This is a genomic window from Bacteroides sp. AR29 (assembly GCF_900217715.1).
GTDB lineage: Bacteria > Bacteroidota > Bacteroidia > Bacteroidales > Bacteroidaceae > Bacteroides > Bacteroides uniformis.
The window spans coordinates 57,672-110,165 of record NZ_OBMS01000014.1 but is presented as its reverse complement, the minus strand read 5'-3'; the positions used below and the strand labels follow the sequence as shown (position 1 = coordinate 110,165).

The 52,494-nt window shown below is 46.2% G+C and carries 43 protein-coding genes (1 of these 43 cut by a window edge); 12 read left to right on the top strand and 31 right to left on the bottom strand.

Annotated features, from left to right (window positions below; genetic code table 11):
• The 5 genes from CSD97_RS10845 to CSD97_RS10825 form a co-directional block, all read left to right on the top strand.
• Positions 1 to 282, top strand: a 282-nt coding sequence (locus tag CSD97_RS10845) for a transposase (RefSeq protein ID WP_143272418.1), incomplete at its 5' end; no start/stop codon positions are given.
• A gap of 53 nt (positions 283 to 335) precedes the next feature.
• Positions 336 to 1,136: a Cof-type HAD-IIB family hydrolase gene (locus tag CSD97_RS10840; RefSeq protein ID WP_005835301.1), complete on the top strand. Its 801-nt coding sequence runs from the start codon at positions 336 to 338 to the stop codon at positions 1,134 to 1,136.
• Between the two features lie 12 nt (positions 1,137 to 1,148).
• Positions 1,149 to 2,891 carry an AAA family ATPase gene (locus tag CSD97_RS10835; protein ID WP_005835299.1) on the top strand — a complete coding sequence of 581 codons (1,743 nt, stop codon included), beginning with the start codon at positions 1,149 to 1,151 and terminating at the stop codon, positions 2,889 to 2,891.
• A gap of 68 nt (positions 2,892 to 2,959) precedes the next feature.
• The gene (locus CSD97_RS10830) at positions 2,960 to 3,574 is read left to right on the top strand and encodes an L-threonylcarbamoyladenylate synthase (RefSeq protein ID WP_009037122.1); all 615 of its coding nucleotides are present in this window, start codon (positions 2,960 to 2,962) and stop codon (positions 3,572 to 3,574) included.
• A gap of 76 nt (positions 3,575 to 3,650) precedes the next feature.
• On the top strand, positions 3,651 to 4,673 hold the full coding sequence (locus tag CSD97_RS10825; RefSeq protein ID WP_057097207.1) for an AI-2E family transporter: 1,023 nt from the start codon (positions 3,651 to 3,653) through the stop codon (positions 4,671 to 4,673).
• A 4-nt stretch (positions 4,674 to 4,677) separates the two neighbouring features.
• Here the strand turns inward: CSD97_RS10825 and CSD97_RS10820 are convergent, their stop codons facing one another.
• From CSD97_RS10820 to CSD97_RS10680, 26 genes are all read right to left on the bottom strand, one after another.
• Complete coding sequence (locus CSD97_RS10820) at positions 4,678 to 5,898, bottom strand: 6-bladed beta-propeller (protein ID WP_227232469.1); 1,221 nt, start codon at positions 5,896 to 5,898, stop codon at positions 4,678 to 4,680.
• Positions 5,899 to 5,941: 43 nt separating this feature from the next.
• Entirely contained in the window at positions 5,942 to 6,790 is an 849-nt protein-coding gene (locus CSD97_RS10815) for a formylglycine-generating enzyme family protein (protein ID WP_035450030.1), read from the bottom strand.
• A gap of 785 nt (positions 6,791 to 7,575) precedes the next feature.
• Positions 7,576 to 7,794 (bottom strand): galactosyltransferase-related protein, encoded by a 219-nt coding sequence (locus tag CSD97_RS10805; protein WP_061411404.1) that lies wholly within the window; start codon positions 7,792 to 7,794, stop codon positions 7,576 to 7,578.
• A 248-nt stretch (positions 7,795 to 8,042) separates the two neighbouring features.
• Positions 8,043 to 8,384, bottom strand: coding sequence for a DUF3244 domain-containing protein (locus CSD97_RS10800; RefSeq protein WP_225982651.1), 342 nt, complete (start codon positions 8,382 to 8,384; stop codon positions 8,043 to 8,045).
• A 118-nt stretch (positions 8,385 to 8,502) separates the two neighbouring features.
• On the bottom strand, positions 8,503 to 9,942 hold the full coding sequence (locus CSD97_RS10795; RefSeq protein ID WP_229076145.1) for a hypothetical protein: 1,440 nt from the start codon (positions 9,940 to 9,942) through the stop codon (positions 8,503 to 8,505).
• A 72-nt stretch (positions 9,943 to 10,014) separates the two neighbouring features.
• Positions 10,015 to 10,191: a hypothetical protein gene (locus CSD97_RS19085; protein ID WP_016272559.1), complete on the bottom strand. Its 177-nt coding sequence runs from the start codon at positions 10,189 to 10,191 to the stop codon at positions 10,015 to 10,017.
• A gap of 790 nt (positions 10,192 to 10,981) precedes the next feature.
• The gene (locus CSD97_RS10775; protein ID WP_008665573.1) at positions 10,982 to 11,632 is read right to left on the bottom strand and encodes a hypothetical protein; all 651 of its coding nucleotides are present in this window, start codon (positions 11,630 to 11,632) and stop codon (positions 10,982 to 10,984) included.
• Positions 11,633 to 11,680: 48 nt separating this feature from the next.
• Positions 11,681 to 14,887, bottom strand: a complete 3,207-nt coding sequence (locus CSD97_RS10770; RefSeq protein WP_057256520.1) for an efflux RND transporter permease subunit — start codon at positions 14,885 to 14,887, stop codon at positions 11,681 to 11,683.
• Positions 14,887 to 16,359, bottom strand: a complete 1,473-nt coding sequence (locus tag CSD97_RS10765) for a TolC family protein (RefSeq protein WP_005835284.1) — start codon at positions 16,357 to 16,359, stop codon at positions 14,887 to 14,889. The genes CSD97_RS10770 and CSD97_RS10765 overlap by 1 nt, the downstream gene beginning before the upstream one ends.
• On the bottom strand, positions 16,356 to 19,427 hold the full coding sequence (locus tag CSD97_RS10760) for an efflux RND transporter permease subunit (RefSeq protein WP_057097220.1): 3,072 nt from the start codon (positions 19,425 to 19,427) through the stop codon (positions 16,356 to 16,358). Before CSD97_RS10760 ends, CSD97_RS10765 begins: the two co-directional genes overlap by 4 nt.
• A gap of 58 nt (positions 19,428 to 19,485) precedes the next feature.
• Positions 19,486 to 20,559: an efflux RND transporter periplasmic adaptor subunit gene (locus CSD97_RS10755; RefSeq protein WP_022402360.1), complete on the bottom strand. Its 1,074-nt coding sequence runs from the start codon at positions 20,557 to 20,559 to the stop codon at positions 19,486 to 19,488.
• Between the two features lie 124 nt (positions 20,560 to 20,683).
• Positions 20,684 to 22,366: an O-antigen ligase family protein gene (locus tag CSD97_RS10750; RefSeq protein WP_098032379.1), complete on the bottom strand. Its 1,683-nt coding sequence runs from the start codon at positions 22,364 to 22,366 to the stop codon at positions 20,684 to 20,686.
• Between the two features lie 34 nt (positions 22,367 to 22,400).
• On the bottom strand, positions 22,401 to 24,359 hold the full coding sequence (locus CSD97_RS10745; protein ID WP_098032378.1) for a transglutaminase domain-containing protein: 1,959 nt from the start codon (positions 24,357 to 24,359) through the stop codon (positions 22,401 to 22,403).
• A 44-nt stretch (positions 24,360 to 24,403) separates the two neighbouring features.
• Positions 24,404 to 26,323 (bottom strand): hypothetical protein, encoded by a 1,920-nt coding sequence (locus tag CSD97_RS10740; RefSeq protein ID WP_005835278.1) that lies wholly within the window; start codon positions 26,321 to 26,323, stop codon positions 24,404 to 24,406.
• A 1-nt stretch (position 26,324) separates the two neighbouring features.
• Positions 26,325 to 27,215, bottom strand: coding sequence for a signal peptidase I (gene lepB / locus CSD97_RS10735; RefSeq protein ID WP_005835276.1), 891 nt, complete (start codon positions 27,213 to 27,215; stop codon positions 26,325 to 26,327).
• Between the two features lie 12 nt (positions 27,216 to 27,227).
• Positions 27,228 to 28,100, bottom strand: a complete 873-nt coding sequence (locus CSD97_RS10730; protein WP_034523106.1) for a DUF1573 domain-containing protein — start codon at positions 28,098 to 28,100, stop codon at positions 27,228 to 27,230.
• Positions 28,101 to 28,102: 2 nt separating this feature from the next.
• Positions 28,103 to 29,089: a BF3164 family lipoprotein gene (locus tag CSD97_RS10725; protein WP_225982649.1), complete on the bottom strand. Its 987-nt coding sequence runs from the start codon at positions 29,087 to 29,089 to the stop codon at positions 28,103 to 28,105.
• Positions 29,090 to 29,287: 198 nt separating this feature from the next.
• Positions 29,288 to 29,515 carry a hypothetical protein gene (locus CSD97_RS10720; RefSeq protein ID WP_008665591.1) on the bottom strand — a complete coding sequence of 76 codons (228 nt, stop codon included), beginning with the start codon at positions 29,513 to 29,515 and terminating at the stop codon, positions 29,288 to 29,290.
• A 26-nt stretch (positions 29,516 to 29,541) separates the two neighbouring features.
• Positions 29,542 to 29,781: an NVEALA domain-containing protein gene (locus CSD97_RS10715; protein ID WP_005835269.1), complete on the bottom strand. Its 240-nt coding sequence runs from the start codon at positions 29,779 to 29,781 to the stop codon at positions 29,542 to 29,544.
• A gap of 270 nt (positions 29,782 to 30,051) precedes the next feature.
• Positions 30,052 to 31,119 (bottom strand): BF3164 family lipoprotein, encoded by a 1,068-nt coding sequence (locus tag CSD97_RS10710; RefSeq protein ID WP_009037140.1) that lies wholly within the window; start codon positions 31,117 to 31,119, stop codon positions 30,052 to 30,054.
• Positions 31,088 to 31,324 carry an NVEALA domain-containing protein gene (locus CSD97_RS10705; RefSeq protein ID WP_005835266.1) on the bottom strand — a complete coding sequence of 79 codons (237 nt, stop codon included), beginning with the start codon at positions 31,322 to 31,324 and terminating at the stop codon, positions 31,088 to 31,090. The genes CSD97_RS10710 and CSD97_RS10705 overlap by 32 nt, the downstream gene beginning before the upstream one ends.
• Positions 31,325 to 31,462: 138 nt before the next feature.
• Positions 31,463 to 32,479 (bottom strand): response regulator transcription factor, encoded by a 1,017-nt coding sequence (locus CSD97_RS10700; protein ID WP_005835264.1) that lies wholly within the window; start codon positions 32,477 to 32,479, stop codon positions 31,463 to 31,465.
• Positions 32,480 to 32,626: 147 nt separating this feature from the next.
• Positions 32,627 to 34,192 carry an ATP-binding protein gene (locus CSD97_RS10695; RefSeq protein WP_098032377.1) on the bottom strand — a complete coding sequence of 522 codons (1,566 nt, stop codon included), beginning with the start codon at positions 34,190 to 34,192 and terminating at the stop codon, positions 32,627 to 32,629.
• A 465-nt stretch (positions 34,193 to 34,657) separates the two neighbouring features.
• Entirely contained in the window at positions 34,658 to 35,470 is an 813-nt protein-coding gene (gene nagB, locus CSD97_RS10690) for a glucosamine-6-phosphate deaminase (RefSeq protein ID WP_098032376.1), read from the bottom strand.
• Positions 35,471 to 35,513: 43 nt separating this feature from the next.
• Positions 35,514 to 36,713: an FprA family A-type flavoprotein gene (locus CSD97_RS10685; RefSeq protein WP_016274104.1), complete on the bottom strand. Its 1,200-nt coding sequence runs from the start codon at positions 36,711 to 36,713 to the stop codon at positions 35,514 to 35,516.
• Positions 36,714 to 36,775: 62 nt separating this feature from the next.
• Positions 36,776 to 37,705, bottom strand: coding sequence for a TIGR01212 family radical SAM protein (locus CSD97_RS10680; RefSeq protein ID WP_098032375.1), 930 nt, complete (start codon positions 37,703 to 37,705; stop codon positions 36,776 to 36,778).
• A 315-nt stretch (positions 37,706 to 38,020) separates the two neighbouring features.
• Between CSD97_RS10680 and CSD97_RS10675 the strand changes: the two genes are divergently transcribed.
• The 6 genes from CSD97_RS10675 (at position 38,021) to CSD97_RS10650 (ending at position 45,378) form a co-directional block, all read left to right on the top strand.
• Positions 38,021 to 38,980: an ROK family protein gene (locus tag CSD97_RS10675; protein WP_005823887.1), complete on the top strand. Its 960-nt coding sequence runs from the start codon at positions 38,021 to 38,023 to the stop codon at positions 38,978 to 38,980.
• Positions 38,973 to 40,124: an MFS transporter gene (locus tag CSD97_RS10670; protein WP_016274106.1), complete on the top strand. Its 1,152-nt coding sequence runs from the start codon at positions 38,973 to 38,975 to the stop codon at positions 40,122 to 40,124. Before CSD97_RS10675 ends, CSD97_RS10670 begins: the two co-directional genes overlap by 8 nt.
• Positions 40,125 to 40,155: 31 nt before the next feature.
• Complete coding sequence (locus CSD97_RS10665; RefSeq protein ID WP_005823892.1) at positions 40,156 to 40,917, top strand: sugar isomerase domain-containing protein; 762 nt, start codon at positions 40,156 to 40,158, stop codon at positions 40,915 to 40,917.
• Between the two features lie 201 nt (positions 40,918 to 41,118).
• The gene (locus CSD97_RS10660; protein ID WP_098032374.1) at positions 41,119 to 43,332 is read left to right on the top strand and encodes a S9 family peptidase; all 2,214 of its coding nucleotides are present in this window, start codon (positions 41,119 to 41,121) and stop codon (positions 43,330 to 43,332) included.
• Positions 43,332 to 44,213 carry a lipoyl synthase gene (gene lipA / locus CSD97_RS10655; protein WP_005835250.1) on the top strand — a complete coding sequence of 294 codons (882 nt, stop codon included), beginning with the start codon at positions 43,332 to 43,334 and terminating at the stop codon, positions 44,211 to 44,213. The genes CSD97_RS10660 and lipA overlap by 1 nt, the downstream gene beginning before the upstream one ends.
• Before the next feature lie 46 nt (positions 44,214 to 44,259).
• Entirely contained in the window at positions 44,260 to 45,378 is a 1,119-nt protein-coding gene (locus CSD97_RS10650) for a hypothetical protein (RefSeq protein ID WP_098032373.1), read from the top strand.
• Here the strand turns inward: CSD97_RS10650 and CSD97_RS10645 are convergent.
• A complete protein-coding gene (locus CSD97_RS10645) occupies positions 45,344 to 46,048 on the bottom strand; it encodes an SAM-dependent methyltransferase (protein ID WP_005835246.1) in 705 nt (234 codons plus the stop codon). The genes CSD97_RS10650 and CSD97_RS10645 overlap by 35 nt on opposite strands.
• Positions 46,048 to 46,905 (bottom strand): enoyl-ACP reductase, encoded by an 858-nt coding sequence (locus CSD97_RS10640; RefSeq protein ID WP_005835244.1) that lies wholly within the window; start codon positions 46,903 to 46,905, stop codon positions 46,048 to 46,050. Before CSD97_RS10640 ends, CSD97_RS10645 begins: the two co-directional genes overlap by 1 nt.
• Positions 46,906 to 47,288: 383 nt before the next feature.
• On the opposite strand from CSD97_RS10640, the gene CSD97_RS10630 reads away from it, so the two are divergent.
• Positions 47,289 to 47,942, top strand: coding sequence for an HAD family hydrolase (locus CSD97_RS10630; protein WP_057097230.1), 654 nt, complete (start codon positions 47,289 to 47,291; stop codon positions 47,940 to 47,942).
• A gap of 153 nt (positions 47,943 to 48,095) precedes the next feature.
• On the opposite strand, the gene CSD97_RS10625 is transcribed toward CSD97_RS10630, so the two are convergent.
• The 3 genes in view from CSD97_RS10625 to CSD97_RS10615 are tightly spaced (at most 20 nt apart) and all read right to left on the bottom strand, a layout consistent with a single transcriptional unit that may run on beyond the window.
• Positions 48,096 to 49,259: a metallophosphoesterase gene (locus CSD97_RS10625; RefSeq protein WP_016274111.1), complete on the bottom strand. Its 1,164-nt coding sequence runs from the start codon at positions 49,257 to 49,259 to the stop codon at positions 48,096 to 48,098.
• Between the two features lie 18 nt (positions 49,260 to 49,277).
• Positions 49,278 to 50,744 (bottom strand): RagB/SusD family nutrient uptake outer membrane protein, encoded by a 1,467-nt coding sequence (locus tag CSD97_RS10620; RefSeq protein ID WP_098032372.1) that lies wholly within the window; start codon positions 50,742 to 50,744, stop codon positions 49,278 to 49,280.
• A 20-nt stretch (positions 50,745 to 50,764) separates the two neighbouring features.
• Positions 50,765 to 52,494 carry the 3' portion of a TonB-dependent receptor gene (locus tag CSD97_RS10615; protein ID WP_057088548.1) on the bottom strand. It continues 1,627 nt past the right edge of the window, so 1,730 of the gene's 3,357 nt are visible here — the last part of the coding sequence; its start codon lies beyond the right edge, outside the window; it ends in the stop codon at positions 50,765 to 50,767.

Genomic DNA, 52,494 nt, shown 5'->3' with positions numbered 1-52,494 from the left:
AAATTCCCAAGACTCTGCAAGATACTTGCTGACGGAGGTTATCAAGGGGATTTGGCTATGTGGACAAAACAAAAGTTCGGATGGGACTTGGAGGTTGTACTCAGACCCAAAGAAAACCCCAGAAAATTCAATGTAGTACCTAAACGATGGATTGTTGAAAGGACTTTCTCATGGTTGGAAAACTATAGAAGGCTCACTATTGATTACGAATTCCTGACGGAAACGGCAGAAGCAATGGTAACGGTGGCATTTATACAAATACTCCTTAAGAGATTTTTCTAAGCATTTCAAAACAAATTCTAAGTAATTTCGCGCACAAGATAAAAGAACCCCTTATGATAAAAGCTCTGTTTTTTGACATCGACGGAACCTTGGTCAGCTTCAAGACCCACGAAATTCCCGTTTCCACTATTGAAGCGTTGACTGCCGCCAAGGCCAAAGGCATACATATCTTCATTTCTACCGGACGTCCGCGCGTCATCATCAACAACTTGTCCGCCTTGCAGGAACGGAATCTGATAGACGGCTACATCACGATGAACGGCGCCTATTGCTTTGTAGAAGACACCGTTATCTACAAAAGCCCCATACCGACAGCGGAAGTGGATGCCTTGACAGCTTTCTGCCACGAACGCAACATCCCATGCATCCTGGTGGGAGAGCACGACATCTGCGTGAACCAGCCCGGCGAAGTAGTGGAGGAAATCTTCCATCACCAATTGAAAGTGGACCCCATCGAAGCAAAGCCCTATACCGACAGCCATGCCGACAAAGCCTTCTTCCAGCTGACTCCCTTTATCAACGCCGAGGAAGAAGCAATCATCCTGCCCTCCGTCCCCCACTGCGAGATGGGCCGCTGGCATCCTGCCTTCGTAGACGTGACAGCCAAAGGAAACACCAAGCAAAACGGTATCGACCAGATTATCCGCCACTTCGGCATCAAGCTGGAAGAGACCATGGCCTTCGGCGACGGAGGAAATGACATCAGCATGTTGCGCCATGCCGGTATCGGTGTAGCCATGGGCAATGCCAATAACGACGTAAAAGCTGCCAGTAACTACACAACCACTTCTGTTGATGAAGACGGCATCGCCAACGCCCTGAAATATTTCGGCATAGTCGGGAATCCATCATAAATCTGAAATCTTTTGAGCTTCGTTCCCGATACACAAAACAAAGAGTTTCAAGATGCCTTGAACCTCATTCAGTATACCCGTCAGTCCGTATTCCTGACGGGCAAAGCAGGTACGGGCAAATCGACCTTCCTGAAATATATCTGCGCGAATACGAAGAAAAAGCATGTAGTGCTTGCCCCTACCGGAATAGCCGCCATCAATGCCGGAGGCAGTACCCTGCACAGCTTCTTCAAACTGCCCTTCTACCCCCTGCTGCCCGATGACCCGAACTTCAGTCTGCAACGGGGACGCATCCACGAATTTTTCAAATACACCAAACCCCACCGCAAACTACTGGAAGAACTGGAACTGGTCATCATCGACGAGATTTCCATGGTACGCGCCGACATCATCGACGCCGTAGACCGCATCCTGCGCGTCTATTCCCGCAACCTGCGCGAACCCTTCGGCGGCAAACAGATATTATTGGTGGGCGATGTGTTCCAGTTGGAACCCGTCGTCAAAGGAGATGAACGGGAGATACTGAACCGATTCTACCCTACCCCTTATTTCTTCTCTGCCAGGGTATTCGGCCAGATAGACCTTGTCTCCATCGAACTGCAGAAAGTATACCGGCAAACAGACAGCAAGTTCATCCATGTGCTGGACCACATCCGCAACAATACCGTCGGCTCTGCCGAACTTCAGCTGCTCAACACCCGCTATGGCACCCAAATAGAGCAATCGGAAGCCGACATGTACATCACCCTCGCCACCCGCCGTGACAATGTGGACTACATCAACGACAAAAAACTGGCGGAACTTCCCGGTGACCCGGTCACCTTCTACGGCGAAATCATGGGAGACTTTCCCGAAAGCAGCCTCCCCACCTCGCAGGAACTGGTACTGAAACCGGGCGCACAAATCATCTTCATCAAGAATGACTTCGACCGCCGCTGGGTGAACGGCACCATCGGCGTCATCAGCGGCTTCGACCCTATCGAAGAGACCCTCTACGTCATCACCGACGACGGCAAGGAATGTGACGTCAAACGAGAGTCGTGGCGAAACATCCGCTACAAATACAACGAAGAAAAGAAACAGATTGAAGAGGAAGAACTGGGAACCTTTACACAATATCCCGTGCGCCTGGCATGGGCCATCACCGTCCACAAGAGCCAAGGGCTGACCTTCAGCCGGGTAGTCATCGACTTTACCGGCGGCGTGTTTGCCGGTGGGCAGGCATACGTAGCCCTCAGCCGCTGCACCTCGCTGGAAGGCATCCAGCTGAAAAAGCCCATCAGCCGTGCCGATGTATTCGTGCGTCCGGAGATTGTCAGTTTCTCCGAACGCTTCAACAACCGCACCGCCATCGACCGTGCCTTGAAGCAAGCACAGGCAGACGTTCAATACGTTGCCGCCGCCAAAGCCTTCGACAAAGGGGATTTCGGCACTTTCCTGGATGAGTTTTTCAAAGCCATCCATTCCCGCTACGACATCGAGAAGCCCAACGTGCAGCGCCTCATCCGCCGGAAGCTGAACATCATCAACCGTCTGAAAGAGGAAAACCGTGCACTGAAACAAGCAGCATTGGAGAAAGAGAAAGCCCTTGTAAAGTATGCCCGCGAATACATCCTTATGGGTGACGAATGCCTGAAGCATGACATGAAGGAGGCAGCCATGAAAAACTATGAGAAAGCCGTCACCCTCTGTCCCAAATTCAAAGAGGCCTGGAAGAAGATAAAGAAACTGGAGAAAGAGATGCTAAAAAGGTGAATCGCTTGTTTATAAGCCGATTATTATCTATTTTTGCATGTAATATAAAACTCAAATCCATTTCCGCCATGCTTCTGAAACTTTATGAAAAAAATAACAATCCCGCCGACCTGCAGCAGGTGATCGACCTACTGAATGACGGAGGTATCCTTATCTACCCTACCGACACCATGTATGCCATCGGCTGCCACGGACTGAAGGAGCGCGCCATCGAGCGCATCTGCCGCCTCAAGGACATCGACCCCAAGAAGAACAATCTTTCCATCATCTGCTACGACTTGAGCAAGGTCAGCGAATACGCCAAAGTGGACAACAGCACCTTCAAGTTGATGAAGCGTAATCTGCCCGGAGCTTTCACCTTCATTCTGAACGGCACCACCCGCCTGCCCAAGATATTCCGTAACCGTAAGGAGGTCGGCATCCGTATGCCGGACAATTCCATCATTCAGGAAATAGCCCGCCTGCTGGATGCTCCCATCATGACAACTACATTGCCGCATGATGACAATGAGGACATTGAATACTGCACAGACCCGGAACTGATTGACGAGAAATTCGGTGATATTGTCGATTTGGTAATAGACGGCGGTATCGGCGGTACGGAAGGCTCTACCGTAGTGGATTGCACCAATGGGGAGCCGGAAATCATACGCCAGGGGTTAGGCTGGCTGGACGAAGGATAAATATTGAATTCCGGCCACAATTTCCAAACCTTTTCAACTTCTTTTATGTTTCTTTACTAAGAAATACAGGAACTTTATGAGCACAAAAGAACAATACTGGAAATATTCATTGATAGCTATCATTATCGGGCTGGGAATCATTCTTTTCAGACAAATAGCCCCATTCATGGGCGGTCTGCTGGGAGCCTTGACTATCTATATCCTGGTAAGAAAGCAGATGATGTATCTTTCCGACAAGCGGAAAATGAAGCGCAGCATAGCTGCCACCCTCATTACAGCAGAGGCAATTCTCTGCTTTCTGGTTCCGCTTGGGCTGGTGGTATGGCTGGCTGTGGTCAATCTTCAAAACATCAATCTGGACCCGCAAGCCATTATAGCTCCTTTCGAAGAAGCGGCCAACATCATTAAAGCCAAAACCGGCTACTATATCTTGGGGAAAGACACGGTGGCATACGTCATTTCAATTCTTCCCCGCATCGGGCAAGCCATCATGGGAGGTATCAGCAGTTTTGCCGTCAACATCTTCGTACTGGTCTTTGTACTCTACTTCATGCTGATAGGGGGCAAAAAGATGGAACAGTACGTCAACGACCTACTGCCGTTCAATGATGACAATACACAAAACGTCATCCACGAAATCAACATGATTGTCCGCTCCAATGCCATCGGCATCCCCTTACTCGCCGTCATACAAGGAGGAGTAGCCATGATAGGCTACTGGATTTTCGGTGCTCCCAACATCTTGTTCACCGGTTTCCTGACCTGCTTCGCCAGCATCATCCCAATGGTAGGAACAGCGCTGGTATGGTTTCCGATAGCTGTCTACATGGCATTGATAGGCAACTGGGTTCAAGCTATCGGGCTGGCCATCTATGGCGGTGCAGTCATTTCACAGCTCGACAACCTGATACGCTTCATCATCCAGAAGAAAATGGCAGACATTCATCCGCTTATCACTGTCTTCGGAGTTGTAATTGGCTTGTCCCTTTTCGGATTCATGGGTGTCATCTTCGGGCCACTGCTCTTATCACTATTCTTTCTGTTCGTGGATATGTTTAAAAGAGGGTATTTGGATGCAAGGGGGAAGACGACGGAATAAGTACTTAATAAAGCATGACCATAATAGGGTTACCTTCCTCTTCTACTCCCATTCTCCGTTGATTATCATCACTGAGTTCATCCGGTTGTAACAAAGCAAAAAAATGTCCATCCGAAGTGACTCCCCTGATTTGGATATGCTGATTATTCATTTTATCAAATAAGCTATCACCCTTTTGGCAAACAACAGTTTTCTTTTCCTTATGGTAAAATCCACAATATGACTGGCTTTCTTCTAAATATAAGCTTGTATGAAAATGGAAATAGATGTATTCTGCATTCTCCAGAATATAGTCTATGGCTATTTTCTTATCACATCCTTCTACATCCAATTGCTGCTGCTCACTCCAGTGCCACTCACCCAGTTCAAAAACCAGATATGGAGTAAGTCCCTGCTCTGAAATAGTATAGATAGTATCATTAAAAGCTTGTTTCACTCGGATGGCATCCTTAGATTTCCATAACGAAGGGCTATTGATTGCCGTATAATATTTCCGGTCACCAACAAATTCTGCCATTGCCAAGTCACCTCCATAAGCAACATTGCCCCCCAACAAATTTGAAACCGACAAAACCTCATCCATGGGAAGCAGGGCTGAATTCCATGTAGCAATACCGGTCAATGACATCGTATTTCTATCCATATAAAAGACTGATGGCGTCTCCGGAGAGAGTTTCATTTTATTATGTCCCCAAATTCTGTCCGCATCCATCAAATAGTAATTTTGGGACAGAATACAATTGACTGTATCTTGCAATCGAATTCTATCCTTATATTTCCCATCAAATCCATATAGTAGGAAATCATTATTCCATCCCAATAGATAAACGGTTCTCCGAACCGCATCAGCCCAAAAGCTCACTTTCCCCCATGAATCCTTTGCATATCCTTCCGGATCAGTACCTACGTGTCCAATATCCCGAATATACTTCCCGTTAGTACGGTCAAAAAGTTTCAGATTCTGATGGACAGAAGATACCAATATCGCACTATCCATAATTATGCACTCCGGATATTTTCCTATAATAGCCTGCTCATTAGTCTCCAAAGGAATATAACTTATGCTGGAAAACAAATTTTGTACAGATTGTCCTTCTGACAATCTACTCATTGCTTCCGCAACATTAATTACATTGCCATCAATCTGCTTTTCGGAACACGAAGTTACAACCAACATCAATAATAAAAAGAATTTCCACATATATCTCATACCATTTCTATTCATTACTCTGAAAGTAGTAAAATATCACTTATCATCATTAATTACATTATTTAATCGATTCCGGCTCCATCACAAGGCGAAAACCTCCATACTCGTCACTATAATTCTCAATGTCGTAATCAATGTACGACACCCGACACCCCTCTGCTGTTCCTCCCCAACTTCCACCTCGCAATATTCGGCGGAAAAAAAGATAAGTACCCTCAAAAGGCCATCCCGGATGGATAGACTTACCACCTTGCTTGTATTCTTTAGTGTACAAATCACCGCACCACTCCCAAACATTGCCACTCATATCATACAATCCCAATTCATTGCTTTTTTTCAGACCTACCGGACGGGTAGTTCCAGCTTCTCCATATTGTCCGCCAGAGGAATTCCCAACATACCAAGCCACCTCACTTACCTGATTGCTGCCACTGTATTTATAGTGCTTACTTTTGTGTCCACCACGCGCTGCGTATTCCCATTCGGCCTCAGTCGGAAGACGAAATGTTTTACCGGTCATAGCATTTAATCTACCGATAAACTCCTGCGCATTTTTCCAGCTTACATTTTCCATCGGGCAATCTCCGCATCCCCCATTAAACGGCAAAATGGAATCAGTATCCATAACCGCCCTCCACAGCCTTTGAGTAACTTCATATTTTCCTATGTAAAAATCAGATACCGACTCCTTACGTGCTGGTTTCTCGTTATCCTCACAGTCACATCCCTGCTCATCTGTACATCCCATCATAAATGTACCTCCTTTCACAAAAACCATCTCAATAGAATCCCCATTCACAACAACTACAAGTTGCTGAATAGGAGTTTCATTCGACTGACATCGAATAAAAACAGTTATAAGACATATTGCCAAAACAACAGTCAATGCTTTAACTCTTCTTTTCATACTTTCATTAAGAACATTCTCTTCCTTAGTATTTCATACTATATATACGAATAGCACAAACATACTAAAAACAAATGAATTACGAACTATTCATAGATATATTTTTCACACTTCATGGGAAAACAGTTTCATCTTTATATCAACTTCTTAATAAAGAACAGCTATTATGGGGTTACCTTCTTCTTCAACTCCCATTCTCTGTTGATTATCATCGCTAAGTTCATCCGGTTGTAATAAAGCAAAAAAACATCCATCCGAACTAACTCCCCGAATTTGAATATGCTGATTGTTCTCTTTATCAAACAAGTTATCACCTTCTTGGCATACAACTGTTTTCTTGCGAATAAATATAAATCACTTCTTATATATGCAAGAATCATTTATGCTTACTTCAACAATACGATTACTATTTGACCCAAATAAATGTTCATTTTGAATATACAACTCTATTTCATGGCCTGGCAAATAATTCTGAAACCATTCATAATTTATTTCACTTTCCATACCTCTATTTATATAATAAAAAGAATCATTCTCCAACTCTATTACAATATCATTATGCTCTGTAGCAGATACACTTCTAACAATTCCTCTTTGCAGACTTATGTTATTTGATATAGACACGAATCTAAATATTAAAAATAGAGCTATAAAAGCCATCAAGACATACACTACAATTTTTTTTTCATACGTAAATAATTATTATGCTTCTTACTAAAAAGAAGCGTTATACAATCTTTTCTTTAGCTAAAAACGAACAAGTTTCACCCGACTTCATATCCTGATTACGACTCCAGACCATCATAAAATTCTGCATCCTCAAATCCATAGCCTACCAAAGCCTCATTATAACCTTTCATTGCAATAAAGCCTCGCTTCTTCAAACATATTCGTCCAAAAACATCACGTTTACAAAGAGTACTGATATAGAATATATTTTCTTCATTCTCAAACTTCTTCATCACGAACTCTGCAAAGCCTTTCCCCCAGATAATTATCTGCATCCAGATTACATACCGACTCGCTAACCTAAAAACCATATTCCCACTATGACTTCGTCGATAATAAGCCGGTTCATGCAAGTGATGCAAAATGAGATTTGTTTCATAGTGTTATATATTCATTATCAAATCAATGAACAGTAAATCTACCGAATGCATAAGCCCCATCCGCGCCCTTTATCTCAAGTAAAAAATCACCACCTAAACCTTGCTGTAACTGTACTTTTCTTAATATAGGAGAGTCTATATTCTCATAATATAGGAGAGTCTATATTCTCAGCAGAGGAGTAAACAACATTCCCATTCTGAGAAATTGCAATTTCCACTTCACCTATCGATTGATAGAATTCCAAATCAATGGAATGGTCATCATTCAAAAATGCTAAAAAAGGAGTAGCTGAAGGAATAGAACGATGAGCATTCCCCGGACCACCCGGTAAATCAAAATCCTCATCCATGACGATTTCTACTCTCGAAGGAAAAGTAACTGAATCTGCACTTACTACATTTACTACAAGAAAGTAGTATAAACTTAACAAAATAAAAAATGATTTCATAGTATCTTTAGTTTTGAATGTTACAAAGATAGCCATTCAATCACTTCTTAGAGAAAATACGAGTGGACAACACAAGACAAGTCAATACTCTATACACCAATAAGATGACAGTAAAAACATTTCTAAATTAGTGGACGAAAATCAAGCGATTATTCTAGTAAAGAGCTACAAATTCTTCCAATTTATCATTTGTATCCAAACTTAAGATTCCCCTCAACCTCCGTTTCTTCGTAAAAATGGAATTCATCTCACAGTCAAAAGTGAACATCAATTCACTGGAAGTGAAACCGACTTTAAGCAAAGCCAACAACATCAAGTTGCCACTAGTTAATTTAAAATCTTTCTTTAACCGAGAAATAAAATTACCATATATTAAATCTATATATTCAAGGAGTTGTTCTTTCTCCTGGTTGGTCATATTCTTCACAATCAGCTTTTCCTTCTTCAATTGTTCCAAGAGATAAACGCCATTTACACATACATTTTCACTTATTTTTTTATTCTCACTCTCCAATAGCAAAATCTTTTGGTTCAATTTAGCAATCTTCTCTCTATTTGTTTCTGCCATCTCACCTGCCCTTTGTTTCAACACATCAAGTTCATAAACATATCGTTTAATCATGCACTCATTTTCTTCTATTATTTGCATATTCTTCCGGAACAGTCCTTCATATCTCTTTCTCAAAAGAAAATACAAAACAATGCATAGCAGTATAATAAACAAGACTACTGCTATCCAAAAATAAAGCTGTATTTGCTTTTCACGTTCAACCTGTTGCTTTTCTAAAAGAAGTTTTCCTCTTTCATATTTACGTTGCAAAGTCAAAATTTGAGATGTTTGTTTAGCATCCCGTTCAATGACTAACAACGAATCAGACTTTTCTTTGAAATAGAGAGCCATTGCATACTTTTTCTGTTTCTTTTCCAACAGATACAAATAGTGATATGCACCCGCCAGAGTACGAGGATTTTCAGAATTCAAAGCTAAAGCGAAACATCTTCCAGCCTCATCCAACTTATTTAGATTCAAATAAATATTCCCCAATGACATTGAACAGTGATGCATAGAATGCCTATCTTGTTCAGTCTCTACCGCAGTTTTCAACAGGGCTATTGCATCTCCCAAATCCCCTTCATTTCTTTTGGCAATCCCTTTTACTTGTAATAAAGAAGGGATTACCCGTTCAAAACTGATACATCCTTTCTTTTTCTCACACAAGGACAAAGCACGATTAATGTAATTATAAACACTGTCATATTTCTGTTCTACATAATAAATACGAGCAATATCCCGATAAACATATATAACTCCTAAAGTATCAACAGCCTTTTGAAAACAATACGCTGAACTTTGATAATTGTCGAGAGCATCTTTATATAGCTTTCTGTCCGTATTCAAAACACCGATATATTCATGTACAAATCCCTGCAACTTATATTCTTCCGTCTTCTCCAATTTAGCCAAAGCGCTCAAATAAGCTTGTATAGCCAATGTATCATTATCTTGCAAAGCTGCCACTTTACCATAATAAAACAATGCCTTTCCTGCTTTTACACCATCATCCTTATAATAATCTACCGCAATTTTTATCAACGAATCCGACTGCAAACTATCCAGATAGTTTTTATCACGTGCTTGCGTTAGCAGCAATGCATAGTCCGCCCGCTACTTCCCACGAAGCTCCTCCGGATGAGGAATTTGCTCCAACAGCAGCAATGCACTGTCAGGATATACATCCATATACCTCTCTACCTTATCAAAAACATTGGATACGTTCTTCTCTACGCAAGAACCTAACAGTACACAAACGGACAAAAGCCCAAGATATAACAGTTTTTTCATATGAACATGTTCTTTACCAGATTATCATTGCGTATACACAGAATCCTTTTGGAGATAAATATTCACACCAGCCAACGGCAATCCTTTTTCCCCATCAGTCACAATGCCATTTGTCTGCGCATTAGAAACAACTGCACAGCAGAATGTTATGAACAGTACTATACATCGCTTCATAATCCATGTATATATAATTAAACTTTGGATGAGAATAAGCTTTTTTACGGCCTCTCCCTTCAAAGATACAAAAAACCGCTTCAACAATGTACAAAAACAAGATAAATGTGACAAACAAAACAAATAGCTCAGAGCTTGTTTCCCCTTACATAGGCTTCCTTTCCATTTTCTGTACGGAGTTATCAGCGCCTATCGGCCGTGATGCGCTCTGCCAACGGCCGTCAACCACTCGACTAACGACCGTCAACAAGGTGCTTCATAACCGTTGAACACCTATTATACTCATAGTTTCCCCATACTGTGCACCTATCTTATTCCTATTATGAGCCCAGCTGCAGTCTATCGGTAAACGGTCTTTTACGAAGTTAATACCGTGTTTACACGAAACGCATATCGTGTAAACAAGATATTTGCAAAATGCTGTACATTCTATTAATACACTAACAAACAAGATATTAACTTACTTTTCGGCGTATTTCCGCTGTGGAAGCAAAAGTTGCTTCCACCTTTTTGAGTTGCTTCCACAGCACTTGTAATGCCGATGAATAAAGGGATGCAGGAAGTAGGTGGAAGTGTGGAAGCAGAAATGATAAAACTAAGCAGAGATAATTTTCCCTTAAAAGCAATAAAACTCCAGAATCTGCTGGAGCAAAGCATCCTGCTTTCCCAGACCTTTTTCCAACTCCACACTTTTCAGGTTATAGAGTTGTGCCAGCAAAGCTGACGACTGCTTCTCGCAAAGACGGGAATCATGTACCTGCTCCATCCAGCAGACGGTCTCTCCCCAAACATCTACCGAAAGATGTGACAAGACTTCTGTCGGGGCTCCCCCCTTCTCCACCTTACGGAAGATTTCGACCAAAGCACACAACAAGCTGGACATTATCTGTTTACAACGGGAATGGGAACGGGATTCCCGGTTTCTGAAACGTAGCAGGAAATAGTACCCCAGCCATAAATAAACGGTGGTGACTTCTGCATGGATTTTCTCTATCCTCTTCCAATGCGCAACCAAGGCAGCATCAATTTCTTCCAGAATCGCATCCGTATCATCTTCTATGTAGTATTTCTGCGCAAGACACTCTATCACGCACCCCCATTTCGCCATATCCACACACTCTTGCGTACGCCCCATCCATACATGGGCTTCCTCCAATATCCGGAATGCCTTTTCTCCACATTCTGGAGCATCATAAAACCGATACTGACGAAACAACAGAAGAGACTGACATAATAACTCATCCAAAGAGTACTCCGCACTTTCCATATTTAAAATTCAAGTATCCATTCAGGTAACAAAATCGAGCAAAAGTAATCATTTCCTAAGAAAATCACGCTGTTTCAGCACAAAAACCGGCAGGAAAAAGAAGATACCGATGACGGACATCACCAGTCCGCCAATGGTACCCGCCGCCAATGGAAACCAGAAAGCCTCCTTGTCCTCACCTATCATGAAAGGGATAAATCCCAGAATGGTAGAAACTACCGTGAGGAAAATAGGAACGACCTTCGCATTCCACGCCTTGACGTAGGCACGAAGAGCGGAAAGACGGGGGAAACGACGTCGGATGCTGTTGTACTCGTTCAGGACATAGATGCTGGCATTCACCGTGATGCCGCACAGCAGGACGAACGAGGCAAAACCGCCCTGGTCGAAGTTCAGCCGGAACCAATAGAAAGTAAGAAATACCCCGATATAAGAAACCGGAATCACAAAGATGATGGCAAGCGGCTGCTTCAGGGAGTTGAACAGAACGCTGGTCGTAAAGAAGATGATGGCTATCACCACCAGCAGAAGCAGGTATTGGCGGTTGTCCTTCTCGCCCCATGACCAACTGTTGCTGTCCGACTCGGCTGTATAACCCATCGGCAACAGTTTGTTGAACTCCTCCAGGTCACGTTTCTGTATCTTGTTGCCCATCTCATTGGAGCCGATATATTCGTATTGCAGGCAGAGGCGGTACTGCTGGTTTTCTTTGGCAATCTCCTGCGGCATCTGTCCCTTTTCCACAGTAGTCAGTTCGGAAAGCTTGTAATGCTTGCCGTTTCCTACTCCATAGGGGAAGAACTGCATCGCCCAGATGTCATATTCGGCAGACTGGCGGGAAGAGAGCTTGATTTTCTCCATCCCCTGCTCGGCCGCTACCGAACCAATCTCCAGATTCTTGCCAAAGATGGGGCGCACCGCAGAGAAAAGCACTTGCGCGTCGATGCCCTCTTGCGCCATGCGCTCCTTGTTCAGGTTGAAGTAGAATTCCTGATAGTCATCCTTCCACCAGGAGAACTCCGAATTGATGAGCACTTCCTTGATACGCCGGTGCGTCAGCAGCTTGGCCTTCAGCTTCTCCGCCCACTCATAGAGTTCGTCGTAGTTGTAGCCGTACATCCTGATGCGGTAGGAGCCGGCACTCTCGCGGACGTCATTACTGAACCCCTGGTCCTGCAATCCGTAGATGCCCCAGCTGCCGCCTCCCAGTTCCAGTGCCTTGCTTATCATATTGGCTTTCAGTGTATAGGGAAAACCGCTGTTCCGGGCTTCCTTCTTGAAATAAATCTGCATACTGGCACGCCGGGGGCTGTAGATGGAAGTATGAAACTGCCTGATTTCCTTGAACCGGCTGAGGTAGGTCTCCATACGTTTCATCAAAGTGTTCATCTGCTCGAGGGTGCTGCCATTGGGAAGGTTGGCGTTGGCATAGAGCACCACCTCCTCATTACGGGTGAAGTAACTGCCTTCGTACACCTTCTGTATGAAAAGCCGCAAGCTGCCGCCCAGCGCCTTGTCCACAATGGGTTTCACCGACTCCTTATAGGTATCCGAACCGAATACCTTATTGTAAGCAGCTTCCCATTTTCCCCCTCCTTCCAGTTTGTCGGGCAACAGAAAAACGGGCAGACCGAAACCCAACAGTAACAGCAGGCATACAGCCCAGCGCCAACGGCACAGAAAACGGATGAGAGCAGAATAGCAGCAGGAGAAATAAACGGGGAAACGTCTGAAAATCCGTCCCAACCTTGTTTTGAATGTTTGCGTCAGCCCCGGCAAGACAAGACGCCTCTTCTTCCCCGTAATCCGCCTCACCAGTCCTATCTTCTCAATCATCGACGGAACAAAGAACAACGCCACCATCAAGGAAACAGCCAGATTGATGATCACTACCGCTGCAAAGTCCTGCAGGTTGAGCCGTATCTTCTCGTCAAGGAAGAAAATGATAACAAGCGCACCCATCGTAGTGAGGGTTGCCGCCAACACCGACAGGAAGGCCTTGAGATTACGCCGATGCAGAATGTGGTCGGTCATGACAATGGTGCTGTCTATCACCAGATTCAGCGAGACAGTGATACCCGCCAGCGAATAAAGCTGCATCTCAAGTCCGAAGAGGTAGTAGAAGATAAGTGCCACCGCTATATTTACAGCCAGGCTGGTAACTATCAGAAAAAGATATTTCAACTTACGAGTAATGAGCCATACAAATACAAGCAGGATGAGTACCGTCAAACCGGTACGGAAGTAAATCTTGTCCAGTTCTTCCCGTATGTACTCGGTCGCATCATAGCTGGTATGCACTTCATATCCGACAGGAAGTACCTGCCGAACAGCTTCCATCTCGTCCATCACGGCACGGTTCAGTTGCAACTGGTTGGCAGTTTCTTCCGCAGTAATGGATAGATAGACGGAATTCAGCCCATTGATGCGGTAATAGCTTTGCGGCTCCTCCTCCATACGGACAGCCGACACCAGTTCGTCCAAGCGGAGCAGTTTCCCGTCGGTAGCCGTCACGGTGATGGCAGCAGGATTAAAACCAAGGGAGTTGCTCTCCGGCACCAGTGCCAGGCGTATCCATTCCCGGCTACCGTTACCTGTATCCACATTGTGCGTACCCAGAAATTCCTTCCGGTAATGCCGCTGTACTGCCTCGCTGATGTCCGATAGGGTCACACCCAGCAAGCGCAACTGTTCACTGTCATATTCCAGTCTCCACTCCATGGGCGTGGCACCGCTGAGTTCCACCTTATAGATACCCGGAATATTTGCCAGCCGCGGCTTGATATGCTCCTCGGCATACTGCTGAATCAATATCGGAGTGGAAGGGGCATTCAGTGTGAAGGACATGAAAGGGCGTGAGGCGTTCTCGTCGGGCACTTTCATGTGAATGGTGGGATAGCTGACACCTTCGGGCAATTGGGGCCACGTCTGCCGGATGATGGTGGAAGCTTCGAAGCGGACTGCCTCGACATCGGCATGCTTGTCCAGCTCCACAGTAATGTTGCCGTAGCCGTTGCCCGAAGTGGAGTTCAGCCGCTTCACTCCGCGGATACGCGCCAGCATGGATTCCAGCTTGCTGGTCACTTCCATCTCCACCACCCGCGACGAAGTGCCAGGCATGCTGAAACCCACCGTGAAGCCGGGCAGGCTGCGTGACGGATTCAGCTTGACGGGGAGCAGCGGTATCAACGCCACCCCTACCAAAGCAAGGCAGACAAACGCCACTATGACGGTGAAGGAAGAAACTCGTTTCATCAGTTATTATAATCAAATTTTTCCGACAGCGAAAATCCGCTGGCAAAGTCGTGCAACGTCAGTTTCCGTATCTTGTAATAATTCAGCCAGTAGTCCTGCAAGGCGGAGATGTAATTGCGTTGCGCTTCCTGCTGGCGGTTCAGCGAGAGGGTCAGGCTGTTGATGTCTGCCTTGCCGATAATGAAGCGCTGGCGGGTTTCGTTATACGCCAGGATGGCAAGGTCGAGGGCCTCTTCGGCACTGGCGACGAGGGCTTGCTGGACGTTGAAGTCGCTGACGGTCATGATAACCTCCTCCTCAATGCTGATTTCACTTTGCCTGGCAGAAGTCTTCACCACGTTCAGATTGTTCCTCGCCATGTTGTATTTGCCTTTCCTCACGCCCCAGTCCACCAGTGGAATGGAGACACTGACCGACACCATCTCCTGCTGCATGGGATGCCTGTATGCTTCACCGAATTTCTCCGCCACCTGGTTGAAGCCGACGCTGGCGTTGATGCTGGCGTTGAAGCGCGATTCCTTCTTCGTCTTGTCTACTGTCTGCTCGGCTTCCAGCACTTCCTGACGAAGCCCCAGAAATTCCGGATTGTTGGCTTGAGCGGCCAGCAAAGCCTCATCAACCGGTATGGTCAGCGCCCTCGGACGTCCCGGAAGCGACACCCTGATATCCGTGTTCTTCTCCATATTCAGGAAAGATGCCAACGAAAACATGGCGCGCTTCAAGGCACTGGCGGCATTCTGCAAAGTATTGCGGGCGTTCACCACGTCGAGTTTCAGCGTCAGCAGGTCGGCACGGCTGATGGCGGCTATTTTCAAGCGCTGCATGCCGATGCGGTAGAGGGTATCGGTGGAGACGGCATTGTCCTTGGCCAAGTCATATTCCGCCTGTGCCATGGCAAGCGCAAAGAAATAGGTCGTGGCCTGCTCGGATACTCGCTCTGCATTGTAAATATACTCCTTCTTCACCTTTTCGTACTTCAGCGGCTCAATCCTGCGTTCCCAACGGAAAGGATTGTAACCGACCAGACTCTGCGAGTAGCCCAAACGAACCGGAACACTGGTGAACTGGGTATACTTGTTTCCACCGAAGCTCCGCATATAGCCCAGCTCCGTATCCAGATAGAACGTACCGCCCGTCAAGTCGAAATTCTGTCTGACGGCAAGATTGCCGTATGCATAGAAGGATTGCTGGCTGCGATAGATGTCAAGGTCCTGTTCGGAGTCGTAACGCTTGGTGATATCGCGGTTGTACTGTGCCGGAGTCATGTTCAGCGTCAGGCTGGGAAGGCGGTTTGCCTTATAGGTGCGGTATTCCCAATAACCGGCCAGATACATGTTCTTGGTGCGGAAGGCTTCCAGCGAACTGTCATTCGCCAGGGCAATGGTCTGCTGCAAATCGAGCGTTATCCGCTGTTGGGCAAAAGCGGAAAAGGCTCCCAGACTGAACAAAAGTATAAGACTTAATTTCTTCATGCTCTTTCTTTTCTATAAATAAACCAATATATCAACGGGATGATGAACAGACTGACCAGTGTCCCCACGAACATCGCCCCAATCATCGCTATGGAAAGCGGCTTCTGCAGCTCCGAGCCCATGTCGAACGAGAACAGCAGCGGAACCATAGCGAAAATGGTGGTGAGCGATGTCATGATGATGGGCCGGAGCCTTCTGCGCCCCGCCTCGTGGATGGCCTCGAGCAACGGCATACCAGCCCTCCGTAATTCATTAATGGCATCCAGCTTTAGGATGGAGTCGTTGATGATGATACCGCACGTCACTATCAGTCCGATGGCAGACATCAGGTTCAAGGTATGCCCGCATATCCACAACAGAAGCAGGGCAAACGCCACATCTATCGGAATTTCCAGCAGCACGATGAGCGGCTGCACGAAGCTTTCGAACTGGGCGGCAAGAATGAAATACATCAGCAGGATAGAGATGAAAAGAATCACCACCAACTCGTCCAGCATCTGGCGGTTGGAGAAGAAACTGCCGGAGAAGGCCGTATCCCAGTCACCCGTGGCATCTGCCTCCCGCTTCACCTTTTCCATCAACTCCGGAGCATCGTCCACTTCATAGAAACGGAACGGTATATATTCACCGTTGCGTCCTGCCGTAATCGTTTTCAAATCCTCGGCCGGACGCACCTTTACCAGCTCCCGAAGCGGAATATGCTCCACTTCGCCCTTACTGTCCGGACGGGTCTGTATCAATGTCTGCTGCAGCACCTCATTCACTGTCCGCTCCTCGCCCACAATGCTGATAGGCAGGTATTGCTGGTAGGAATGGAGCATAGCTACGCTGTTCTCCTTGAATACCGTCCGCAGCGTACGGTAAAGCTCGTCATACGAAACGTCATAGAGCAACAGCCTTTCCTGCAGGATGCTTATGTCAAGCTGGTTCTCGAAAGCGATACCTACGGGCGCTGTCCCCGTAAGCTCCGCAAACTGTTGTTCCAGTCCGCGCAATTCTTCCGCCGCCGGCGCCTTCTCCTTGTTACGGGCATAAAGTTCCGCCACCACATCGGCCTCCCCGGTCACGAAAAGCTTCTCGAACACGGTTTCGGGTGGAGAAAAGGAGACTGTCGCCAACGGATATTCCCGCATCAACCACTCGCCCGCCTGCTTCTGCAAGGGAGCAATCCCGTCAGGCGAGGAAGTCTTGAAATACAATTCTGCCTCCGAAGAAGAGAGAGCCTGCTCACGGTTCAGCAGATAGTCCTGCTGGCCTATGGCAGCCGTCTGTTCCACAGTCTTGTCCAACAACTGTCCGAACAGCACATTCACACGATGCCGGTTCTCGTCCACATGTATATTTTCGTTCCATTCCACGTGGACTATCAGTTCATTCTGGTCTATCTGCGGCATACGCTCCTTGGCTATGGAATAAAACAGAAAGACACAAAGAGGAATAGAAACCACACAGAATATGATACTTACCGTCTTATGGGAAAATACCCAGTCGATGCCCACATCATAAAAACGGTCCAGCGTATGTTCCTTCAACGGATTGTTGATGCGGATGCGGGAGAACCACGACCTGCCGCGCAACCCCGTCCGGTAGACCAGCATATAGAGGACCGGCAGCAGCATGATACCCGTGAAGTAGGAAACCAGCAGCCCCACCGTAACAGAGAATGCCTGGTCATAGAAAAGCGCTCCCGCAATGCCGCTCATAAATATCAGCGGCACAAACACGGCAACCGTGGTCAGGGATGAGCTCAGCATCGGCGTCACCACCTCACCCGTACCCGCCACGCAAGCCCGCCTCAACGAATAACCCCGTTCGCGGTACTGCGAAATATTTTCCGTGACAATGATGCTGCTGTCAATCATCATACCCAACGCCAGAATCAATCCGGACAGAGAAATTATATTGAGCGACATCCTGAACAGATAGAAGAACAAGAAACAGATTACAATGGACACCACCATGCTCAGGCCGATGATGAACGGCGACTTGACATCCCCCAAGAAGAGTACCGCCACAATGCAGATGAACAGGAAACCCAACGACAAATTTTGCTGAAGATTGGAGATGGTATAGTCCAGCAACTCCGTCTGGTTACGGCTGATGCTAAAATCAATGTCGGGATATACTTTCTTGAAGTAGTCCATCGTGCTGTTGATGGCAAGCTTCATGTCTTCCATATTCTCGTCCGCCTGCTTGATGACGGCAAGGGTAACGGCACGCTTGCCATTGCTCATGGAGACACCTTTCTCCTTGGCAGGAACAATCTCTACCCGGCAGAAGTCTCCCAAGCGGATGATACGTCCTTCCTTTCGCAGCAGGATGCCCTTCACGTCCTCCTCTGTCCGCAGCAGGGTGGAGAACTTAATGTTGTATTCGTAGTAGCCGTCGCGCACAGTCATGCTGCCCGGCTCCACGTTGTTTTGCGCCAGCACGTTTTCTATGTCTTCAATGGAGAGCCCCAACACAGCAAGCTTATCCGGGTCGGGCACAATCTGTAACTGGCGTTCGACCAAACCCGTGACATCCACCATTGCCACTTCCGCCAACTGCTCGATGCGACGCTTTATGACATTTTCGGCAAACTCGCACAAATCAAGAAACGCGCGTTCGTCCACCTTGCCGTATGCACTGTCGCTTTTTAGGGTCAGATTGAGGTAGAAGACAGGAATGTCCGTCGCACTTGCCTTTATCACCTTCGGGCGTTCGGCATCCTTGGGCAGATAGTTCATGGCGGCGTCAATCTTCTCGTTCACTTCTATGAAGGCAAGGTCGGTATTCGTACCGAAGTCGAAGCCCAGGCGGATGATGCCTGCACCATCGCGCGTCTCGCTGTCCATGTCCTTCAGTTTCGCCACCTGGATGAGCTGCTGCCGCAGAGGTTTCACCACCGTATTCTCTAATTCACGCGCCGAGGTATTCTGCGCCGACACCTGCACTGTAATTTCCGGGATGGCAATATCGGGCAGCAAGGATACCGGCAAGGTGAAGTAAGTCACCAGCCCGACAATGAAGCATGCTGTAAATGCCATCAGTACGGCAATAGGCCGCTGTATCAAAAACTTTATCAATTTTCAATTATGAATTTAAATTGTGAATTATGAATTTTCAACTTTCAATTTTCATCTTTCAATTTTCCACCACCTTCACCGGCGCCTCATGTGCCAAATTCACATTTCCCGTCACGATGACCGTATCGCCTTCTTTCAGGGCATCGTCGGCCATGCTGTAGCTTTCCGCATTCTCCAGTCCGGTCTGCACATAGTTCCACTGCGCCTTTCCGTCTTTCAGGGTAAAGACGACTTGCTTACCCGAACGCAGTACGACGGCACTTTTGGGTATCACGAGCTGACTGTCCAGAGAACGGTGTACATTTACCCTCACATTCATGCCGCTAAACAGACGTCCCCTGCCATTGACGGATGCCTTTACTTTCACCATTCCCTTATCATCTACCAGAGGATTGATTTGGGTGATGCGGCCCTCTTGTTTGGAAGCGGCATCCGAGTAAGGGGTGACAATCACCTTGTCGCCACTCTTTATCAGGGGGAGTTCACTTTCCAGTACCGTAAAGTCCACTTCCATGCTCTGAGTGCCAATGATGGAGCAGAAAGATTCCGAAGTGCTTGCCTCGTTAAAGGGCTTGGAAAAGAGGTTCGCCACCACGCCGTCGAAGGGGGCAACCAGCGTAGCATGCTCTTCTTCATAGGCGGCGAGTTCGTACTGGGAGAGACTTTGGTCGTAACCGCTCTTTACTCGTGCCAGCTTCATGATGTCGGCAGGAATTTTGGAAGTATCACCCACCGGATAGCCTTGCCCTATCAATACGTCCTGCAGCTCAAGTTCCGCTTTGTCCAGAGCATCCTTGGCTTGCGCGGTCTTGTTCTTCAGACGGAACTTATCCAGTTCGGCAAGTTTCTGCCCTTTGCGCACCGGGTCACCGTTCTTCACGTAGATGTGTGCCACTACACCGGTGGTCTCAAAACGCAAATCCGCCATGGCACCGGCGGTTACTTTTCCGTTGCTCACCAGTTCATGCTCAAAGGTCGCCCGCTTCAGGACTTTCACGGTCACTTCATTGCTTTCACTTGGCAGGACGGTTGCCACCCCTTCCTCGGACTCTTTTCCCTTTCCGGCATCGGAGCAGGCGGCAAGCAGGGCAACGGCCATGCATAGCAGGTATCGATAGTTCTGTGTCTTCATATTCATACTCAATTATAAATTGACAAAATTAATCGTTTCAAAAAAACGAACCGATATTTGCATGTGGACACTTTTTTCATAGCACTTTAGTAATTAGTTCGCTCATTATTAACGCTTTACGTTCTTATTCATCTTTTTTAATATGGACAAAAATAAGCTGAATCTTTTTTATTTCCTCCCTCATCTGTCGTATTGCCGTAGAATGCACTTTCGGCTCTTTCGTCAATACCATCCACTTCATTTTTTCAAACTTGTCCGGTTGCCTGAAGCTTGGTTCCGCATAAAGCTTCGCAAGCAGATAATAGGGATAAATACGTCCCGGCAAACGATGGGTGGAACGGATAAACCAGTCTTCCGCTGACAAGCAATCACCCATCTGCTGATAGTTTTTGCCTATCACATTCAGTATCATGGGGTCACAACTACGCTGTAAAGCTTCTTTCAAAATACGGTTGGATTTACTGAACTGCTGCTGCTTGTGCAATCCATGCCCATATTCGAACAAGAAAGATGCCCGGTCCCTCAACAGAGGATAAAGGCGCCCGTACTCTTTCTCTGCCGATTGATACGCACCTGCATTATACAGCACCCGCGCATTCATCCACTCCCGACAGGCCTGCTCCACTTGCAAGTCATTCTTCAGGCGAAAACCGCCAATGATGCCTACTGATACAGCCAGCCCCAACCATTGCCAACGGTCGGCACCGGACAAGCACGCCACAAGCAATCCTCCAAATGTAACGATAAATACCGGAAGTTGTAGCGGATAGGAGGAAAAAGAGAATATCATCAAAGAAAGAATGGCCCCACAGATACCATAACGTCCTTTACGGACTCCCCTATACAAACACAGCACGACCACAACCAATAGACATACAGCCAAAGGAATGCCCAGTTCGACCGCAGCCTGCAGATATTCATTGAATGCATATTCCGGACTTCCCGCCACACGTTCCTCCCACGGTTCATAATCACCTGCTGCAAAATAAGTTTCCTGCGCATTTCCGTAGGCTGCTGCGAAATTATGAATCCCATATCCGGTCAACGGCTTTTCTGCAATGGCACGACAAGTTATCTTCCACATGAAAAGACGGCCACGTGCAGAATCGGGTTTCAAGACAAACAGTAAATAGCCTGCCAATAGCAAGACACAGAATCCACCGACCACTACCATCACCACACGCTGCCTTTGCTGCTGCCATAATAATCTGAACTTATCCGTCCAATCCATATGCCAAGCATATACACACAGACAGGAAACTCCTGCCGCCAACCATGCCGAACGGCTCATTCCTGCCGGAAGCACACAAAAGATAAGCAGCATCACGCCACCGGCAACCATAGCTCCAACTTTATCCATCACCTTTTTCCATCCTTTCCCGTCATTCCGGTCAGAGCAGAGAATCTCCCCCCTCTTGGTCAGCCATTGATGCAGACAGACCGGAAGTATCATGGCCAAATAGCCGGAATAAGGCCCCGGATTGAAGAAAGAACCTGTCAATACATACAAGGAATGGTTGGACACAGCATAACCATAAAGCTGCCTCAATCCCCAAACAGCCTCAATGCCCCCCAGCATTACCAATACCCACGAAACCGGTATAAAAAGAAAATACCTTTTTTCCATCATCAATCCAGCCATCAACAGACATCCTGCAACTACCAATGCACTTTTATCGAAATAGAGCCATTGCCCTATAACATCAGCTGCAGGAAGTCCGGAAGAAACGTTACATGCCAAAGACAATAAAACTATACAAGCAATGTAGACCAAACTTCCAGTCAATAGATTACGTACATTATTCATTCTATCTATCAAATATTCAATAGTATTCTATAATTCACCAAAAGATTTGTTTCCCGTCTTTATATTCAAAAATCCGTTCATCTTTACCGGCTGTGTGATTCTTCAGATAAAATAAAGCACCTTGAAACCCTGAATAGACAATAGAATCTGACACAGCCATTTGCCGCCCGACAGAATTCCATTTTCCTCCACCCCAATAAAACAATTCATACAAATTACCTTTATAAATAAAATTCACCTCATTACGAGGAGTATACACCACCTTCTCCACACGATGGGGACTTCCAAAGTCCATCCCGGTCCATCCTCCATCCGGATGTATATAATCAAATGAAGTATCCGGATTACCGTCAAATGCGTTCAAATATTCATGTGTATTGTCTTCAAAACTTCCCGGAGTACCTATGATTTCCCCATATAGAGGTATGGTATCTTCCGTATTCTCATAAAAAGCCAGTTCCGAGATATTACAGAAACATCCGTCAGCACCCTTATAGCGCATATACCGATACGGTTTATCAGACTTCAACCGGGCCACAGTATATAGCCGATACGGAGCCTCCTTTATCAAAAGTAGAGTATCCTTTCGCCCAAAGTCTGCCCGGTCGCTTCCTTCCACTACTCCCCCAATCATCCGGTCATTGAAAAGAACACTCAAAGTAAGATGGCACTTCCTATACAAGACCAATTCCTGCTTTTCAGCTTCCGGAACAATGAACCGTATCTTTCCGGTTTCACGCTCCAGAAGAAAAGGAGAAGATACTGCAGCGTATTCCTTTCCGTTCCAGGCAGCCAGCGTAAAGACCGCCCCGCCTCCCACATCCTCAAAACGAGCCTCCCGCTTTTTAAAGAAAGTATATCCTATAGGTTGCCATTGTAGTCTGTTGGCAAGGCACAAATACACCATATCCCCCTCACGAAACTGTCCGGAAAGCAAAGAATCCGGAAGAGCTACAGTCCAATTCCTGTTACCGGTATAAAGTGCAGTGACATCGCGGAAGAACGGACGTCGGAATGCCGGGTAAACATCGGAATATTTCCCCAGTTTCCGTACCGCCTCCTTATCAATACTATAGGTTGCCCGGTACATTTTTCCCCTCGAAATGCTATATTCTTCCGCTTTGCTCCATACTTCTTCATAAGGAAGATTTGCAATGTATGTCTTTCCTTCCTTATCCAAAACAAAATTCCAGAAATGAGAGGCATTGTTGTCTCCCAATACCATCACCCTATCTACTCCGCACGGAATGCCCAATGCCCGCAACACATATATCATGGCATCCGTAAACTCTCGGCAACTGCCCGTATGCCATTTCAGTACATCCGGTCCCAAATGAGGCCCCACCGGAAAAAGAGCCGTATTCCGGTAGTTCGCTTTCCGCAACGTATCCATCAACAACTGGGCGGCAACCTTAGGATTATCAGCCTCATCTGTCTTCCTGAATTCATCCAAAATCGGGCTATAGCACTCATAAATTTCTTTGCGCCAGAGAGAAAGCGGCTCATCCCCTATTCTATAAGGCAATATATATTCGCAGAAAGTATCAAAATCAACATGCTTTCCCCAAGGTTGCTCCCGCCAGACTTTGAATGCCCATTCTATATGATTGACCAAAAAAGCGGAATCCACCGTCATAATGTCCCTCTTATAAGTCAATTGATTTATAGAAAATTCTCCATCTGCTCTTTTCAAGGAATCAATCAACTCTTGCACATGCCTGGAATAAGGAAATGAAACGTATTCACTGAAATACTTCCTATAATTCTCCAAGGCCTTTCCCTCGTAAGCACCATGAAAAGGCATATTCTCTATCAGAAAACAAGCAGCACGATATTTGTCACCGTCCTCTTCCTTGTAACGGTCCAGTACCTTTTGCAACTCCGCACGGTTATCACCGGCAAGATTCAAAGCTGTGTCCAACCACTGATTTTCCGAAGAACAAGCCACAAACAGACCTGCTGTAAACCATACCCATACACACCAATGCTTCATATCACTATTCCATTTTTTCTATTCCAATCTGAAAGGCAGTCCAATCAATCCTTACAATCCGATACAAATACCTGCTTACCAGCTTCCATATGAAATATCAGTTCTTCTTCTCCACGGGTACTGTCATGCAAATAGAGCAAAGCTCCCGATGGTATCCCGTCATATGGTAGAAAAGGTTTTTCGGCAATTTTCTTCCCCAATGAGTTCCAACAGCCCTCTCCCCAATAGAAGAGTTCATAATAATCCCCTATCCTGACAAAGTTATCATCGTTACGGGGCATATACATAAAATTGTCTATAGTAACAACCTTTCCAAAATCCACCGTTACACTTGCACCGGGTTTTGATGAAATGAAATACGACAACGGTTCATTATCATAGACCTGATAGGCAAAAGTATTTGCTGTGGCTGGAGCATCTCCCCAACTGTCTATAGGGACAATCTCTTCCTCTCCTTTATAAAAATGCATTTCGGCAACTTCCGCATATCCCTCTGCCGAAGAACAAAAACGGGCATAGCGACCCCTTACCGGTTTCTCAAGAATAACGTGATTATAATTGATGCCGGGCGTATCTTTCACAGTACACAATAACTCCGCATTTTTAAAATCCTTATCACAAGCCGCCTCAAAATGCCCGTCTTTTATCCCTCCCATATAATTCCTGATACGTTCCGAAAGAGGGTATTTCCGATACAATTCAGCAGAATAGCACTTGGAGGTATCTGCAACATAAGGATGTATATCCTTGCCATCAAAATAAAAAGGATTTCCAATAGGGCGATACTGCCCGTTTGCGAATGCCAACAATATATAAACCTGCCTCGAAGCCAAATTCCTGAAAAGCGCTTTTCCACTTTCTACCTTAGTAAAATCTATTCCCCGCCACCCATAAGCACTGAACAACCCCACATAAACATAATTCCCGTCCATCCCTTCTACCGGCAGTTCCAGATTCGAATCAAAATAATTATCCGACACTTTTCTTGCAAACACATCCTTAAAAGCAGCCGGTACGGACCGGTTCCGCATAAAATCGCCATCCATGTCCCATTGTCTGCCAAAACACCGGCGGTAAACCACGCTCGGGCGCCGACTGTCAATATAGAAACTTCCCCGTTCCGGCTTCCGGGAAGGGAAAGTAAAAGGAAGGCAGACACCCGTTACATCCCTCACCACATTCCACACATGCCCTTTCCGTGTTTCCGCATTGAAAGTATAGAAATCATAGGCTACCGGGACGCCGATGGCCCGCATCACATAAATCATAAAATCACAAGCATCCTGACACTTGCCGATACGATTATGCAGCAGGTACTCTCCTCCCAAATGCGGATAGTTAAAGACCCATGTAAACCGGTAAGGGTCTTCCTTCTGCAAATACTCCCAAACTACGCTAATCGCCTCCACTACATCGATACCCGTATAAACCTCGTCCAGCAAAAAGGAATAACGGTCATGGTATATCTGCCGCCAGTTGTCCGGAGTCTCATTTCCGATACGATAGGGAAGCAGCCATTCACAGAAATCTGCAAAAGAAAGGGAAGCATTCCACGGACGCTTTTTCCAACCATCAAAAGCCAAATCAATGTTATTTATCAAGAATTCAGCCCTTATATTCAGTACATCCGGTTTTCTCTGCAATCCGGAAGGGGTATAATAATCCCAATCCGGTACGGCAGTATCCTTCAGCATCACCCCATAAGCATCTGCCGAAGCCAGCACTGTTTTCAAAGAATCCAGTTCTTCACCTTCAAGGGCATAGTGATAAGGCATATTTTCTATCAAGAAACAAGCGGCTTTATATTTTTCAGGCTCATCTTTATAATATTCCAGTACCTTTTCCAGTTCGCCTTTGTTGGTTGCAGCACACTCCAGTGCGTACTCCAATCTGCCGGAAGCATTGCAAGCCTCCAATATCCCGGCAATCAATAATATCCAGAGCAATTTAAACAGAACTTTCATCTTAGTCTATTCTTTTAAAGATACGTTTCCATCTCATTTTTCCAGTATTCGGGCTGACGGACTTCCATACCAGCCATGCCCTTCCCACTATAAATGGTTCCGGCAGTAATCCCCAGTAGCGGGAATCTTTTGAATTCACCATCTTGTCACCCGAAACGAAATAATAGTTCTCACAGAAGCGGTAATTGTGTATCACACTGTCCCCCAGCAGAACCGAATCTCCATGCAATGTCAGTTTCTTTTTCTGTTCCCACTCTATCACGTTCCGATACAGCAACCGTGTTTCCGGATTCATTCCTACCACGCTGCCTTTGGCCGGTATATAAAGAGGCCCAAACTCGCTGATAGTCCACCCATTACAGCCACCATCGGGAAAGCTCTTAAGAACAAGGCCCCGCTCCTCCGTCATTCCCGAAGATATCAATTCATCCAATTCCTCCTGCGCCTGCACATTTCCTGCGATACCATCAAATCCGGACACACGATAATGCGTATTCCTTATCTCCAACGTATCCCCCGGCATGGCGATACAGCGCTTCACGTAATACAACATCACGTCCAGCGCAATGCTGTCCCACCTGCCCGGATAAGGAAAATTGAACACCAACACATCATTCCGCTGATAATTTCTCCATCCGGACATACGTTGTATCTTCACCTCCTTTTTCTCCACGGCATCAAGCACATTGAATAGGCGTGCTCCACCCGAACATTTATCCACCAGAATACAATCACCCGCCAGCAACGACGGTTCCATCGAGTCCGACGGTATCTTGAAGGAGGTCACCACAAACACCTGCAATACTATCAGTATCACAACAAGCAGGCACAGACAGAATAATACGTTTGTTATTCCATTCAACCATTTTTTCAATTGCAGCCGCTCCTTCATCCCATCAATCAGTTATTTTGCATCCCCACTAATCTTCAAAACCAACGGAGAATTTTCTGTATTGCAATATACCGTTATCGTCTTGTCGAAGTGCTCCGGATGTTCGGCTTTATAAACCACTTCCAAAGCTATTTCCTTACCCGGTAATGCCGGTTCCTTTGAATAAGCTACGGTAGTACAACCACAAGAAGTGGCAACATCTTGTATAACCAATGGTTTGTCACCCACATTCTTCAATATAAAAGTTGCTTTTTGTTCCTCCTGCCAATCAAAACGACCCAGCGAAACAGATATATTGCTGGCATCCACTTCTGTTTTTATCACTTTACTTTCATCTCTTCGTTCTATCTTCTCACCTTTAATAATCTTCAGATAGAGTTCTTTCACTTTAGGATTATAAATTGGATTACCAATAGCAATAACCCTATTATTTCTATCTAACAAAAAAGTTTGAAAATTCATATTAGAAGGAAATTTATTCAATTTATTAAACTTATTATTTTTATCTATATATACCGAATGATTAAACCGTTCTCTCTTTAACAAAAGCCGTATTTCATTAAGCTTATATGGCTGAAAAACAAACTGAAAATGCACAGTATTCGGAAATATAGAATCAACATTTACTGCAAAATCTTGCCATTGTGATAAACCCAATTTACAACTCATACAACCTATCGAATCTATATAGGTTATTATCTTATACATACATATGGAATCTGCATTCAAAGTATCTCGACCTTGCATAAAAAAATGCATATCATTAGGATACAATATTTCACGTCCTTTCCACTCTTGCATTAACTTTACGAGTATTTCTCGATCCTTATTTCCACAAGAAATAAATAGTATAACTGACAGAGAAATATATAAAATACGATTCATAACTACAAATTCAACGAATATTTAACCAATTCTACTTCCTCTTTATCCATTAAAGCATATATTGTATCATCTGAATCTGATACACAAAAATTCATAATTGGAAAATCTAAGACAAACTTACATATAGGAGTGGCATCCCAAGCTAGCTGATAAATAATTTTTCCATTAAAAGCCTTTACACCAACTTCCTTATAACTATTTCCTGAATACAGTAGATAAACATACTTCTCTGTAGCATAAGCTTTAATAAAAGCCATTTTATTAGCTACACTCATTGGGGCCGACCTAGTTGTACCTGTATCTTCTGTTTTATATTCAGGGTATCCTCCTACAAATTCAAATGATTTATCTATATTATCTTTATTTACAGAATACAATGAAAATATAGGTGCTGACCCTATAGCAAAGACAAATCGATTCAATGATTTATTAGAAGATAACGTTCCTTGATAAGCCATTCCTCTTAAACGATTTTTAACTTCTTTTTCTTGTTTATCACGATAAGGATACTCGTAGTAATACCTACTTCCAATATGCTTACCAGTAAGACTAAACATATTATTTTCATAAAACCCTAATCCTAAATATGTATCATATTGAGTTGGGCATATATTTAAGCTCATCAGACTATCCTGCATCAACACTGGAAATTGAATGTTTCCTTGTTTAATTTGCCGTAGATTCATTTCCACTAGGTTCCGCTTATAAACATCATATACCCCAATTAACGAATCTCCATACAAAGAGCACAAAGAAAAAACCTGAAGGAATTCATTATTACCTTCCCCTCTTTTTCCAAAATGATATACAGAATTATTATCTCTTAAATCTATTAATGTAAATATACTATCATTTATATCATCATAGATAACAACCGATGAATCAGCATAATGAATAATATATGGTCTCCCTAAAATTAATTCATGATTTAAGACATTCGCAGAAGTAATTTTACGCATCTTTGTAAATGAAGCATCAAATTTTCTCATTTTTTCATCATAATTTGTACATGATGAAAATGAAACTACTAAAATTAGAACCAATAAATATTTCATAATAAAGAATAAAAAAATATTAGTATATTAACATATAATCAAGAGAATTCTCTTCTTCGTTGTCTTTTATTTTGAATAACAAAGAAGAGTTCTCCTGAATTACTTTCTGTATTTATCCAATAAAATGAATTACTAGAAATACTGACGATACCCTCTTACAAAAAAGCCATCATAATCTACAAAACATGTACGATCTGTTTGAATACAAAATGGACCTATTATAATCTCTGCACCAGACGCCATAGCATCTACATTCTTTAACAGCAACTCACATATCTGCTCAGTATCTTCTACAGTATGCAATCTTTCTACACTGATTAAAGAAAACAGAACAACAAACAATATTAATATTTTTTTCATACTATTTCTTGATTTATATTTATTAATTAAACATAGTGTATAAGCGATTGTCCTTTACATCCACCCCATCCCCAATCTTTACAGATACCAATTGCATATATAGCACAACCATAACAATCACCAGAACCTTCACCACCATCTGCTAATGCTTCTATATTAGCCAATGCCAAATCAGACATAACATCTGTTTTCTGATTTGCATAAACTCCATATCCTGCAATCGCTGCAAATGCTGCAACAAAAGCTATCTTAATCATTTTCTTCATACTACTCTTCAGTTTTATTAGTATAAGATTATTCTTTTTTTATCATTTACCACAAGCATAATGCTTGCGTACCAGAATCAAGATATAAAAATCTTGGAGAACTCTTTTCTTGCCATACCTATCGAAATGGCAGAAAACACACTCTGTTTTCAATTCAAATTACTATCTTTGCCTCGACCTCCTTTCTTGGTGGGTTATGGAACGGACGGTACGAGATGCACCAACCAAACGTGAACCGTCCGTTCCTCTCCATCCATATTATAGTTTACTTTATTTCATACTATACTCTATTATCGGATCATCTTTATTCACATCCGTTGCCAAGATTATTCCTTTTTGTTCATCTACCGATATGCCATAAACATAATGATCTAACACATACCTGCAGAGAGGTTCGCCGGTCAGACTAAAAACATAGATATACCGTCCTCCATCCGGCAAATAGACACCTTGCTGTACATTTTGCGCAATTTCCTTAAAAGAGCGCCCATGAAAAACCGCATAGATAGCACTGTCTGCCACTTGGACATCGCTAAATCCCATGATACCCGTAGGAATACCATAACCCTGAGAAATCTTAAACTCCGGTTCACCGTGCGGACCAATGCGTACCACATGCGTACTATCTTTCAAATTAAAGACTTCAAGTACTTCGCCCAACTGGGTAACTGCTGCCAGCACTCCATTTCGGGGATTATAGTCGATGAAGCTACGCCATGCCTGAGCCAATGCAGGACGGGCATTCTGTAAAGCCTCCGCGTTGGCTGACGGTATTTGACCGGTTCTGCGCAATAATTTCCCTTGATAGTTTACCCAGCAAAAGCGGCTACTGCCAGATCCGTCCGGAACAATGAAGGTAAAGTCGTCAACCATCACAAAGTCTAAAACGCGAAGCATGTCAGCATCCATATTTATCACTTTCTGAGGAACGATTGAGCAACCCGACGAAGTAAAATCATACTTGGTCAATACGGACTTACCAGCATCAAGTCCCCACAGAGATTGACCATGCCATCGGATATTTTCAGCAGAAAGCATCTCTTCGGGAGCCTCGCCCCGCTTGCCGAACGAAGCAAAATAGCGGAAACCCGGATAGTGGAAAACATGGCAAAAGTAGTCCGTGCCATGCAAATCCATTACCACAGCCTTATCACCCTGCACCCGAACGCGGAACGGATAACGGAACAAAGCGGTGTCCAATGGCTGTACCCTCGCTTTCAGCTCGATTGTTTGCGGAAAATCCATGTAGGCAACAGAAGTTGCTACTTTTTTCTGTGTACAAGAGGAAAAGGACAGTGCGGATAGGCTAATGAGGCAGGCTATAATAAATTTGCACATGAGCTACTCCTTGATTTGTTAAAGGACAAACTATTGAACCACTCCCAAAACATTTGCTATCATCCCCACTCTCACCAGCAGCCAATGCCTCTATATTTTCCAATAGCAAATCATCTAGCTTTTCCGAATGACTAATTTGAACATAGCTTAAAAACGAAATGGCACTAATTGCCAAAGTTCCTAATAGCTTCACCTTGCTTTTCATAGTGTTTTTGTTTTTTGTTACACAAGCAAAGATAAAAGGATTATTTTGGCTTTTGCAAGTCTTTATTCGGAAAACGCCCAAAGTTGGGGCGTGAAAAAAAGTTCACACCCGACACACCAATATGGGTTAACATTTCATCTACTTGGAGATAACAATTTGATACCCCTTCCTTTCCGGCAGAAGAAGAATCTGAACGGAATCGTCCGCCTCAAAGAGTTTACCCAATAAACTTATTGCTTTTCTGCGGCGGCTGCCTAAATTCAAATCACTCAATGGCCAACCGCAAATTTCCGCTATTTCATCGTTCGTCAGGAAAAGTTCGGACGACTTGGCAAAACCAAGTAATAACTTCGCAGCTTGTGGCGTACAAGATATTTTTTCACCTTCATAAGTCAGTGTATGGTTGACGGAATCAAATATATACTTCCCGAACCGGTAAGTGCTCTTTGTCAACGTATCAGCCGTTTTTCTCTTTCTATACTGTTGCCCTCCTATATAAACCGCCAGTCCCAATAACAGAATGCACAAAATACAGGATAGTATCTGCAGCACATGGTCTGCCCAATCCACACAGTGCCAAAAATCAAGCAGCATATAAGCTGTCAACCTCATTGTGTACATATCGTCCAAATAGTAAGTGCCTAAATCATTCTGTGAAGCAATTATAGTTTCATCTCCAGTAGATAATTCTTGCACAATGCCCTTTCCCATCGGATTAACCTTCAGAAAAAGAGCACACATGACTCCGCCATACCTATCATTCATCTCAGCTTTCCACTCAAGACAAATCTCTTCCAATGGAAATTTTCCATAATAATTCAACATATCGGCTTTAAACCCTACGACATCCAACGGGAATAGTCCTTGTGCCTCTTTCAATGAATCTATTATCACTTCAAATTCACCATTTTCTGATATCGCTTTCCTTTTGGTATGCTTCTTACCACTATCAGACCCAAATGCATAGAACATCCCCAGCCCATCAAATTCCCGATTCACGACCCGTTCCGCAACCTTCCGCAGAGTTTCTACAGCAACCTCCTTAGCCACGTCTTGTCCCTGGTTGGCATTATCATATAATGCTACTATCACAGACACTGCCACCACTACAATGGCACATATCCATATCATAAGAATCTTCTTATAGCGTTTCATCTACTCCTTCCTTTCTGTTGCTTATTCATTTCTACCCATGCACTCGAAGAGGCATCCGCTTAATAGCGCCAAAGTTAAACAATAATATAAAGAAAAAAGGAAAATGACTTGAGAAAGAAGGATATAAAATCAAAACAGTTTCTTCTTCTAATCTGCTTTAGCTATTTTCCACCCGCCAATCGTCCGCGTGGAACTGTCAAAAATCACGCCAATCTTTACCACACGCCTGCCGTCTGCCCGGTAAGGGATGGCATACTGCTTGCTGTCAATCTGAGCCAACGCCTCTTCCGGGGTACCGTCGTATTTGAACTCGAAGACATAAACGACATCCTGCAACTGCACCACCACATCCGCACGGCCTACGGAACTCTTCACTTCCGACTCCACATATTGCCCCATCAACCGGAACAGCAAATAGAAAATGGTCTGATAATGCTTTTCGGTCTTGTTCTCCAAATCATTGGGAATGGAGGCAAAGAAGGAACGGGTACGCTCCAGGCAGCTCTCCACATCACCCTTCATCAAGTCGCGAAGGAAAGAGACGACGTAGAAGGTGTTGTTCTGGGCAGGCAAGTGCACGTAAGAGGGAAGCAGGGATTCAATGAACCCTTTACGGACCTCACCGTTGGGATAGGCCAAACGATAGATTTGGAAATTACGGTCATAGCCCTTAATGGTCAGATAACCGCTCTGGTAGAGCACCGGGATGGGACTCGTTATCTGTTCCGTAGGCGCATCAAACTGCTCATCGGTAGCCTCAACACCTTCCAGCGCACGCACATCGAAGTCTGCATGGCGCAGAATATCTATCAGGAAAGTAGGCGTGCCCGTGGAGAACCAATAGTTCTTGTATTCTTTGGAATTGAAAGCATTGAACAGGCTGAACGGGTTGTAAATATCCGCACAAACCTTACTGAAATGATAACCGTCATATTGCCGCTTCAAATGCAAGCATGCCTCCTCGTAAGTCTCATCATTAGCCTCGGCCATCCGCTCAATATCGGGTTTCAACTGCGTCAGCAGTTCCTCCTCGGTGATGCCGCAGAGGGCACTGAAGTCATCGCGCATACTGATATTTTGCAAATTGTTCAGTTCGCTGAAGATGCTCAGCTGGCTGAACTTGCTGATACCCGTGATAAAAAGAAAACGGAGATATTGCCCCAGCCCCTTGAGAGGACTGAAGAACTTGCGCATCTCGTTGCGAAGCTGTTGTTGCAAAAGGGCATCGGAATTACTGTCAAGCAGAGGAGCATCGTACTCGTCAATCAGCACTACAACCGGCTTTCCGGTCTTGGCGTAGGCACGCAGGATGATGCCTTGCAGACGCTCTGCCGCCCCCTCTTCCTCTTCCTTTTTTCCGTAAATTTCTTCCCAACGAGATAAAAACAAATTCAATTGCCCCGTCAAGTCACGCAGCTCAGTATATTTCGTCAAGCTGAAATCAACGTGCAGCACCGGGCAAACCTCCCATTCCTGCTCCAGACGTTCCATAGCCAGCCCTTCGAAAAGTTCCTTTTTCCCCTGGAAATAGGCCTCCAGCGTAGACACGAGCAAGCTTTTGCCAAACCGACGGGGGCGGCTGAAGAAATAAATTTGGTCTGTATTCACCAATTTGTACACCAGCTCCGTCTTATCCACATACACACAATTCCGCGTACGCAGTTGCTCAAAATTCTGTATCCCTATCGGATAGCGTCTGCCACTCAATTCCATAGCTGCTACTGTTTAAATTACAAGTATGACAAAGATAGCACATATTCCGCAAAAAAGAAAGCACGCCCATGGCTTTTTCATCACAAGCCCTCACTGCAAACCTACTGCACATCTTTTGCAGTAACACTGCAAAGGCGTTGCAGTAGCACTGCAAAACAGTTGCAGTGGCACTGCATCTATGTTGCAGCGGCACTGCAAAAACGATGCACTGGTTTTGCAGTGAGTATTTGGTATCTTTAACATTGGCACCCAAAGCCTTACAGCGGAGCAGAGCCCGTTTTCATCACATAACGCCCTGTCCTGAAAACAGTCAACCAAAATCAGGAGAACAAAAAGGGTGAGGGCAAAATTTGCCCTCACCCTTTTAAATTGCTCTCACTCACCCCTGAAACACCGATGAACAAGCAGATGCAGACAAGCGGTGAGGGTGGTGAGGGTGGAATTGCAAAACTTTTATTAGTTTGCTTATTTCAGCAAGCTTTCCGCATCCAGGTGCTCTGCCTCAATATCCTTGAAGTAGCGGTAAGTACCCACCTTCAATTCTTCGGTGGCCGCATCGTCACAAACGATGATACCCTTTTCGTGCATCTGCAAGGCGCTGATAGTCCACATCTGCATCACGGGACCCTCGACTGCATGATAGAGGGCACGTGCCTTGTTGTGTCCGTTTACGATAATCATTACCTCGCGGGCGCTAAGCACAGTACCGACACCGACGGTCAGGGCAGTCTTGGGCACCTTGTTCACGTCGTTGTCAAAGAAACGGGAGTTGGCAATGATGGTATCGGTAGTCAATGTCTTCTGGCGGGTGCGTGACGAAAGGGAAGAACCCGGCTCGTTGAAAGCGATATGTCCGTCGGGACCGATACCGCCCATGAAGAGGTCGATGCCGCCGTAGGACTTGATTTTCTCTTCATAGCGTGCACACTCGGCATCCAGGTCGGCAGCGTTGCCGTTCAGGATATTGGTGTTCTCCGGCTTGATGTCTATATGGCTGAAGAAGTTGTTCCACATAAAGGAATAGTAGCTTTCGGGATGTTCCTCGGGCAAACCTACATACTCGTCCATATTGAAAGTCACTACGTTCTGAAAAGACACGATGCCTTTCTTGTTCAGGTCGATAAGTTCCTTGTACATGCCCAACGGAGAAGAACCGGTGGGGCATCCCAATACAAAAGGTTTTTCAGGTGTCGGATTAGCGGCCTTGATCTTGGCAGCCACATAATGTGCAGCCCACTTTGACACGGATTGATAATCCGGTTGAATGATTAGTCTCATTGTGATTGTTTTATTAGGTTAATAAATTAGGGGTAATTTTCAACTACTTCCTATCCTTCTTCAAACGCTCTGCCATGGCACGTGCCAGGTTTTCGCATTGTTCGTAAGTAATGTCCTTCATGGCCTGCTTCATCTCTACCGGGTCGCCCACAATCTCGAACTTGCTCTTTTCGGCAAACTCGCCCATGCGCTTCACGGCGGCACCCGCCCAGCAGAAGGAGCCGAAGTATCCCAGATAGCGTCCCTTCACTTCGCGTACCAGAATCTTGGAGAGCAAGGATTCTATCTCAGGATAAATCTGGTTGCTGTAGGTGGGGCTGCCGATGATAAGTCCGCGATACTTGAATATGTCGGCAATGATATAAGAAGGATTGCTCTTGCTCACATTGTGCATCACGATGTTCCTGATGCCCTGTGCAGAAAGTTCCGCCGCAATGGCTTCCGCCATCTGCTCCGTGTTGCCGTACATGGAACCGTAAGCAATGACCACACCTTCGTCAGCGGCGTAGCGGCTCAACTTGTCGTAGATGCCGATAACCTTGGCTATGTTTTCCGTCCACACCGGCCCGTGCGTGGAGCAGATGGTGGAAATGGGCAGACCGCCCAGCTTGGCAAGCGCCTTCTGCACCGGAGAGCCGTACTTGCCCACGATGTTGGAATAGTAACGCACCATCTCGTCCCAGTATCTGTCCAGATTGATGCGCGTATCCAGGAACCCGCCGTCCAACGTACCGAAACAGCCGAAGCCGTCACCGGCGAAAAGGACTCCTTCCGTTTCGTCAAAAGTCATCATCGTCTCGGGCCAGTGCACCATCGGGGTCATATAGAAACGGAGCTTATGATGCCCCAAAGCCAGAAAATCCTCGTCCTTCACCATGTACTGTTCGCCCGTCACGCCATAAAAGCCCTCTATCATGCCGAAGGTCTGCTTGTTGCCCACGATGATGATGTCGGGATAATGCTGCTTTATCAGGCGGATAGAGCCCGAATGGTCCGGCTCCATATGGTTGATGATGAGATACTGGATGGGGCGCTCGCCGATAATGCTCTTTATCTTGCGCAGATACACCTCGAAGTAGCAGATGTCTACCGTATCGACCAAAGCGACCGTCTCATCATCTATCAGGTAAGAGTTGTAGGAAACCCCGTACGGCAACGGCCACATGCCTTCAAACAAATGCTTATTGCGGTCATTCACTCCCACGTAGTGGATTTTTCCTTTTATCACTGTTTTTGGGTTCATAACTGTATCTTTATTTAGATTGATTCCACATTTAAAGTTGCGGCAAAAATAATTCTTTTTTCTCACATTTCATACTTCTTTCCCTGATATGCACCGAGTTCTTTCATTCTTTTTTGAACCCGGTGATTAAATTCATAATTTTTTAGTCCCCAGTCGGGTGCAATGAGTAGTTCCTTGGGAGACTGGGAAACGAAACGCTCCAGTACCAAGTCCGACCGCAGATGCTCGATATAGTCTATCACGAGGTCGATATATTCGTCCACACCGAACAGATGGAAATCTTCGGGATGCTGCCGGTACTCCAGAGCCATACGGGTGCCCCTTATCAGTTGCAGCTGATGCATCTTCAGGGTAGTGAGCGGCAGACGGGACAGTACGCCGGCTTGTGCCACGATGTTTTCGTGCGTCTCGCCCGGCAGTCCGAGGATGACATGCCCACCGGTCAGGATTCCGCGCGAAGCGGTTCTTTCCACCGCATCAGCGGCGGCATGGAAAGTATGCCCGCGGTTGATGCGGCAAAGTGTCTTGTCGTCGGTACTCTCTATGCCGTACTCCACTAAAAGGAATGTATGCCGGTTCATCTCCTCCAGATAGTCCAGCAGGCTGTCGGGCATACAGTCCGGACGGGTGCCGATAACCAGGCCCACCACTCCGTCTGCCGACAAGGCCTCCTCGTATTTCCGCTTCAGGTCTTCCAATTCACCATACGTATTGGTATAGGCCTGGAAATAGGCGAGATACTTCATTTCCGGATATTTGTGTGCAAAGAACTGCTTGCCTTCTTCCAGCTGGCGGGTAATGGATTTCTCCGTACGGCAATAATCGGGGTTGAAGGTCTGGTTGTTGCAATAGGTGCAACCGCCGACTCCTTTGTTTCCATCCCGGTTGGGGCACGTAAAACCGGCATTCAGCGATATTTTCTGTACCTTATAGGGAAAATATCGCTTCAGAAAAAAAGGGAACTCATTATAGAGCGTAGATTTGGTTTCCATACATATTCCTTATGTAAGTGGCAAATATAGGATTTTTCCGTGGGATGAACCTGCAAAAACAAGAATACTTTCCACCCGATTTGTTAACGAACATAAAACAAAGAAATTCCACCTGCACTAAAAAATGTTTCATCCACTGATATACAACTAATTAATTGAGAAAGAGTACATCCAAGCGCAATTACATTAAACACAATTTAGTGATTAGACACTCTTTTTACACACAATTTCCTCAGTTTATACACCTCAAGAATGAAATAAATTCATAGCTTTGCATACAACCTTAATGAATCAACCTATAAATACTATAACACCATGGCAACAATCGCATTGGACATAGGCGGCACCAAAATAGCCAGCGCCATTTTCTTTCCGGACGGAAGCATGATGTTTAACCGCAAACGGCTCCTGAAAGGAAGAACCGGTCACGAAGTGGGCAAGCTCGCCGCGGATATCCTCGCCAAACTTCTTACCGTAGCACGCAGAAGCCGTATACACGTCGACGGAATAGGTGTCTGCATCCCCGGTATCGTTTACTCCCAAACCAACCGGGTATGGGCCCCCAACATACCGGGCTGGGACAACTACCCCCTCTATGAGGAGCTGCGCAGTGTAACGCCTCCGGGCATCGAGATATACATCGACAGCGACCGTACCTGCTATATGTATGGAGAGATGTGGCAAGGTGCCGCCAAAGAATGTCACAGTGCCATATTCATTGCCGTGGGAACCGGTATCGGTGCCGGCATCATCATCGACGGGCACGTGTTGCACGGAGCCAACGACATTATCGGCGCCACCGGCTGGATGGCCCTGCAACCTCCCTACCGGGAAGAGTATGACGCATGCGGATGTTTCGAATATTACGCTTCCGGCAATGGTATCGGGGCACGGGTACGCGATGCCGTACGCGCCAACAAGGCATACAAAGGAAAACTGCGCCAGAAACCCATCTGCCGCATATCGGCCTATGATGTGTTCAGTGCCTATAATGAAAAAGACCCTATTGCCATCTCCGTATTGCACAAAGCCGTCGAGATGTGGGGCATGGCTTCCGCAAATCTGGTCAGCCTGCTCAACCCGCAGAAGATAATTTGGGGCGGAGGCGTATTCGGCCCTGCCGGTATCTTTATAGATGACATTTACAAGGAAGCCTGCAAATGGGCGCAACCGCTCAGCATCAAGCAGGTGGAATTTGTACCTTCTCAGTTGTCCGGTAATGCCGGACTGATAGGAGCAGCGTTTCTTGCCATCAAAAATCACTTGTATGAGTAACAGTTATCACAAGAATCTCGTATTCACGGCAGCGTGCATCGGGATGTGTTTCTTCGGAGTCTCCATGATTACATTGGGAGCAGTGTTGCCATCCCTCATAGCCAAGCTGAATCTGAGCGGGTTGCAGACAACCTCACTGGTCACTTTCCTGCCTCTGGGCATGCTGGCCGGTTCCCTGATTTTCGGTCCCATCGTAGACCGGTTCGGACATAAAGCCCTGCTGGTGCCCAGCTGCATCATCGTACTGCTGGGGATGGAAGGGCTTGCCTTCTTTGAAAGCGTGCCACTGCTGCAAGCTTCCATCGTCGGCATCGGCCTGGGCGGAGGCATCCTCAACGGAGAAACCAATGCATTGGTATCCGACATCTCAGGAGAATCCGAAAAAGGCTCACGCCTCAGTTTTCTGGGCATGTTCTACGGACTGGGCGCATTGGGCATACCGATGTTGCTGGGCTCCCTTTCCAGGCATTATTCATTCGAAACCATCTTGCTGGGAATTGGCGTAGTGATGCTTGCGGGCATTATATTCTGTATCCCCGTACGCTTCCCCGCCCCTAAGCAGGCGCAAGGTTTCCCGGTAAAAGAGGGATTGGGACTGCTGAAAGAAAGCAGCTTACTGCTACTCAGCTTCATTCTTTTTTTCCAAAGCGGCATCGAGGGTGTCTGCAACAACTGGTCCACGAGTTACTTTGGGCAGATGACGGATATTCCGGCCAATCAGGCATTGATTGCACTGACCTGCATGGTAGCGGGACTGACCGTAGCACGTATGATGCAAGTTGCGATATTCAAGAAGATAAAACCGGAAACCGTGCTGCCCTACAGCCTTACGCTCACTGCCATAGGATTCTGTTTCCTTATGTTCTCGCCGGGTTTTGCACGTGCGGCAGTCGGCATGGTGCTGGTAGGTATGGGGCTGTCGGCCACGTATCCCGTGATACTCAGCATTCTTGGAAGCCGGTACCCGTCCTTATCGGGAACAGCATTCAGCGTGGCGCTTGCCATAGCCCTCATTGGCCAGACTGCAATGAACGGCCTGATGGGAATGGTTTCCCAATACACCAATGGCATCGGACTTTATCCTTATCTGATGATTGCCTCACTTGCCGTCATGCTCCTTTTGTATAAACGCTCACTCAAATAAATTTATTAACTTCTTAAAAAACAAAAAAGTTATGTTAGCACTCGAATGGTTAAAGAATGCCCATGGCATTATGGAAAAACTGGAGGCTACCCAGTTGGAAAACATCAAAAAAGCAGCCACTGTTATGGCAGATTCCATCGAAGCCGGTCGTTGGGTCCACACGTTTGGTTGCGGCCACGCAACAATTCCCGTAGAAGAAATGTATCCGCGTATCGGCAGCTTTGTAGGATTCCACCCGCTTTGCGAATTGCCTCTGACATTCTTCACGCAGATTATCGGCCAGATGGGTATTCATCAGTTCCTCTTCCTGGAACGGGCAGAAGGCTACGGCCAGGAAATCATGAAGAACTATGATTTTGATTCCAAAGACTGCATGTGGATTTTCTCACATACCGGTATCAATGCCGTCAATATAGACATGGCATTGGAAGCCAAGAAGCGCGGCATGAAAGTTATCGTATACGGTTCAGCCAGCGAAACGGGCGACAAGGCCAGCCGCCACTCCAGCGGAAAGAACCTCTTCCAGTTGGCAGATATCGTAGTGGATTCCTGCGTTCCCCTGGTAGACGCCTCCGTACCTTTGAAGAACCACTTCGACAAGGTAGGTCCGTTGTCTACATTGAGTTTCGTCACCATGGTATGGATGACCATCACTACCGTTGCCGAAATCCTTGCCGACCGTGGCGTACACTTGTACATCCATCCGTCGCACAACGTTCCGGGTGACACAACCGCCCACGAACGACTGGATGCAGCCATTGCAGAATATCAAAGAAAAGTCAAGTGCTTGTAACGAAAGATATTCCAATCATCATCTCATCCAATCATCATCCATGAGTGACGGAGGCCCGTCCCTGCTTCGCCCCCAAGGAGCAGGACGGGCTTTTTCTGTTCAAAAAGAATAAAATCGGCCCACTGCTTCGATAAATCTTCCCTTTGTTGTATATTTGTTCCCCAGAAAAAATAGGGAAACAGATAAGCATAAAAGATAGATATGAAACAGATAAGCATCGCACTTCTCCTCTGCCTCTGTACGCTGGCAGGTTTCGCCCAAAATGGCAAGGCGCTCGATTTGAAAGAAATCGTATCGGGCAAGTTCACTCCGAAGAACATTTCCGGCGTTATCCCCATCCCGGGAGACGGGGAACATTATTCGCAAATGAATGCGGACAGGACACAAATCATCAAATACTCCTTCAAAACGGGAAAACCCGTGGAAGTGCTGTTTGATGCCGCTACCGCACGCGAATGCACGTTCAAGACATTCGACAGCTACAGCTTTGCTCCGGACGGCAGCAAGCTGCTCATTGCCACCGAAACAACTCCCATCTACCGCCATTCCTATACGGCTGTGCATTACATCTACAGCCTGAAGCGCAATCTGGACGGTAAAATCAACAACATTGTGGAAAAGCTTTCGGACGGCGGCCCGCAACAGGTGCCCGTATTTTCACCGGACGGCAATCAGGTGGCTTTCGTACGCGACAACAACATCTTCCTTGTAAAACTGCTCTACGGCAACAGCGAAAGCCAGGTGACGGAAGACGGGAAACAGAACGAGGTGCTGAACGGCATCCCCGACTGGGTTTACGAAGAGGAGTTCTCCTTCAACCGTGCGCTGGAATTCAGTGCCGACAGCCAGATGCTGGCTTTCATCCGCTTCGACGAGAAAGATGTTCCCTCCTACTCTTTCCCTCTTTTTGCCGGACAAGCCCCCCACTTCACCCCTTTCGAGAAGTATCCGGGAGAGTATACTTACAAATATCCTAAAACGGGAGAAGTAAATTCCAAAGTGTCCGTACACACCTTCGATATCAAGTCGAAAGTGACCCGCAAGATAAACGTGCCGGTAGATGCAGACGGCTATATTCCCCGCATCCGCTTTACCCAAGACCCCAACAAGCTTGCCGTCATGACACTGAACCGCCATCAGAACCGGTTCGACCTATACTTTGCCGACCCTCGCAGCACGGTAGCCAAACTGGCTCTGCGTGATGAAAGCGATACCTATATCCGCGAGAATGTATTCGACAACATCGTCTTCTATCCGGAAAATTTCAGCTTTGTCAGCGAAAAGAGCGGATACAACCATCTGTACTGGTATAGCATAGGTGGCAATCTGCTGAAACAAGTGACAGCCGGACCATATGAAGTGCAGGAGTTCCTGGGTTATGATCCCGAAGAAGGAAGCTTCTACTTCAGCAGCAACGAGGAAAGCCCCATGCGCAGTGCCATCTACAAGATTGACCGGAAAGGTAAAAAGACCAGGCTATCGTCACAAGCCGGAACAAACAGTGCGCAGTTCAGTGCGAACATGAAGTACTATATGAACCGTTATTCCAATCTGGACACTCCGACCGTCATTACGCTGAACGACAATACGGGCAAGACTCTTGCCACCTTGATGGACAATGCGGCATTGAAGCAGGATATCAGCGGCTATGACATGCCACGGAAGGAATTCTTCACTTTCCAGACTTCCGACGGAACCACATTGAATGGCTGGATGATGAAACCTGCCGACTTCTCTGCCGGCAAGAAATACCCGGTACTGATGTACCAGTACAGCGGCCCCGGTTCACAGCAAGTGCTTGACAAGTTCAGTGTAAGCTGGGAAACCTACATGGCATCACAAGGCTATATCGTGGTTTGCGTAGACGGGCGTGGCACCGGAGGACGGGGTGCCGAATTCGCCAAATGCACCTATCTGAACCTGGGTATCAAGGAAGCCAAAGACCAGGTGGAAACCGCCCTCTACATGGGCAACCAGCCTTATGTGGACAAAAACCGCATCGGAATCTGGGGATGGAGTTACGGTGGATACATGACCATTATGAGTATGAGTGAAGGAACACCGGTATTCAAGGCCGGAGTAGCCGTAGCTGCCGTTACCGACTGGAACTACTACGACACCGTTTATGGCGAACGCTTTATGCGCACACCGAAAGAAAACGCCGAAGGCTATAAGGCCAGTTCCACCTTTACCCGTGCCGACAAGCTTCACGGCAACCTGCTGCTGGTACACGGCATGGCAGACGACAATGTACACTTCCAGAACTGTGCCGAATATGCCGAACAACTGGTACAACTCGGCAAACAGTTCGATATGCAGGTTTACACCAACCGCAACCACAGTATCTACGGAGGAAATACCCGGTTACACCTATACACGCGGTTGACCAACTTCTTCAACAAAGAATTGAAATAATGCCCGAAAGAGTACGTAAGCCTGAGTGGCTCAAAATAAGCATCGGTGCCAACGAGCGCTATACCGAGACCAAACGCATTGTCGAATCGCATTGCCTACATACCATCTGTAGCAGCGGCCGTTGCCCCAATATGGGGGAATGTTGGGGGAAAGGCACCGCAACCTTCATGATTGGGGGAAATATCTGCACCCGGTGCTGTAAGTTCTGCAACACGGCAAGCGGGAAGCCCTTGCCACTGGATGCCGATGAGCCTACACATGTGGCAGAGTCCATTGCCTTGATGAAACTCTCCCATGCAGTCGTCACCTCCGTAGACCGTGACGACCTGCCCGACTTAGGCGCGTCGCACTGGGTACGTACCATCCGGGAAATCAAGCGGCTCAACCCTGACACCACCGTCGAAGTGCTGATTCCCGACTTCCAGGGAAGAAAGGAACTCGTGGCACAAGTCATCGATGCACAACCGGAAATCATTTCGCACAACATGGAGACTGTCCGTCGTATCAGCCCCCTCGTACGCAGTGCCGCCAAGTATGAAACAAGCCTGGAAGTGTTGCGGCAAATTGCAGAAAGCAATACTACCACCAAGTCCGGCATTATGGTGGGATTGGGCGAGACTCCGGAAGAAGTGGAAGAACTGATGGACGACCTTCGCCGGGTGGGCTGCCACATACTGACCATAGGGCAATACCTTCAACCCACACACAAACATTATCCGGTAGCAGCATATATTACTCCCAAACAATTTGCACTCTACAGAGAGAAAGGATTGGAAAAAGGGTTTCAGCAAGTGGAAAGCGCTCCATTGGTACGCTCCTCTTATCATGCGGAAAAACAGATCCATTTTATACAAAAAAGAAGTAAAATAGGAAACATTTAAATTTCCCAGTTGTTATGATGTAAACGACAAAATCATAATACGGATAATGAGCCATCAAAGAATTCTATCATCAAGATTCAATATGTCGCTGGGATTCATCCCCGTTATAATATCCATCATATTATGCGAGTTTATAACGCAGGACATGTCCATCTACATCGGTGCAGGTGTAGGACTCTTGTTTAGCATCTATTCGGTGAGGCATAGAGGAACGCATGTTCCGCAAATCATACTTTACTGTACTACCGGAATGTTACTGCTATTATCGGTAACAACCCTATTCCTCGTAAACTATTGTCCCCGTTTCATGCTTCCGTTCACGCTGGAAATCAGCGCCATCATCCCCCCGTTCATCATCTACCTCAATAGGAGAAGATTTCTGGACTACCACATGTCCCAGACACAGAAATGCTGTAAGCAGCTTTTTGCACAAGGGGCAGAAGCCGCCATCGTATCCGCACGCGTGATCCTTATCATAAGCCTGCTGCATTTTCTGATTATCTTCCTTGCTATTTTAATCAGCCATCCTTTGGGAAGCACCACACGCTATATTCTATTCCATGTAGCTCCCCCCCTCGTCTTCATTTCAGGCATTCTGTTCAACCAGTTCGGTATCTTCTATTTCAATATAGTGATGAACCACACGGTTTTCGTACCGATAGTCAACACCAAAGGAGATGTCATGGGGAAAGCCATCGCCTCAGAAGCCATCAACCGGAAAAACGACTATATCAATCCGGTCATCCGGATTGCCGTTGCCTCACACGGCATGCTGTTTCTCCTCCCCCGCCCCAAATGCAACGTTTTCGAGAAAGACAAAATCGACTTGCTGATGGAGGGTTACCTGATATATGGAGAAACATTGGAACAAGGTGCACACAGAATTTTACGGCAAACGCTTCCCACCGCCCCATTAGACCATCTGCACTTCAACTTCATGTATCATTTTGAGAATGAAGCCACCAACCGCCTGGTCTATCTCTTCACGCTAGACCTGGACGATGACTCCATCTTATGCAATAAGAATTTCAAGGGCGGAAAACTATGGACGTTCCAGCAAATGGAACACAACCTGGGACGGAACTTCTTCAGCAGTTGCCTGGAATATGAATTCGAGCACCTGGAAGCTATTATTTATACAAGAGAAAAATACAAGGAATCTTAGAAAGGTCGGGGGTCTTGCCCTGCCACTCCCTCACTGTCTTGGTTTTGATATACTCCCCTTCACAAGTAATGTTCGCCGCAATGCAGAGCTTGGTCTGCGGACGGCAGTTATGAAGAATATCCTCTATCATCTTATTATTGCGGTAAGGCGTTTCAATGAAAAGTTGGGTCTGGTGTTCATTGTAGACGCGTTGTTCCAGCATTTTCAGCTTTTTGGCACGCTCTGCCGGTTCTATGGGAAGATAACCGTGGAAGGCAAAGCTCTGTCCGTTGAAGCCGGAACCCATGACAGAGAGGATAATGGAAGAGGGTCCCACCAAGGGGACCACTCTTAAGTTTTTCCGTTGTGCAATAGCCACTACGTCCGCTCCCGGGTCGGCCACAGCCGGACAACCGGCTTCGGAGATTACGCCCATCGGCTGCCCCTCCACCAGCGGCTTCAGATAGCCGGAGATGTCTTCGGGCGACGTATGCTTGTTCAACGTATAGAATGTCAGCGCATCAATATCTATTCCCTTGTCCACCTTCTTCAGAAACCGGCGTGCCGAACGCACATCCTCCACGATGAAATGGCGGATTCCCAGTATTATCTCCTTGTTATAAGGAGGCAACACCGTTTCAATGGGCGTATCGCCCAAGGTGACCGGCAAAAGATAAAGTGCGAGTTCCATTAGCCGTAGATGATATTTCCGTTTTCGTCCTTATACTCATCCAGTCCCTTCTCGTAAGTAGCCATGGCGCGAAGACTCATACCTACGCTGGAGAAACCTCCATCGTGGAACAAGTTCTGCATGGTGACCTTGCGGGTGAGGTCGGAGAACATGACGATACAGTAATCGGCACACTCATCGGCAGAAGCATTGCCGAGTGGAGACATGCGGTTGGCAAAGTCGAACAACTTGTCCATACCCTTCACACCGGAACCGGCAGTGGTCATCGTGGGAGACTGGGAAATGGTGTTGACACGTACATGGTGTTCGCGTCCGTAGATGTAACCGAAACTGCGGGCGATGGATTCCAGCAGTGCCTTGGCATCTGCCATATCGTTGTAACCGTAGAACGTACGTTGCGCAGCCACATAACTCAGAGCCAGGATTGAACCGTAGTCGGCAATGGCGTTGAGCTTCTTGGCAGCTTGTATCATCTTGTGGAAAGAGACAGCGGAAATATCCAGCGTCTTTTCCAACATATCGTAATCCAAATCATCATATGTACGTTTCTTACGCACATTGGGAGACATGCCAATGGAGTGCAGCACAAAGTCGACCGGGCCACCCAATACTTCCATAGAGCGTTTGAATACATTTTCCAAATCTTCTACACTTGTAGCATCTGCGGGAATCACCTCGCAGTTCAGTTTCTCCGAAAGAGCGGACACTTCGCCCATACGGACGGCAACCGGCGTATTCGACAAAGTGATGGCTGCACCTTCTTCTACTGCTTTTTCTGCTACTTTCCAGGCAATGGACTGCTCATTCAGAGCACCGAAAATAATGCCTCTTTTTCCTTTCAACAAATTGTAACTCATACCTATTTTTAGTAAAATTCGGCTGCAAAGATAGGAAGTTTTTGCATAAAAAGCCCGAAAGTGTGCAAAGAAAAGGGAAGAACGGCAAAAAATACACCGATCACCCACTGCAAAACTACTGCAACGCTTGTGCAGTGCCACTGCAATACAGTTGCAGTCACGCTGCAAAGCAGTTGCAGTATCACTGCAAACATATTTGCAGTAACGCTGCACTCCATCTGCAGTACTACTGCAAAACGCATGCAGCAGGAATGCAGTAATAATGCACTGATTATCAGCCCAGGGCTTCCTATTCTGCAAATACCTGATGAAACCCGAGACAGCATTTGAACATGAGCGCAAAAAGCCTTATATTTGCAGCAAACTAAAAAATAGAGAAAGCAATGAAGAAGTTGATTATATTTGACCTGGACGGAACTTTATTGAATACAATAGCCGATTTGGCACAAAGTACAAACCATGCCCTGCAAGCGCTCGGCTATCCCACTCACCCGGAATCGGACTATAACTTCATGGTTGGCAACGGAATCAACAAACTGTTCGAGCGCGCCCTCCCGAAAGGGGAAAAGAGCGAAGAAAACGTCCTGCGCGTCCGCAAGGAGTTTGTGCCTTATTATGACGTGCACAATGCTGATAAAAGCCGCCCTTACCCCGGCATCCCCGAACTGCTGGAACAGTTGCAGGAGAAAGGGATGATATTGGCAGTGGCTTCCAACAAATATCAATCGGCTACCGTGAAACTGATTTCACACTATTTCCCCCACATACGTTTTACCGCTGTCTTCGGACAACGGGAAGGGGTCAACGTGAAGCCCGACCCGACAGTGGTGCATGACATTCTGGACATCACCCGGATATCCCGTGAAGACGTGCTATATGTGGGAGACTCCGGAGTGGATATGCAGACGGCCGCCAATGCCGGAGTCACTGCCTGCGGAGTCACCTGGGGATTCCGTCCCCGCACAGAACTGGAAGAGTTTCATCCGGCACATATCGTAGACAATGCTACGGACATTGCCGTTATCGCCGATCTTTGAGAGGGCACTCCCTCCCCCGGCTATCCGAGAGCGCATATTTACATTATGATATTTTTTAGGCGCGGATTACGCGAAAAACGCGGAGTTTTTCTTTGTCTCTCCGTGAAATCCACGTACTTCCACGCCTAAAAAATAATCAGAAAGAAAACAGCCTCAGAACAATTTCCGCATCGTTCCTTTATCTCCCACCACAAGATAGGTATTCCCGTCAATCAGTAAAGCGCGCCCACGTTTCTTCTTTCGGTTTTCCTCGTTATCCACATTCACTCCAATCACCCGTCCATCATAGAAAGTGGAAATGTCCTTAAAGATGGTATGCCCCACAATGATATGTTCGACGTCATAACGTTTCAACATCAGTTGCAGGGAGTCTTGTGCCAATGGATGGTATTTTGCATCTGTCCGTACCAATCCACGATACCAGATAGGGCCGCTATTACCATATAGGAAAGCCGTGAGAGGCGATAGAGCCTTACGTTCCTTCTTGCTCATGAACAATGCACGGCTCATTTCCTCATTCACTGTGGGAATATTCAAGTCACGGTCATAAAACTCCTTTCCCAAACCTGCATGCACATACAGATTAGGTCCGATGGTCTGCATCGTATTACGGGTACCAAGCCATTTGCCAAGTTCTGTGTCCGGACCGAACAATGCCGGATAATCCATACCCAGTTTTCGGGCCAATGTCTTGTACTTTTCTTTGGTATAACGCAAATCATTTGCCGTCACAAGCGGTTCATGGTTACCCAACAGAAACGAGACATGACCACCTGCATCCGCCGCCTCCTTCTCCAATTTATAGAACAGCCAAAATATCTGCGGCACATCTTTGCCACGGTCAAATATATCACCGATAACCACCAGATGGTTGGTTCCAAAACTCCAATGGTAGTCTTTATCAATGACATTGTTGCCTCGCAGCAAGCTCATCACGCAATTCAACTTGCCATGGGGGTCAGACATCACAAACACTTTATCCGGTTGTCTGTATTGCCATTCCGGACGTTTGACCGGATGCAGCTTCACATCAAACGGATAACGCCCTTTGTGGTCCGTGACATGAAGGGTGAAATCCTGAGGAAGCACCGTATAAGTCGTATCTTCTATCTGCCCTTGGGCTGTAACGCTTATGACGCGCACCTTGCCGTCCGGTTCATAAATCACATAAGGTCCGTCTGCCGACAATTCCTCCTTCTTCTCCTTATCCTTCTTCTTACCGTCTAAACCAAGAGTTCCGGCACTTAGGCCGGAACTGATGAAGGTTAGAATAAATACAGTAAAAAAAGACTTTACAATAGTAGTCTGATACTTCATATTCTCGCTTTTTTGGAATTAATCACCATAAGTCGGATTCTGCTGCATATTCGGATTGGAATTCATCTCTGCCTTAGGAATGGGCAATACTACACGATAATAGTTCCAATCAAAAGATACGCTCTCATCCACCATCTTCAGATGTGAAGTCTCGGCTATTTCCGGGAATTCCTTGGTCGACTCCTTGCGCACGATAGTCTGATGATTACGAAGGGCGTCGAAGAAACGGTGTCCTTCACCGAACAACTCTTTACGGCGTTCCAACAGAACATCATCCAACGTCACCGTCTTACCCTGCACGGTCTTTTCCGGATTGGCACGGCTGACAATAGCATCTAGATACTTTACAGCCTTGTCATTGTTATTGAGCTTTACAGCCGCTTCGGCAGCAATCAGATAAAGTTCGGACAGACGAAGTACCGGAATATTGGAATCTTCCACAGCCTTGCCGCTCTGCGGCTGATACTTGGCTATGTAAGCTCTCTTTGTCTTAGGAACAACCGTATATGCCTGATTTCTGACATCATCCGGATCTTCCTGCATCAGTTCATAGAAAGAACTGGTCAGGCAATAATCATCATAACCCGCCTGCCAGCAAAGGTAAGCCACACTTTCTTTGCCAACGCCGTCCACTGTCAGATTCACCAACTCAAACAAGACTTCTCCCGGATCGGAAGAGGCAAAATCAGTTCCCCATATCGTGCCATACTCATCATTGGTCCACAAACGGTACTTATTCTTTTCCGCTCCCGCAATGGCAGCTTCAGCCGTAATCAAGGCATTCTGATTATCTTCCATATACAAATAGGCTCTACTCAGCAACAGCATTGCCGCCCACTTATTAATCTTACCCTTGTTGAATTCTTCATCCAGCAGGTCAGCACCTTCCTTCAAATCCTTGATGATTGCCTCATAACACTGGGCAACGGTATTGCGCGACGGCTTGTTTTCCGTATTGGATACTTCGGTCACAATAGGCACTCCCAAAGAAGTTCCTCCATCCTTGGCATACGGATAGCCGAAGAAACGGGTCAGGTCGAACAAGGCAAATCCACGGAGAGCCAAGGTCTGGCCTTTCAGGTCGTTGAAGTATTCCGTATCATCCTCACTGACATCCAATCCGTCTATTTGAGACAAAATGATATTACAATTCTGGATAATCTTATAGGCATAAGACCAGTGGGAAGACGGACCGGAATCCTTTGTATAGTCCAGCATATAGTAGCTGGTGGTACGCTTTCCGGTCTTTATGGACTGCGCATCGTCACCCGTCACGTCTCCGTAATAAATCATACGGCCCGAGTAATAGTTGGTACTGCGCATCACGTCGTAGATACCGTTCAAGCTATATTCCACATCATCCAAATTCTGTATGGCGGTTTCAGTCGGAATCTTTGTACTGGATTCAACATCAAGCCAGTCATTGCCACAGGAGGCGGTCAGGCTGACCAACATCCCCATCATCATATATTTTAATGCTTTCATTGTGTTTCTTTATTATGAGGTTAGAAATTCAAATTAAGACCGAAAGTTACTGTTTTCAAAGGAGGTGTTCCCCAGCCGGCTGTACCTGCACTGACTGATTCCGGATCATAGAAATCGTAAGCCGCCCAAGTCCACAAGTTGTTGGCAGATGCGTAAAGGCGCAGGCTGTTTACGCCGATTTTCCGGGTCCATGTTTTAGGAACGGTCACACCGAAAGTCAACGTTTTCAAACGGATAAAGTCCGTGCTGTGCAAGCGGCGGGTAGTGGTAACGCCATTCATGGCTACCGCCGGCTTCTCTATAAACACTTCATATTTACTGATATCTCCCGGTTGCTTCCAATTGTCACGATAATAGGCCGGAATATTAAGAGTAAAGTCCTTGCCGCCATGTTCTGTTTTCTGTGCCCAGTTATCATATCCATAAGCACCGAACTGATAAGAGAACATGAAGCTCAAATCGAACCACTTGTAACGCAAAGTATTAGAGAGACCACCGGTCACATTGGGCTCGGCATGTTTCTTCAGAGGAATGGCTTTGGCATCCTTGTTATTCTCTGTGATTTCCTTGATATAGTTTCCATTCTCGTCCACGTCGTTGGTATAGAACTGAGGTGCACCGGTCTCGGGGTTGATTCCGGCAAATTCTATCATGTAGAATGTACGGTAGGACTTGCCAATCATGTGAATCTGCGAGCCGCTGATAATCTGGGTCTGTTCGCCGTCCAGTTTCACAATCTTATTCTTGTTGTGCGAAAGGGTGAAAGAGGTAGACCAGTCAAAGTCTTTGGACACAATGTTCTTGGAATTGATTTCCAATTCCACACCCTGGTTCTTCACCTCACCGATATTCATCAGATAGGAACTGAAACCGGTAGTCATAGATACGGGACAGTCCATCAAAAGGTTCTTAGTGGTACGGGTATAGTACTCCAAAGTGAAGTTCAAACGGCTGAAGAAGCCGAAGTCCAGACCGATATTCAAGTTGTAATTCGTTTCCCATTCCAAATCCCTATTTTCAATCTGCGACTGAATCAATGCGGGATTCTCCATATAGCCGCCACTAAGGCTCGTCAAGCCCATATAGCCGTATAAGTCGGAGGGCAACGTACCATTCACACCGTAGGATGCACGGAGTTTCAAATCGGTCAGCCATTTGGACGTGGGTTTCATGAAATCCTCTTCGATAATACGCCATGCTCCTGAAACAGACCAGAAACTTCCCCAGCGATTATCTCTGTGCAAGCGTGAACTGCCATCCATACGATAGCTCCCACCCAGATAATACTTGTTCTTGTAGTCATAGTTGAGACGGGTGATGTAAGAAACCATTCTTGACCTCTTGGAAGAACCATCTATGCTCTCCAAAGTCTGCCCGTTGGCAATGTCATTCTTTATCGGAGTCAGGAAGTTAGTAGCATATCCCGACAAGAAATCATTGTACTTGGAATCGATTTCATATCCGACAAGGGCATCTAAATTGTGGTCCTTTTGGATAGTAGTCTTGTAAGTCAACTGGTTTGACCATACCAACTTGTTATATTCACTATATGCCTTTTCGGCTCCACCATTATTCTTCTCACCGTCGGAGGTACGGGAGTCTTTCCATTCTTTACCCTTACTGATGTTATAGTCATAGCTCAAAATAGACTTTAACTTCAAGTCCTTGATAAATTCATATTCGGCATTAATCGTATTGAACATACGGGTAACATACTCACGCTGGTAATTGTACTCCTGGGCAAGAACGG

What these genes read in the sequence shown, in the direction of transcription:
- CSD97_RS10840 (WP_005835301.1), top strand. Translation starts at nt 336, where the DNA reads ATGATAAAAGCTCTGTTTTTTGACATCGACGGAACCTTGGTCAGCTTC.
- CSD97_RS10830 (WP_009037122.1), top strand. Translation starts at nt 2,960, where the DNA reads ATGCTTCTGAAACTTTATGAAAAAAATAACAATCCCGCCGACCTGCAG.
- CSD97_RS10825 (WP_057097207.1), top strand. Translation starts at nt 3,651, where the DNA reads ATGAGCACAAAAGAACAATACTGGAAATATTCATTGATAGCTATCATT.
- CSD97_RS10820 (WP_227232469.1), bottom strand. Translation starts at nt 5,898, where the DNA reads ATGAATAGAAATGGTATGAGATATATGTGGAAATTCTTTTTATTATTG.
- CSD97_RS10815 (WP_035450030.1), bottom strand. Translation starts at nt 6,790, where the DNA reads ATGAAAAGAAGAGTTAAAGCATTGACTGTTGTTTTGGCAATATGTCTT.
- CSD97_RS10805 (WP_061411404.1), bottom strand. Translation starts at nt 7,794, where the DNA reads ATGCAGATAATTATCTGGGGGAAAGGCTTTGCAGAGTTCGTGATGAAG.
- CSD97_RS10800 (WP_225982651.1), bottom strand. Translation starts at nt 8,384, where the DNA reads ATGGCTATCTTTGTAACATTCAAAACTAAAGATACTATGAAATCATTT.
- CSD97_RS19085 (WP_016272559.1), bottom strand. Translation starts at nt 10,191, where the DNA reads ATGAAAAAACTGTTATATCTTGGGCTTTTGTCCGTTTGTGTACTGTTA.
- CSD97_RS10775 (WP_008665573.1), bottom strand. Translation starts at nt 11,632, where the DNA reads ATGGAAAGTGCGGAGTACTCTTTGGATGAGTTATTATGTCAGTCTCTT.
- CSD97_RS10770 (WP_057256520.1), bottom strand. Translation starts at nt 14,887, where the DNA reads ATGAAACGAGTTTCTTCCTTCACCGTCATAGTGGCGTTTGTCTGCCTT.
- CSD97_RS10765 (WP_005835284.1), bottom strand. Translation starts at nt 16,359, where the DNA reads ATGAAGAAATTAAGTCTTATACTTTTGTTCAGTCTGGGAGCCTTTTCC.
- CSD97_RS10755 (WP_022402360.1), bottom strand. Translation starts at nt 20,559, where the DNA reads ATGAAGACACAGAACTATCGATACCTGCTATGCATGGCCGTTGCCCTG.
- CSD97_RS10750 (WP_098032379.1), bottom strand. Translation starts at nt 22,366, where the DNA reads ATGAATAATGTACGTAATCTATTGACTGGAAGTTTGGTCTACATTGCT.
- CSD97_RS10745 (WP_098032378.1), bottom strand. Translation starts at nt 24,359, where the DNA reads ATGAAGCATTGGTGTGTATGGGTATGGTTTACAGCAGGTCTGTTTGTG.
- CSD97_RS10740 (WP_005835278.1), bottom strand. Translation starts at nt 26,323, where the DNA reads ATGAAAGTTCTGTTTAAATTGCTCTGGATATTATTGATTGCCGGGATA.
- lepB (WP_005835276.1), bottom strand. Translation starts at nt 27,215, where the DNA reads ATGAAGGAGCGGCTGCAATTGAAAAAATGGTTGAATGGAATAACAAAC.
- CSD97_RS10730 (WP_034523106.1), bottom strand. Translation starts at nt 28,100, where the DNA reads ATGAATCGTATTTTATATATTTCTCTGTCAGTTATACTATTTATTTCT.
- CSD97_RS10725 (WP_225982649.1), bottom strand. Translation starts at nt 29,089, where the DNA reads ATGAGAAAATTTGATGCTTCATTTACAAAGATGCGTAAAATTACTTCT.
- CSD97_RS10720 (WP_008665591.1), bottom strand. Translation starts at nt 29,515, where the DNA reads ATGAAAAAAATATTAATATTGTTTGTTGTTCTGTTTTCTTTAATCAGT.
- CSD97_RS10715 (WP_005835269.1), bottom strand. Translation starts at nt 29,781, where the DNA reads ATGAAGAAAATGATTAAGATAGCTTTTGTTGCAGCATTTGCAGCGATT.
- CSD97_RS10710 (WP_009037140.1), bottom strand. Translation starts at nt 31,119, where the DNA reads ATGTGCAAATTTATTATAGCCTGCCTCATTAGCCTATCCGCACTGTCC.
- CSD97_RS10705 (WP_005835266.1), bottom strand. Translation starts at nt 31,324, where the DNA reads ATGAAAAGCAAGGTGAAGCTATTAGGAACTTTGGCAATTAGTGCCATT.
- CSD97_RS10700 (WP_005835264.1), bottom strand. Translation starts at nt 32,479, where the DNA reads ATGAAACGCTATAAGAAGATTCTTATGATATGGATATGTGCCATTGTA.
- CSD97_RS10695 (WP_098032377.1), bottom strand. Translation starts at nt 34,192, where the DNA reads ATGGAATTGAGTGGCAGACGCTATCCGATAGGGATACAGAATTTTGAG.
- nagB (WP_098032376.1), bottom strand. Translation starts at nt 35,470, where the DNA reads ATGAGACTAATCATTCAACCGGATTATCAATCCGTGTCAAAGTGGGCT.
- CSD97_RS10685 (WP_016274104.1), bottom strand. Translation starts at nt 36,713, where the DNA reads ATGAACCCAAAAACAGTGATAAAAGGAAAAATCCACTACGTGGGAGTG.
- CSD97_RS10680 (WP_098032375.1), bottom strand. Translation starts at nt 37,705, where the DNA reads ATGGAAACCAAATCTACGCTCTATAATGAGTTCCCTTTTTTTCTGAAG.
- CSD97_RS10675 (WP_005823887.1), top strand. Translation starts at nt 38,021, where the DNA reads ATGGCAACAATCGCATTGGACATAGGCGGCACCAAAATAGCCAGCGCC.
- CSD97_RS10670 (WP_016274106.1), top strand. Translation starts at nt 38,973, where the DNA reads ATGAGTAACAGTTATCACAAGAATCTCGTATTCACGGCAGCGTGCATC.
- CSD97_RS10665 (WP_005823892.1), top strand. Translation starts at nt 40,156, where the DNA reads ATGTTAGCACTCGAATGGTTAAAGAATGCCCATGGCATTATGGAAAAA.
- CSD97_RS10660 (WP_098032374.1), top strand. Translation starts at nt 41,119, where the DNA reads ATGAAACAGATAAGCATCGCACTTCTCCTCTGCCTCTGTACGCTGGCA.
- lipA (WP_005835250.1), top strand. Translation starts at nt 43,332, where the DNA reads ATGCCCGAAAGAGTACGTAAGCCTGAGTGGCTCAAAATAAGCATCGGT.
- CSD97_RS10650 (WP_098032373.1), top strand. Translation starts at nt 44,260, where the DNA reads ATGAGCCATCAAAGAATTCTATCATCAAGATTCAATATGTCGCTGGGA.
- CSD97_RS10645 (WP_005835246.1), bottom strand. Translation starts at nt 46,048, where the DNA reads ATGGAACTCGCACTTTATCTTTTGCCGGTCACCTTGGGCGATACGCCC.
- CSD97_RS10640 (WP_005835244.1), bottom strand. Translation starts at nt 46,905, where the DNA reads ATGAGTTACAATTTGTTGAAAGGAAAAAGAGGCATTATTTTCGGTGCT.
- CSD97_RS10630 (WP_057097230.1), top strand. Translation starts at nt 47,289, where the DNA reads ATGAAGAAGTTGATTATATTTGACCTGGACGGAACTTTATTGAATACA.
- CSD97_RS10625 (WP_016274111.1), bottom strand. Translation starts at nt 49,259, where the DNA reads ATGAAGTATCAGACTACTATTGTAAAGTCTTTTTTTACTGTATTTATT.
- CSD97_RS10620 (WP_098032372.1), bottom strand. Translation starts at nt 50,744, where the DNA reads ATGAAAGCATTAAAATATATGATGATGGGGATGTTGGTCAGCCTGACC.